Origin of the sequence: Aestuariibacter salexigens DSM 15300, assembly GCF_000429145.1 — a bacterium.
Classification (GTDB): Bacteria; Pseudomonadota; Gammaproteobacteria; order Enterobacterales; family Alteromonadaceae; genus Aestuariibacter; species Aestuariibacter salexigens.
Window position 1 is genome coordinate 1 of the sequence record NZ_AUBH01000005.1, and the last position, 57,671, is coordinate 57,671.

The window sequence follows — 57,671 nt, forward strand, 5'->3', positions numbered from 1 at the left end:
TATTTTTCAATCGACATCGCTGAAAACCGCTTCAAACGGGCTTTGCAGCCTTTTTGCACAGTTGGCAGTTTAGGGCCAGTGCGTTGAAGCGAGCGCGCATTCTACAGACCTGACTGGTCAGGTCAACCACTATTTCGAAATTGTTTGCAATTCTTTATCGGTCTGTTGCTTGGATCCTCAAGCAGTGGGTTGGTACTATCTGTTCTCCTGCAACGCGGTGAGCAAATTCTTATGGCAGTAAAAAGTTATAGAGGTATCAACCCGACTCTGGGTAATGCCTGTTTTATAGATGAGTCAGCAGTCGTGGTCGGTGATGTTACTCTGGGTAATGACGTCAGCATATGGCCTCTTGTCGCAGCGCGTGGAGATGTAAACTCCATGCGCATCGGGGATCGCACTAATATACAAGACGGAACAGTACTTCACGTCACGAGAAAAACGTCATTAAATCCGGAAGGTTATCCTTTGATCATCGGTGAAGACGTCACCGTTGGACACAAATGCATGTTACACGGCTGTAATCTTGGTAACCGTATCCTTGTAGGCATGGGCGCTATCATAATGGATGGCGCGACTGTCGAAGATGATGTGTTTATTGGTGCGGGCAGCCTCGTACCACCGAATAAAAGGCTCGAGAGCGGCTACCTTTATGTTGGCAGTCCAGTCAAACAAGCCCGCAAGTTGACGGACTCGGAGCGCGCATTTTTAGCGCAGTCGGCTGACAACTACGTCATGTTAAAAAATGACTATCTGCAACAAGATTAGTTTCAAAGGCGCTGTCTTAGCGCCGCTAGAACAGGTTTTACATCAGGCCTGACACCATTCCACAGAAAATAACTCTCGGCAGCCTGGCCCACCAGCATGCCAAGTCCGTCAATACATTGCTTTACACCCAACTGCTCACATTGTGCCACGAATATTGTGGGTTCACTGGCGTAAGCCATATCATAACAACACGCTGCGTGTGCCAAAACAGTATTCGCAACACCCGGCAGTTCGCCGTACAAGCTCGCTGATGTTGAGTTGATAACGAGATCAAAGTGATGGCCATCTTGATTGAGTTGGTCCAGTGACAATGCCTCAAGCTGCTTGTGTTTGAAGTGATTAATTAGCGATATCGCCCTATCATAAGTACGGTTGACAATAGCTATTGAGGCAACCCCAGCCTGTATCAATGGTGAGATAACGCCTCGCGCCGCTCCACCAGCTCCAATCAGTAACACCCGTTGTCCGGATAATCCGACGTTATTAAGCACTAAATCATTAACCAAACCAACACCATCAGTATTGGCACCAACAACCACCCTATTATCTAACTTAATCAGCGTATTTACGGAACCGGCTATTCTCGCTTCCTCAGTCAGGACCGACGCAAATTTAGCGGCCTCCTGCTTAAATGGAACGGTAACGTTTGCACCTTTAAACTCTTCGTTCTCAAACAGATTTGTTGCATATTCTGAAAATGAAGTTTTGGGTATTAGCAACGCATCGTATTGCAATAATTCATTGGATTGTTTGGCAAACAATTGATGGATAAAAGGTGACATGCTTTGCGCAATAGGGTTACCGAGGACAGCGAACTTTTTCACGAGTTGCAACTAAACACTTAGATTGAAAAGGCCCTCTAGATTACACCTTTATGTAAAAAAAAGCCCGGCGTTTGCCGGGCGGACTATACAGATCGGTTTCTCAGAATTTATAACCGACAGACACTGTGTAGACATAGGGGTCAACATCTACCGAAACGCTACCAGACGCGTTACTGAATCCGAGTCCCGCATTATCAAGCGTGAAAAACGCATCCGTACTAATGTCGATGTAACGCACCGATGCATTTAAAACCCAGTCGTTTGCAAAGAGTAAGTCGAACCCAGCTTGAAGCGCATAGCCAAGTGACGCATCTAAATCCAGATCACTAAAACCAAGAGAAGCGTTGCCGCTGGTGAACTCTTCATCAAAGAACAACGTGTAGTTTACGCCTGCACCGACGTATGGTTGAAACGGTACAGCTGGGTCATTGAAGTAATAATTGACTGTCACTGTTGGCGGCAAATGAGTCACTTCCCCCAACTTACCTAGCCCCAAAGGGTTGGCGTTCACATTTACATCATGCTTAAAGGGCGTAGCTGCCAATAACTCTACGTTCCACTGATCATCGAAGAAATACGCTAAGTTCAATCCTAGCTGGGTGTTGTTATCAACGTTGACACCAAACCCGAGATCAGCACCAGAGCTTGCGCCTCCGACAAATATGTTTGAGCTGGAATCATCAGGTGCGACCGACGTCAGACCGGCTCTGAAGACAATATCACCTTTTTCGTATGCGAATACAGAAGGAGCTAAAAGCAGCGAGCTGGTAACAAGTGTGGCAAGAAAAGTCTTTTTCATTGTGAGTCTCTATGTTCAAAAATCTGGCGCTACGTTATCCCATTGCGCAAACCAGACTTTGATCTGGAACAACCCTGTTTTCTAACATTTACAAACACAATATTGACGTTGATTTATATCAAATTTCGGTCGATTTCATCACCAGTCTTTGGCGACTAACCAGTCGACAAGGCGACTTTCTTCCGAGCCTGGTTCTGGCTGATAATCATATTCCCAACGAGCTAAAGGCGGCATAGACATCAGTATTGATTCTGTGCGACCACCACTTTGCAAGCCAAATAAAGTACCGCGGTCATACACCAGATTAAACTCTACGTAGCGGCCGCGTCGATATAATTGGAAATCTCGCTGACGCTGCGAGAATGGTGTATCTTTCCGTCGCTCTACAATAGGAATGTAAGCGTCCAGATAGCCTCTCCCCACTTGTTTAATAAATTCAAAACACTGTTCAAAAGGCCATTCGTTTAAATCATCAAAAAAGAGTCCGCCAACGCCCCGGGTTTCATTTCTGTGCTTGAGAAAGAAATATTTGTCACACCAGGCTTTATATTCGCTATACACCTGCTCGCCAAAAGGCTGGCAGATTTGCTTTGCCACGCTGTGCCAGTGTTGCACGTCTTCTTTAAATGGGTAAAACGGCGTCAGGTCAAAGCCACCACCAAACCACCAAATTGGCGCTTCACCTGGCTTCTCAGCAACAAACAGACGCACATTAGCATGTGACGTAGGTACGTAGGGGTTATGAGGGTGGATAACCAGCGACACACCCATGGCCTGAAAGCTTCGGCCTGCTAGCTCGGGCCTGTTAGCTGTAGCGGAGGGAGGCAAGCCATCGCCATATACATGAGAAAAGTTCACACCGCCTTGCTCTATTACGCCACCGTTTTGCAGAACACGAGTGCGGCCGCCACCTCCCAGTTCACGCTGCCAGCTGTCTTCAATAAACATGCCTTTGCCATCAACCAGCTCAAGAGTCTGACAAATCTCATCTTGTAGCCCCATCAAAAAATGCTTTACATTTTCAATCTGCTCACCCGTTATTTGCTCAGACATGCTTGTTTCTCTTTACTGTTTGTGTGGTGGCGCATTGTACCCAGTTCTGAAGGGATGCCAAGACTACTCAGCAGACACTTTCTTTGCACAAAGCCGCTGTGGACATACATGATACGAGACACCAGCAATGACCTTATGCGTCATGATGGGCCAGCCACATTCAGGACAGATTCTTTCTACAGGTTCGCTATTCACCGCATACTTGCACTTAGGGAAATTATTACATGCGAAAAAATGCTTACCGTATTTATTCACTCTTTTAATGAGCTTCCCGGAATGGCAATCGGGGCATTGAACCGATGTTTCCTGCTGTTTTTTGATGGATTCAATGTGATGACACTCAGGAAAGTTAGAGCAGCCAATAAACAATCCATATCGACCTTTTTTAACCGCCATGGTAGAACCGCATTCGGGGCAATGAGAGCCCTCAATGCGTGTTAACTCCTCGGTCTCAGTCTCCTGCAAAGGTCTTGTATAGTGGCAATCCGGGTAGTGAGCGCAACCAATGAAGGGCTTACCTTTTCCCTTTTTAATAGCAAGCTTGCCGTTACACTGAGGACAGCTACCTAGCGCTGCGTCGAGTGCGTGTTCATGGGCAGAAAATAGAGAGTGATCGATTTTAGACATAGCGTCAGTATGTCACAGAAGTCGCAGGCTTACGATTGAAGCCAATGTTAGCGGTTAGTCACTAATGCAAAGGGCCGTCGTGCTCTTCGAACAGCAGGTCTTCCATTTGTGCATACGCATTTTCTTTGCCAGGCACATTAAATAGCACCATTAGCACAACCCATTTCAGGTCTTCCAGGCAAAACTCTGCAGAGTCTATCTCCATCACGCGGTCAATGACCATCTCACGTGTGAAGGCATCCAATACATTGATTTGCTCAAGGAACATCAGAAATCCACGGCATTCAACGTCCAGACGAACTTCTTCTTCATGTGTGAAGATGCGCGTAACGCTAGAGGTTGAGCCTTTAACCAAGTAAGGCTTGATGTCTGTTTCCTGAAGTGCAGCTAATTTTTCCAACCATGCAAGCGCTTTATAGATCTCGTCATGGTGGAACCCGGCTCTGACAAGTTCTTCGGTGAGCTCATCCTGATCGACACGGATTTCGGTTTCACTGTGGATGAAATTCTCGAAGAGATACATGAGGATATCGAACACGTTAACTTTCCCCCAATTTGATGTAGCCTCCAGGCACGGCGGCTACCAACCCTCGCAACTCATATTCTAATAATGTTGCCATTACATCCTGTATCGGCAGGTTGCTGCGTTCGGCAATGACATCAACAGCTGTGACATCATGTTCTACACTATCTAACAATTGATCCGTTGCCAAGCTGGCATTTGGTTTTTTTTCCTGTCCCGCTGGCACCCTTGTGTCACCATCAATACCAAGCTGCGGAAACTCTTCATTGATATCACTAATATCTTCTACCAGTTTCGCTCCCTGTTTGATCAAATAATGTGTTCCCCGGCTCAAAGCATTGTTGACATTGCCGGGTACCGCAAATACTTCACGATTCTGCTCTAAAGCACAGCGAGCAGTAATCAATGAACCACTTTTTAACGCAGCTTCAATAACCAGGGTACCCAGTGACAGTCCACTTACCAGGCGATTACGACGAGGAAAATGGGCTGCCTTTGGATGTGAACTTATACCGAATTCACTGACCAGCGCGCCGCCAGTCGCAAGGATTCGCTCACTTAAGGCTATGTGGCGTCGAGGATAGATGTATTCAATACCACTACCTAAAATCGCAATAGTGCAACCCTCATTTTCGAGCGCGGCCTGATGGCAAATGCCGTCGATACCGACAGCTAAGCCGCTGGTGATAGTCCAGCCACACTTTATTGCCTGGGTGGTGAGTGATCGCGCCAATGTTTTGCCATAGTGACTAGGAGCACGACTGCCAACGATAGCTAACTGTTGATGTGACAGTGTTTCAGGGTTCCCCCGTACGAACAAAACTGCGGGAGGCGAGCCAATTTGCAACAAACTGGCAGGATAATGTTGACCACCGGGGACAAGCAGATAATTATTCTTATCCTTATCACACCAGTCATGCCACTCACCTATGTTAGCCGGTAATTGACATGCCAGTGCCGTTGCCAGTTTTTCCTGACATCCCAGCGCAATACGCTGTTTTGTCGTGCTTATGGCCAGGCTGTGTACGGAGATCTGTGCGTGCTGGCAAAACGTTAATATGTGTCTGGCTGTGATGCGTGGTATAGCGCTGATTTTAAACCAGAAATCCCGACACTGTGGACAGTTAAGCGTTTTACATTCAGACACATCCTGTGTCATTGATTCATCCCTGTAGCCGGTTATGGCGCCGCGACAATCGCTCCCTGACGTACCATTTCTCGGGAGCGCGTAATCAGGCCATAACTTGCCTTATTGAACGTTTTAAATACGACCAACTCACCTATTTTCACTGCGGGCTGGGTCACTTCCTCTGTGCTGCTAAACAGCGTTTTAACAATATTTGTCTCGCTTTCATAGATTGGCTGCTCACCATCCAGAATGTTTGGCCCTTGGGCATAAATTCCCATTACCGTGCCAGGCTTAACTTCGCGTTGCCCCAAGTCAACCACAACAATATCGTACTTACCCAAGAGTCCATGTTGATGCAAACTATCTACAATAAAACCGCGCTGCCTTGTCGCTGCCTCAAGGCGCATATCTTCGTACTCGACCTCTTCCTGTGGCAGTAACTTATCGCCGCGTTTTAATTCAAAGTTAGCCTGTTTGACCCTCACCAGGCGGTGGGAATCAGGTTGGGCCTCGCTTAATTCTACATCAGCAACATGCCGGACCATGACGCCCAATACATTATCAAAGCGGTCTACCACCTCAGACTGCATCCTTAAAACACGATACTCGTCCTGCGAACTATCGGCTATACCACTTAAGATCAGATCGTCATTGGCAAAACGAATGGAACCATTGTGGTCGCCAAGCAGATGAGGCAACTGCTCATACACATCAGCCTCGAGGATCATATCATTGGCAAGGTAGGGCTCTATCACTGACCATGGAAGCAGTGGTATAGCCTGATTGGCTTTCGACGTTCGCTTACCTGCCGGAGACAGTACTAAGCGGGGTTTTTCTTCAGCCCGCACAATATCCATTACCGGTTGACCTTGATCATCATAGCGAAGCCGAAGTTCATCGCCCGGATAAATTAGGTGGGGGTTAGTGATATGCGTGTTATTGCGCCACAGTTCTGGCCACAGCCACGGTTTATCAAGAAACAAACTGGAAATATCCCAGAGTGTATCCCCCTCTTTAACCACGTATACCTGTGGTGCATCGGATTTGATTTGCATGGCATTGAGCAAACCAGCAAAACATAATGCCATTGCCAGTACTAGCCATGTGATTCGTTTAAGCCGCATGAGATCCCCTTCGGCGCCTAAGCACCTTATTCACGTCACTTGTCTTGTATCGACCCTTACCCATAATGCAAGAGCTTTTGATTAAGACAAGCTGATGTTGCCCTTCAGACTTGAATCCGTTGGGCATTACACCTATATAGGCTAGAATATCGATAGTATCCAGCGTGTAAAGTGCACGTTTGGCGAAAGAGTATGTAAATTAATACATTTGAAAGCGTGGAAACCTAACCCAATGGCTGTTTTAGAAGTTCTTAGATTCCCTGACGAGCGACTGCGTACGGTGGCAAAGCCTGTTGAAGCAGTCGATGCCTCTATAAAAAAACTTGTCGACGATATGTTTGAAACCATGCGCGATGAAAAAGGAATCGGCCTGGCCGCCACTCAGGTTAACGTCCATAAACGTGTTGTCGTGATGGATGTATCCGAAGAGCAAGACGAACCGCGGGTATTTATTAATCCGGAAATCATCGAGCGCGAGGGAAGCACCATCAGCGAAGAAGGCTGCCTGTCAGTACCGAATAACTACGCCAAAGTCGAACGCGCTGAGAAGATAAAAGTGCGCGCGCTGGATAAAGATGGCAATCCCTTTGAACTTGACGCCGATGGCTTATTGGCGATCTGCATTCAGCATGAGTTAGACCACCTGCAAGGCAAGTTGTTTGTTGATTACCTATCGCCATTAAAGCGCCAACGTATTCGAACTAAGCTGGAAAAAGAAGCCCGCCTGGCGGCGCGACTATAAACCATGTCGACTCGCTGCCCATTTCGGCAGCGAGGCACTTAATCAAGAGTACTTTCATTGCAACCATTGAACATTGTTTTTGCTGGCACGCCTGATTTTGCCGCCAGCCACCTGCAGGCATTACTGGATTCGCCACATAATATCGTTGCAACGTATACACAGCCTGACAGACCCGCAGGCAGAGGCAAAAAGCTTACTGCCAGCCCGGTAAAGCAACTCGCTCTGGCGCATGACATCCCGGTTTTTCAACCATCTTCCTTAAAGCAGTCAGACAGTGCTGATATATTGAGGACCTTGGGTGCTGACGTAATGGTGGTCGTCGCCTACGGACTAATATTGCCTGCACATATTTTGACTACGCCCCGCCTGGGCTGCCTTAATGTGCATGGTTCTTTATTGCCAAAGTGGCGCGGCGCAGCACCCATACAGAGAGCGATCTGGGCGGGAGACAGCGAGTCTGGCGTGACGATTATGCAGATGGATGAGGGACTAGATACAGGTGACATTCTGCTCGAACATAGGGTACCCATCGCTCGCGATGAAACCAGTGCCAGCCTTTATCAAAAGCTCGCTGAAGTGGGCCCGCAGGCGCTGCTAGAGGCGCTCGACGGTTTAGCACAAAGGCCGGCAGTTAAGCAGGACAATAGCCTGGCAAGCTATGCCAAGAAATTAAGTAAAGAAGAAGCACGAATCGACTGGCAGCTGGGCGCTGAACAGCTGGAGAGAAACGTGCGCGCCTTTAATCCATGGCCGGTAAGTTGGTTCGAGTTGCCTGCAGGTCCGGTCAAAGTATGGCATGCAAGCGTGTCTCAAGCGCATGCTGACGCACAGCCGGGAACCATCGTTAAAGCTGACAAAAATGGGATTACTGTTGCAACCTCAGATGGCACATTAGTGCTACACACATTGCAACTACCGGGCAAAAAAGCCATGCCGGTTGTTGATATCCTCAATTCACGAGCCGATTGGTTCTTGCCTGGTAGTGTACTTAACTGATGGCGTTGTCTAATAGAGCTGGGCAGCTGCGTCACGACGCTGCATTAGCGGTATTTAGCGTACTTGAACAGGGAGAATCAGCATCTAGCATATTACCGGCTATTCAAAAACGCTATGACAGTCGCGACAGCGCCCTATTACAGGAGTTATTTTACGGCGTGCTTCGCGAGCTGCCTATCCTGCAACACTGGCTCAGGCAACTGTTGCAAAATCCGCTTAAAGGCAAAAAGAAGCGCATTGAACACATCATCATGGTCGGATTTTACCAATTGGCCTATACACGTGTATCTCAGCACGCTGCCGTGGCAGAGACAGTCGCAGCGATGGATATCCTTTCGGAAAAACGTCTTAAAGGATTGGTTAATGCAATTCTGCGCAATTTCATCCGCCAGCAGCTTGGCCAGAATCCACCATCAGATCCTGCGCTGCGCTCTGGCTTTCCGAAGTGGCTTTACAAAAAAGTTATCGCACATTATCCAGACCATGCAGAAGACATATTTGCACAATGCCGTCAGCGCCCCCCTATTTGGCTGAGAGTCAACAAAAGTAAAATTGATTCGACGGGTTATCAGTCAGCGTTGAATGAAGCTTCAATAGCGTTTGATTTATCGCCAACTCACCCTGATGCGCTGATATTACGTGAGCGGATTGATATCACTCGCCTGCCCGGTTTTCAGCAGGGCTGGTTTTCGGTTCAGGACGGTGCCGCACAACTTGCCGCACACTTGCTGAATGCGCAGCCAGCGCAACGCGTTCTGGACTGCTGCGCGGCACCGGGAGGAAAAACCTGTCATATTTTGGAAAATCAGCCGCAGGCTAGCGAGGTTGTAGCCGTAGACAGTGACTCTGACAGACTCAGCCGGGTGCATGAAAATTTACAACGCCTAGGCCTGACTGCCACCGCAGTAGCTGGAGATGCAAGCCAGCCTGATAGCTGGTGGGATGGCAGAGAGTTCGACAAAATTCTGCTCGATGCGCCCTGCTCCGCAACCGGTATTATCCGTAAGCATCAGGATATCAAGTGGCTTCGCAAGGCGAGTGACATTGAGGCGTTAACAGAATTACAGGCGAAAATATTGAATGCAGTCTGGCCGTTATTGAGACAAGGAGGTGAATTGTTGTATGCCACCTGTTCAATTCTACCAGAGGAAAATAGCCAGCAAATTGACCGTTTTCTGCAACATCACGATGACGCGAGCATACTGCCTATTGATATCAACATTGATAGCTATTCGCCAACCGGACTACAGATATTACCCGGTCAGCAACAAATGGATGGTTTCTATTACGCCAGACTGCTAAAGTCTTAACACTCGGTTTTTGAAAACAAAAATACACCTGAGCACATGAAAATCATTATCGTCGGCGCCGGACAGGTTGGCGGTACGCTGGCCGAAAATCTGGTTGGCGAACAAAACGAAATCACAGTTATCGACGCTGATGCTGCTCGGTTGCGGACCCTGCAGGATAGGCTTGATCTGCAGGTAGTCAACGGCGTTGGATCTCACCCTGATGTGCTGCGCAAGGCCGGTGCCGAAGACGCCGACATGATTATCGCCGTCACCAATAGTGACGAGAGTAATATGATGGCCTGTCAGGTCGCCTACAGTCTGTATAAAACACCAACCAAAATCGCTCGGGTTCGCTCCGAGCAATACATTATTTATCAAGAACAGCTGTATAAGCATCAGGATATTCCTGTCGATCACCTTATCGCACCAGAGCAGCTGGTCACCAATGCGATAAAGCGACTGATTGATTATCCCGGTGCACTGCAGGTTGTGGAGTTTGCTAATGGCAAAGCCAGCCTGGTCGCAGTAAAAGCCTACTACGGTGGGTTATTGGTCGGCCATGCACTGTCTGCGCTTAAAGAACATATGCCTAACGTCGAAACCCGCGTTGCTGCCATTTATCGACGCGGAAGACCGATTCGACCACTTGGCACAACGGTGATTGAAGCAGACGACGAAGTGTTCTTTATTGCCGCCACCAAGCATATCCGTGCAGTAATGAGCGAGCTGCAAAAACTTGAATCCAGCTACAAGCGCATCATGATTGCGGGTGGTGGTCTGATTGGCTACGGACTGGCAAAGCGCCTCGAGCACAACCACAACGTTAAGCTTATTGAATATTACCCAGAGCGCGCCAAGTGGCTGTCTGCGCACCTGGATAAAACCATTGTATTCAGCGGTGATGCGTCAGATTCCGAACTTCTAAGTGAAGAAAATGTGGAACAGGTTGACGCCTTTATTGCTGTCACCAATGACGATGAGGCCAACATCATGTCTGCCATGCTGGCCAAGCGTATGGGCGCACAAAAAGCGATGGTGCTTATCCAACGTAGCGCTTACGTAGATTTGGTCCAGGGTGGTGAGATTGACATCGCCTTCTCTCCACAACAAGCAACCATCTCAGCATTGTTAACACATGTTCGGCGTGGTGATATTGTCAATGTTCATTCGTTACGACGAGGTGCGGCGGAAGCAATTGAAGCCATTGCCCATGGCGATGAAAATACGTCGAAAGTGGTGGGTAAGCAGATTCGTGATATTAAACTCCCGCCGGGCACAACCATTGGTGCGATTGTCAGAGCCGACAACGTTATTATCGCGCACAGCGATACGACCATTGAAGCCAATGACCACGTCATCCTGTTTCTGGTCGATAAAAAGTTTATTGGTGACGTAGAGAAACTGTTCCAGCCAAGCGCGTTTTTCTTCGGTTGATTAAGCAGGCCAAGCTTGCCTAACTGCGCCAGAATGTTGGAGAGAACAGTACCAACAGTGAGAATACTTCAAGTCGGCCAAATAGCATTGCCAGCACTAATAACCATTTTCCCGGATCGCTAACATCAGCAAAGGTGCCCGCTACTGCACCAAGGCCGGGACCAAGGTTATTTAGCGTCGCAGCGGTAGCGGAAAACGCCGTGATGTCATCAAGGCCCGTTGCAATAAGCCCTATCATGATAACAACGAAGACAATAGCGTAAGCCGAGAAAAAGCCCCATACCGCTTCGACAACGCGTTCAGGCATAGAGCGATCGGCCAGTTTAACTGAATAAACTGCTTTCGGATGAATCAGACGGTCAATCTCACGTCTGCCTTGCAGGAATAACAGGAATACACGGATGACTTTTAAGCCACCTCCGGTTGACCCGGCACAGCCCCCAATAAAACTGGCAAAGATCAGTAGGATCGGCAAAAAGGCAGGCCAGTTTGCAAAATCAGTGGTGGCAAACCCTGCGGTTGTACTGATAGACACCGCTTGAAATAACGCCTGATCAAGCGCCTCTTCGGGACTGTCGTACCAATTAAAGTACACCAATACCAAAAAGCATATTGTGACCAGACTGAATTGTATAAAAAAGAATGCTTTTAACTCAGGATCCTGCACATAGGCTTTTAGTGTTCGGCCACTTACCGCCGCATAGTGCAACGCAAAATTAAGCGCCGCTATCCACAGAAAGACCACGCAAACAATATTGATCGCAGGACTATTAAAGTGCCCTAGACTGGCGTCATAGGTCGAAAAGCCGCCAATCGCTATAGTGGAGAAGGCATGACAGATTGCATCAAACCACTCCATACCAGCAAACCAGTATGCGATTGAGCAGGCAATAGTCAAAGATAAGTAGATGTACCAAAGATGCTTAGCGGTATCCGCAATTCTTGGCGTCATTTTTGAGTCTTTAACCGGTCCGGGGGTCTCGGCTCGATAGAGCTGCATCCCTCCAACGCCAAGGATGGGCAAAATAGCGACGGCCAGAACAATGATCCCCATACCACCCAGCCATTGCAGCTGCTGGCGATAAAACTGCACCGCGTGCGGCAAGTAATCAATCCCTTCTATGACGGTCGCACCGGTTGTGGTCAGCCCTGAAAACGACTCGAAAAATGCGTCGGTGATGCTCATTTCCGGCTGGTCGAGCAGCATAAAAGGAAGCGCACCAAAACTGGCCAGCACCGTCCAGAACAGTACAACGATCAGGAAGCCTTCTTTAGCGCGCAAGTCCCGTTTATAAAAGCGGTTTGGGTACCAAAATGCCGTACCGGTTATCAGACAAAGCAAAAATGCCAATAAAAAGGGTAACCCGCTGCCATCCTGATAAATAAGAGAGACGAATGCAGGCGGGATCATGGTCACGCTGAATAGCGCCACAAGTAATCCCAGTATTCGAATAATCGAACGGTACTGCATAGTCTTAATTGTCCCTGCCGCTCAACGCGCACACTCCGATAGTTTCAACATCAACCGCGCACGTGAGGCTGCGGGGGAGCTGGTGGAATAATTCCAGATGGCGTTAATTATTGCCCGACAGCCGACAAATCTAAAGAGCAAACTGTCAAAAAGCTTTCTGCGTAAAGTTAAAACTCTACTACCCCAGCGTTAATGATTGCGCCGAGACAATCAAACTGATCGGCGATGTTGCCGTGATCCACATCAAGAACACCGTCAATAACCAGCTGCGCGAAACCGTGTGCCATAGACCAGGTAGCGGTAACGATGGCGTCACGGTCCAGGGCTTTGAAATGTCCACTTTGCAAGCCTGCATCCACCGTTTTTTCGAGTAATTTGTAGGCTTCGGTGTCACAGGTTTGTAGCTCTTGAAGATTAAACTCGTGCCTTTTCATGCTGTACATTAAACGATAGGTTTCAGGATGTGCACAAGCAAACTCAATGTACGCTCGACCAGCCTGACGAAGCGCTTCGACCGGGTCATCATGATACGCTGACATCTTTTGAGCCATATTACTGGCCAGCTTTTCGAAGCCATCACTGGCCACTGCCGACAGCAGACTGACCTTATCCTCAAAGTGACGATAAGGTGCCGCCTGAGAAACGCCTAACTGACGAGCTAACCCCCTCAGGCTTAAACGCTCTGCGCCGTTAGTGCGTAACCAACATACCGCACCGTCAATCAGCGCCTGGCGCAGATTGCCATGATGGTATGTCGACTTTTCACTAAGCGCATTTTGCAAGGTCATTCATTCCCACACGGGCGAGAACTGTGCAATCGTGCCCTCGCCTTTAGTTGTTTTTATACGCATTTTTTTCTGCCAAAGATAGTAAATTCACCCCTTCAAGGCTTTATCTAAAACAGCGCGAACCAGGTTCTCGATACTGGCTGCGGCCTCACTAATATTTTGTGCTGCCATATAAGCTGGTGTACTGAGTACGTTTGCACGCTCATCGAAGACAACTTCATCCACGGCACATGACACATGATCACCACCCAGTTGTCGAATAGCCGCGGCAGTATCCTCGTCGTGTCCGATTGTAAGCTGCGTCCCTTTGTCATGAATAAGCGGAATCATTGCCGGCGCAATGCATGCATAGCCAATCACCTTGCCAACGTCAGCAAACGACCGACAGGCAGCTTTTACGCTTTTATCGATGTCAGCATCCGCTCCCTTTAAAGCGAAATCGCATAGATTTTTCGCTGCTCCGAAACCGCCGGGTAAGATTAATGCGTCAAACTCATCGGCGTTTAGCTCAGAAAGATCTTTTATGTCACCTCTGGCAATCCTGGCAGACTCAACGAGCACGTTACGGGTTTCTCCGTCAACCACTTCACCGGTCACGTGATTGACGACGTGCAGCTGTTCAATATCTGGTGCAAAACACTGATATGTGCCGCCGAATTTCTCGATAAAATAGAGAGTAAGTACTGACTCATGTATTTCAGCGCCATCAAATACGCCACAGCCACTTAATATGACAGCAATTTTTTTCACAGATATCTCCTTAGTCCGCGCCAGTATTGGCTTATGCAAATTCGCCAACTTTAAAATGAAAATTGAGTATAAAAAATAGTATGAAAAGCACTTTGTTTCATCCTCAATTGTGCTAATCTTCCGCTCCTGCATTATTTGATGCGTTACCCCCCAACAAGGACGTGCAAATAATGTTATCCACAAAAAATAAAAATAAAAATCGAGAGAAAGCAAGCAAGCGTTCTGCGCCGTAATCCTCGTTTTATCTAGCCTCACAACGCTATCTTTGAAAAAAGATGGTGCGTCTTGTCGTGCTCAACCTGTTTTAATCAACATACTTATCCACAGCTTGTAAGCATGGTGAATTCACCCTGAATGTGGCAATCTCCCGATATCTGAAAGTAATCTTTGATGTTTCTATGAGTAATATTCCCGATAACCCATTTGTTTTGGTGGATGGTTCTTCTTATTTATTTCGTGCATTTCACGGTTTACCACCACTAACAAACTCTAAAGGTCAGGACACCGGGGCTATATATGGTGTGATCAACATGCTGAGAAGCTTGTTGAAGCAATATAATCCGACCCATATCGCCGTCGTATTTGATGCGAAGGGCAAAACGTTCCGAGACGATATTTATGCTGAATACAAAGCGCATCGTCCGCCTATGCCAGATGAGCTTCGCAGCCAGATAGAGCCGTTGCATGCCATCATTCGTGCCATGGGGTTGCCTATTATTGTCGAGCCTGGCGTAGAAGCAGACGATGTTATTGGTACACTCGCTCATCAAGCCAGTGCAAAGGGGATCCATACTCTGATAAGCACTGGTGATAAAGACATGGCGCAGCTGGTCGATGACCACGTCACCTTGATTAATACCATGACCAATACCGTCATGGATAAAGCCGGGGTGGTTGAGAAATTCGGCATCCCTCCGGAGCTGATTATCGATTACCTGGCGCTTAAAGGCGATAAGGTAGACAACATTCCTGGTGTTCCAGGCGTTGGCGATAAAAGTGCATTGGGGATGTTAAACGGCATCGGCGGCATTGATGAGATATATAAAAATCTCGACGACATCGCTACGCTGGAATTTAGGGGCGCTAAAAAAATGGCAGAAAAGATGCGCGAGTATGAAGAACAAGCTCGTCTATCTTATCAGCTGGCCACCATAAAGGTTGATTGTGAACTTGATTACACGCCAGAAACCCTGTCACCCACTGCGCCGGATAATAGCGAACTGGCAACCTTGTTCAGCGAATATGAGTTTAAGCGCTGGTATGAAGAAGTAACGGGTGATGCGCTGACTGCCGCAGGCAACAATGAGAAAAAGCCATCAGATACGCCAGCCAATGACGTTGAAACTACATCTCCAGACAGCCGTGAATATTTAACACTTCTCAACCAACAAGACTTTGAGCAATGGCTTGCTGATCTGAAAAATGCGGATGTATTTGCCTTTGATACGGAGACCACCAGTATCGATTATATGCAGGCTGAACTTGTTGGCATGTCGTTTTGCATAGAGCCGGGCAAGGCCGCATACCTACCACTCATGCATGATTACCCGGATGCCCCGGAGCAGTTGAGCAGGGATGATGTACTCAAAGCATTGAAGCCGATACTAGAAAGTACCGAAATAAAGAAAGTAGGCCAGCATATTAAATATGATAAAAACGTTCTGGCTCACTATGACATTAATTTGCAAGGTATTGGTTTTGACACCATGCTGGAATCATATGTGCTTAATAGTACGGCCGGCAGACATGACATGGATAGCCTGGCTGATCGCTATCTGGGACACAAAACGATTAAATATGAAGAGGTTGCAGGCAAAGGCGCCAAACAGCTGACCTTTAATCAGATCCCGCTGGACCAAGCCTCTCCTTACGCAGCCGAAGATGCTGATATCACGCTCCGCTTGCATCAATATCTTTACCCAAAACTATGTGAATCCGAACAACTACAGTCGGTATTCGCCGACATTGAGATTCCGTTAATCAATGTATTGGCTAACATGGAACAGACCGGCGTTCTGATTGACAGTCAACAGCTTGCTCAGCAAAGCCAGCAGCTAGCAGAACGAATCATGCACCTGGAAAAAGAGGTGCATGGCATGGCGGGGCAAGAATTCAACCTGGGCTCTACCAAACAGTTGCAGGAAGTGTTATTCGACAAAATGTCGCTCCCGGTATTGAAAAAAACGCCGAAAGGCGCCCCTTCAACCTCTGAGGAAGTACTGCAGGAACTTGCTTTGGATTATCCGTTGCCAAAGCTGATCATGGAATATCGTGGTCTTACCAAGCTGAAGAACACTTATACCGACAAGCTGCCGCAGATGATTAATCCGCGCACCGGACGCATTCATACGTCTTATCATCAAGCCGTTGCCGCGACAGGCCGACTGTCCTCAACCGATCCGAATTTGCAAAATATCCCCATCAGAACGGAGGAAGGACGACGGGTAAGAAAAGCGTTTATCGCCAAACCAGATTTTTCCATTGTTGCCGCTGATTACTCGCAAATTGAATTACGGATAATGGCCCATCTATCTAATGATGAGGGGCTGCTATCCGCTTTTTCGGAAGGAAAAGATATTCATAAGGCAACGGCATCAGAGGTATTTAACGTCGACGTAGATAGCGTCACTGCTGATCAGCGACGCAGCGCCAAAGCGATAAATTTCGGATTAATCTATGGCATGTCTGCATTTGGATTGTCACGACAGTTAAATATCCCTCGCGCAGATGCACAACAATACATGGATCTTTATTTTGAGCGTTACCCAGGCGTTGCTGTGTATATGGAAAGTACACGGGAAGGTGCAAAAAAGCAGGGCTATGTCGAAACGGTATTTGGACGCCGTCTTTATTTACCTGACATCAACGCCAGCAATGGCGCTCGTCGGAAGGCCGCCGAACGTGCCGCCATCAACGCACCAATGCAGGGTACTGCAGCCGACATCATTAAAAAAGCGATGCTGGATGTTCACGATTGGTTAGCTTCACTTAATAGTGACGATATTCAGATGGTCATGCAGGTACATGATGAATTGGTATTTGAAATTCACAACAGCAAGCTGGGTGAGTACTGTCAGAAAATCACTGACATCATGCAGCACGCAGCGACTCTGAAAGTGCCGCTTGTTGTTGAAGCTGGGAGTGGAAAAAACTGGGATGAAGCGCACTAGTAACACAGTTATTAAGCGTAACGGACGGTCTGGACGCAGTGCATACGTATTCATCCCGTGTGAGGTCCAATTCACCGATTGATGCGTTGCTTTTTCTAAGCGCTTGGCTATGATTCGAAGCGTAGGGTACAGAGGTTAGATTTGTTAAAAATCTTGTAAGCCTTTGATTTAGACCCCGGCGTATGCCGGGGTTTTTTTATGCCTAAAAAATATTTGAATTAGAATGAACTTTGCTGTTATCACAGCGTCTTACTTTATAGTTTGAATGTGTGTTCTCTCAGTTCTCAGCCCCATCCTCCGATGGGGTTTCTTTTATCTGCTCTTGATCAAAAGCGAACCATGAATTGAGCGTCTTTTCCATCTTATCAACGCCCAGACCGTTCAATGATGAAAATGCAATCACCGTTACATCTCCCTGGAATGCCAGCGCCGCTTCAGATGCCATCATTAACTGAGCTTTACGTTTACCCGATTTCAGTTTGTCTGCTTTGGTTAATGCGACAAGCACCGGCAGTCCTGCGTCAACAGCCCAGTAAATCAGATCTTGATCCAAATCCTTGAACGGGTGGCGAATATCCATCAGCACTACCAACCCTTTCAAGCACTCTCGTTTCTGCAGGTATTCTCCCAGAGATGCTTGCCATTTCTTCTTCATGGCAATAGGCACTTTCGCGTAACCATATCCCGGCAGGTCAACGAGACGACGCGATTCATCCAAAGAAAAAACATTGATCAGCTGGGTTCGTCCCGGGGTTTTACTTGTTCGCGCCAGATTTTTCTGGCCGGTCAGTCGATTCAACGCACTTGATTTGCCGGCGTTGGAACGGCCAGCAAAGGCCACTTCAATGCCATCGCTTGTTGCCAAATGCCTGATATCGGGCGCACTTGTTAAAAAAGTGGCTTGTCTATATCGACTCACATGTACTCCTGATGATCAAAATCAGCCTCAGTAAACAATAAAACACAGCAGAATTGCATTTTTAACGTCAATTTGGGTGTAAATGAAAGCGAAATGATTTTACTGAAGGTTTAAATGTGTAAAATACCCATCTTAGCATGAAAAAGTCATTAAAGATTCAAACGCTTGAAGAGAGCCATTATGAAAAAAATAGGTTTGTTGCTCTGTCTCGCCCTCGGGTTTTCAACCACCTCTATCGCACAGGGTGATCCTGAAGCAGGCAAGGCTAAATCAGCTGTTTGTGCAGCTTGTCATGGCCCAGATGGTAACAGTGCCATTGAAATGAATCCCAAGCTAGCGGGTCAGCACGAAGGCTACCTCTACAAACAACTTACTGAATTTAAGCTGGCCTCTCAGACTGGAGGGCAAGAAGGGCGTAATAATGCCGTGATGAATGGTATGGCCGCACCATTGTCTGACCAGGACATGAAAGATCTTGCTGCATACTACAGCAGCCAGGAAGCAACACCAGGCAGCACGCCCGAGGATGTCGTCGCAGCGGGTGAAGCACTCTATCGAGGCGGAGACCTGGACCGTGGCATTACGGCATGCATAGCGTGTCACGGACCAACCGGCAACGGCATGGGGCTGGCAGGCTTTCCAGATATCAGCGGACAACACGCAGCTTATACAAAAACACAACTTGAAATGTTCCGCTCCGGACAACGTAATAATGACCTGAATGGCATGATGCGTGACATTGCCAAGAGACTGACAGACGAAGACATCGAAATACTGTCTCAATATGTCAGCGGACTTCACTAGGCTTGTGCAGTTTTGGGGCAAATAAATTGCCCCGCTTACGTGAACAAATGAAAAAAGTTCACTTTTTCGCACTGTATTTTGTAAAGAAGTTGTAAAAAGTTAATTATCGTGTATGCTTTTGCAGCAAATAATAAGGACAGTCTTTAAAACGACGTCGGCTAGGAAGCAATAAACGACAGACGCTGGACAATCCAAGCTTCTTGGGAAAACAGATTGGACGATAAAATAAAGTGTCAGGACGACCTAAAACAATAAATTGCGGGCTCTGCGAAAAATAATAAAAAGAAGAGTTACGTTCACGGAAGAAAGACAACACAAGGTGTGTATGTAACGGGAGAAGTGTCATTTGGCACTCAATATACGAGAGGTGACAGCTATGCTGTCGCCTTTTTTCTTGCCTGTTAGGTATCTATACCACTTCCAAACAATCTAAACATGTAAGCTTATGCCCTGCCCGCTTTGCCATAGTCCCAACACAAGAGAATATTTTTCTGACCGCACAAGAGACTATTTACAATGTTCCGTCTGCGATCTTGTATTTGTCGATAGTCAGTTTCTTCCATCAGTTGAGCAGGAGAAGCAAGAGTACGATTTGCATCAGAACCACATCAACGATGCGGGTTATGTCCGATTTCTCGAAAAGCTTTTGCTCCCCGTTGCAAAAAGGCTACACGCAAAGGCTAAAGGACTAGATTTTGGCAGCGGTCCCCAGCCTGTGCTTGCCGCGCTATTTTCACAACGCCAGTTTGAAATGTCGCACTATGATCCCATTTACCACGATGACAAAACACTGTTTGAGAAAACATATGATTTCGTCACCGCAAGCGAGGTCGTCGAGCATTTCCATAAGCCATCAGAATCATGGCAGAGAATGGCAAACTTACTTAACGCAGATGGGCTCCTTGGCGTAATGACAAAACGCGTCATAAGTCGTGAACGATTCGCTAATTGGCATTATAAGAATGACAAGACTCACGTGAGTTTTTATTCCGACGAGACCATGTTTTGGCTAGCGCAAAAGTTTGGTTGGGATTGCGAGCTTATATCATCAGACGTAGTGCTATTCACCGTCAACAGAGACGAATAGCGGCAAATCATTTACAATCAGCGCCTATCAACTCTGAATCCAAGTTTTCTTATGCCAGGCAGAAAAAAATCTCGTAAAACGGGCCCCATAGGGGTGCGAAAGTCCAATACAGTTGTTCCCAAAGAGACGGGCAGTCCGAGACGCAAGAAAAAGTCTTCAGGGCGTCCCGCCGGAAGCCGCCATAATATCGAACAAAAAACATCGCAGCGGAAGAAAGCGCAAGGTAACAAGGACCCACGTCTAGGCAGTAAAACACCGGTTCCCCTTAATCCAATTGAAAAGGTGGTTTCGAAAGACAAAGCAGTTCCCGTTTACTTTTCTCCTAAAGAGGAGCTTGCAGCGCTTGAGAATGATCCCAGACTGACTGACTTATTGGATAAGGTCGAAAACGATATAGCACTGAATAGCGATGATACGCTTTACTTCGAGACGAAAATGCATCGTCATGCCCAACTATGCGAGCTGCTAGGTATCGCTCTTGACGATGATGATCCAGAACAGGACTAGTGAACTACTCAATAATAAATCGATAAGCGTTATTCACTTATGACTATAGACTCTGTTTGGCCAATCCTGGCCGTAATAGCCGTTCTGATTATTACCGGGCTGTCTTATTATGCAGGGAGCCTGCTTTATCAATTGCGCCGCCAAACCAAACAGCAAAACCAGGTAAGACAGCAGCGCATTAAAACAATGAGCGACAGTATTCGCACCATTGCGATGGCTATGCAGCAACAGCAATGCAATCTTTCAGAAGGTGCGATTCGAATTTGCCGACTGCTAGATGCGATGCCGATCGATAATGTGCAGCAGTTCAAGCAAGATTTCCCCGCGTTACATGAGCTATTCAACCGGGTCGATGGTTTTGCAACACATGAAGAGCGTGCAGCGCTGAGCAAACAACAACGACGCTCACAGGACCGAGAACGCGAAGAAATTGAGGCTGAGCTTGAATCTGATATTCTGAAAGAGCTTCCGCTGTTGCGTTCGTTAACGTTGTAGCGTGCTCACGGTTTCCTGGCCTTGGAAACGACGTCAGCGTAACAAAAGCAGTCAGTAGTGTGGTCGTTCACCATGCCAACTGCCTGCATAAAGGCATAACAGATAGTACTACCAACAAAAGAAAACCCAGCCTTCTTAAGTGCCTTAGACATATTATCAGACGCATTGGTCGTCGTTGGCACCTGACTTTTATCTGACCACTGGTTTACTACCGTCTTCCCTTCTGTGAATTGCCATAGAAAATCGCTAAAGTTCACCCCCTGCTCCTGTAAGACAAGATATGCGCGAGCATTTTTTATGATTGACTGTATTTTTAAACGATTACGCACAATACCCTTATCTAACATTAATTGTTCAATGTCATTTTCATCCATCCCTGCAATGCGCGAAGGGTCAAAGTCAAAAAACGCACGTTCATAGTTTTGCTGTTTCTTTAGTATGGTTAGCCAACTCAATCCAGCCTGCTGACCATCGAGGCATAATTTTGCGAACAATTCCCGACTATCAACAACGGGCCTGCCCCATATTTTGTCGTGATATTGTTGGTAGAGACTATCGGTAGTCACCCATGCACATCGATTTTGCATAATTAACCCTATCAATTGCCCGTTTTACGGTGTTTAACCTACATTCATTGTTCGACAAAATGTATACTGAGCAGCATTTTTTTAGACCAGATCAGCAGATTGTATAGCAACATGCAAAAGTACGACTTACAAACGTTTCAAGGCCTTATTCTGGCTTTGCAGGATTACTGGGCGAGGCAAGGCTGCGTCATTGTGCAACCGCTAGATATGGAAGTGGGTGCAGGAACCTTCCATCCCATGACTTTTTTACGTTCGCTGGGCCCGGAACCCATTAGTAGCGCTTACGTACAACCTTGTCGACGTCCAACCGATGGACGCTACGGTGAGAACCCCAACCGACTGCAGCATTACTATCAATTTCAGGTGATGCTCAAACCTTCACCCAGCAATATTCAGGAACTGTATCTGGATTCATTGCGAGAGCTTGGTTTTGATCCATTAGAGCATGACATACGCTTTGTTGAAGATAACTGGGAATCTCCGACGCTCGGAGCCTGGGGGCTCGGATGGGAAGTATGGTTAAACGGGATGGAAGTCACCCAGTTCACCTACTTTCAACAAGTGGGTGGGCTCGAATGCAAACCTGTCACTGGTGAAATTACTTACGGACTCGAGCGCCTGGCGATGTATATGCAGAATGTTGACAGTATTTATGATCTCACATGGACAAATGGCCCAATGGGTCGCGTGTCTTACGGTGACGTATTTCATCAAAACGAGGTAGAACAGTCGGCTTACAATTTCGAACATGCCGATGTTAGTGCCCTATTTGCGCAGTTTGACCAATGCGAAAAAGATAGCCAGAAATTGATAGAAGCGGGTCTCGCCCTGCCCGCTTATGAACAGGTAATGAAAGCATCTCATGCGTTCAACCTGCTTGATGCGCGACATGCGATATCGGTCACTGAGAGGCAGCGTTACATTCTTCGCGTAAGAACATTGGCAAAAGCCTGCGCAAATGCTTACTACGAGACCCGTGAAGCGCTGGGTTTCCCACTATGCGGTAAACAGGAGAGTGCTAATGCGTAAAGACACCCTTCTTGTAGAGATTGGTACGGAAGAACTGCCGCCCAAATCCTTAAAGTCGCTTGGAGAAGCGTTTTTAGAAAACGTTTGTGACGAGTTGAAGAAAGCCGAGCTACCGTTTAGTGACGCATCATGGTTCGCAGCACCGCGTAGATTGGCAGTTTGTATTTCTGAACTCAGCGCTAGCCAGGAAGATAAGACCGTAGAAAAGCGCGGTCCTGCTGTTCAGGCCGCGTTTGACGACCAAGGAAACCCTACCAAAGCTGCCCTCGGCTGGGCAAAGTCAAACGGCATTGATGTAAACGATGCGCAGCGCTTAAAGACAGATAAAGGCGAGTGGTTGTTACACACTGCACATGAAACAGGAAAGCCATTACAAGCGCTTGTCGGTAACATCGTAAATAACGCACTAAATAAGCTGCCTATTCCTAAACCAATGCGTTGGTCAGATTGTGAAGAGCAATTTATAAGGCCAATTCACACCGTATGCATTATGTACGGTGACGAGCTAGTAGACGCAACGGTAAAAGGCGTGAAAAGCGATCGAGTATTACGTGGTCATCGCTTCCATGGCGACGGCACAGTCTCTCTCGGCCATGCAAAGCAGTATCTTGATACTATGCGTAGCCAATATGTTGTTGCAGATTTTAACGAGCGTAAAGAAACAATAAAGCAGCAGCTAAACGAACAGGCTAAACAGTTTTCTGCCCAGGCTGATTTTGATGAAGCATTGTTAGAGGAAATCGCATCACTGGTTGAATGGCCTGTGGTGATGTCGGCAACATTTGATGATTCTTTCCTGGCAGTACCGAAAGAAGCACTTATCTACACAATGAAGGACGATCAAAAGTACGTCCCACTACTTGATGATAATGGCATTCTGACATCAAGATTTCTATTCGTTTCTAATATTGATAGTCGTCATCCTCAGAAAGTGATTGAGGGCAACGAAAAAGTCATTCGTCCAAGACTTTCCGACGCTCAGTTCTTTTTTGATACCGATAAAAAGACACCGTTAATAGAGCGGGTGGATTCACTGCACTCTGTGTTATTCCAAAAGCAATTGGGAACCCTTGCTGATAAGTCTGAGCGCATCAAACAGTTAGCGGCTTATGTGGCAAGCCAACTTGGTGCAAATACAAGCCATGCACAAAGAGCTGGAGAGTTATGTAAAACAGACCTAATGACGAATATGGTTATGGAGTTCCCCGACGTTCAAGGCGTAATGGGTATGCATTATGCTCGTCATGACGGAGAGCCAGAAGACGTAGCAGTAGCAATGTTTGAACAGTATTTACCGCGATTCTCTGGCGATGTCATTCCATCTCAACCTGTTAGCTGCGCGCTATCAATTGCTGATAAGCTGGACACACTCGTCGGTATTTTTGGTATCGGTCTGTTGCCGAAAGGAGACAAGGATCCCTTTGCATTAAGAAGAAATGCAATAGGATTAATACGCGTCATCGCTGAAAATAATCTGTCGCTCGACCTTTCCGATCTTATTAGTCAGGCCGTCGATATATACGGTGATCGATTAACTAACAAAGACGTTTTTGAACAACTGCTTGATTTCATTCTCGGTAGGTTTAAAGCGTACTATCTGGAACAGGGGATATCTCAAGATGTCATTCAGGCGGTAGCTGTAAGACGCCCTACGAAGCCAGCAGATTACGCTGCGCGGATTGCAGGCGTACTGGCGTTTAAAGCCCTTCCTCAAGCGGAATCTCTTGCTGCGGCGAATAAGCGAGTAGCGAACATACTCGCTAAAAACTCGGTAGAAGAAACTACCGAGGTAAACCCTGAGCTTTTCGAAAACGATATTGAACGTCAATTGCACAGCGTTGTTGTGCAGCTCGAAGCAGCTGTCACTCCGCTGATTGAAAGTGGACGATATACAGACGTACTGACCTCATTAGCGCAAAGCCAGGCAAGCGTCGATGACTTTTTCGATAACGTTATGGTGATGGCAGACGATGACAAGATACGGAGCAACAGGCTTGCACTTCTATCGAAACTAAGAACGCTATTTCTGCATACAGCAGACATCTCGTTACTTTCGTAGTAAGGGCTAATAGGTATGTTGATATTATCAAGTAGGTACCGAAGTTCCTCTGTACGAGGCATTGTGGCTTGCAGTCTGGCGTTGGTATTCTTGTCAGGCTGTTCTTCGCGAATCGCACTGCCTCAACAAATTGAAGACAGAAACTACGATAATATGTATCTGAGGGGCGTTTTTAATTGGTGGGAAGCCGATGCAGCCTATAAGTTCACTAAGTCTGGCCCGTCTCAATATTCTGTAAAAGTGCAGTTGATTGCCGACGGACAGCCTTATGATTTTAAGCTGGCCGATCCTGACTGGACACCTGGATTAACATGCGGTACTGATGAAACTAGTGACGTTATTGAGGTATCGGATCGCTTTCGATTAGATTGTGGCGCTGAAGAAATTGGTAATTTGCGTTTTACACCCAGTGAAACCGGTGATTTTCTTTTTATTTTAGACACCTCCAGTGCTTCGAGACCAGTTCTATCTGTATCAAGAGTTAGTCAAGATTAATTTTATAACTTATTGAATTTATTAAAAAAGCCGGCAGAATGCCGGCTTTTTCTTTTCCGCTTAGTTACTACACGTCAAGGTTGGCGACCTTAAGCGCATTTTCTTCAATAAATGCGCGGCGCGGTTCTACCTGATCTCCCATCAAACACGTGAATAGCTGATCTGCACCAATGGCATCCTCAATCGTTACCTGGAGCATGCGGCGTGTGTTAGGGTCCATGGTGGTTTCCCATAATTGGTCAGGGTTCATTTCACCTAGACCTTTATAGCGCTGTATGTACTGACCCCGTTTTGCTTCGGCCATTAGCCAATCTAAGGCGTCAACGAAATCAGTTATATCTTTACGCTTCTCTCCCCTCTGTACATAAGCACCCTCTCCTATCACACCATTAATCGATTCGTTGAGTGCCTTGATTTTCGTGTACTCTGTTGAATCAATAAAATCATGATCGAGCAAATAGCGATAGTCGATACCGTGGGTTCGAATGATTAATTCGATGTACCAGTTTTTTCGTTCCTGGTCTTCTTTCACTTCGTATTTGTAGGTAATACCGTTGGTTTCTTTTGAAGAGAGCTGCTCTACCAAAGAGGAAGCCAGTGACTCTACCTTATCTTTATTGTTCAGATCATCAAGACTGATGGTATCTGAGTATAGAAGTGACAGTGTGACTTCTCTGGGCATCAAGCGACTAATACGATCAATCATAGACATCGTCGTATGGTATTGGTTTACGAGATTTTCTAGAGGTACACCAGATATCGCCGGAGAATCGGCAGAGAAAGTAAGGTGCGCGCCATCAAGAGCAATTGACGTAAGGTATTTTCGCAGTGAATCATCGTCTTTCAGGTACTGTTCCTGCTTACCCTTTTTAACCTTGTATAAGGGGGGTTGGGCGATATACACGTATCCACGTTCGATAATTTCTGGCATTTGTCTGTAGAAGAAAGTCAATAATAGTGTCCTGATGTGACTGCCATCGACATCAGCGTCAGTCATAATAATGACGCTGTGATAACGCAGCTTATCAGGATCATATTCATCACGACCAATGCCACAACCCAGTGCGGTAATCAGTGTTGCAACTTCCTGAGACGACAACATTTTGTCAAAACGTGCTTTTTCAACGTTTAAAATCTTACCCTTCAACGGAAGTATGGCCTGATTTTTTCTGTTTCTTCCCTGTTTTGCAGAACCGCCAGCAGAGTCACCCTCCACAATGTAGAGTTCTGACAATGCGGGGTCTTTTTCCTGGCAGTCAGCAAGTTTGCCCGGTAGACCGGCAAGATCCAAGGCGCCTTTTCTACGCGTCATCTCTCTCGCCTTTCTTGCCGCTTCTCTTGCTCTTGCCGCGTCAATAATCTTACCCACGATGACTTTGCTTTCTGTTGGGTTTTCGATGAGAAACTCTGAAAGCTTTTCACCCATAAGTGTTTCCACTGCAGGCTTAACTTCAGAAGACACTAATTTATCTTTAGTCTGAGACGAGAATTTAGGGTCAGGCACCTTCACGGAAATTACTGCAGTAAGCCCCTCTCTCGCGTCGTCTCCAGAGGCATTTGTTTTATGTTTCTTATTGAACCCTTCCTTTTCCATGTAGGTATTTAAAGTCCTGGTCAATGCTGCTCTGAAGCCTGCTAAGTGGGTGCCACCGTCTCTTTGGGGAATGTTATTGGTAAAACAGAAGATATTCTCTTGGAAGCCATCATTCCACTGCATTGATACTTCAACAGAAATTCCATCTTCACGTTCAGCTGTAAAGTGAAACACTTTTTGATGAACTGGCGTCTTTGCTTGATTTAGATATTCAACAAACGCTTGTATGCCACCTTCGTACTGGAAGTGGTCGCTTTTACCATCCTCTCTCTCGTCTTTGAGGACGATAGAAACACCAGAGTTCAAGAAAGATAACTCACGTAATCTTTTTGCGAGAATGTCGTAGTGGAATTCGGTATCAGAAAAGGTTTCTTCGCTCGGCCAAAAGCGTAGCGCTGTACCTGTTGTTTCAGATACGCCAACTTCTTTTAAAGGTTCGACAGGAACACCGTGCTTGTATTCCTGTTCGTAAATTTTTCCGCCACGGCGAATTGTTAGTTTTAATTTACTAGAAAGTGCATTTACGACGGATACGCCTACTCCATGCAGACCGCCGGATACCTTATATGAGTTATCATCAAATTTACCGCCAGCGTGCAGCACCGTCATGATAACCTCTGCAGCTGAAACGCCCTCTTCGGGATGTATTTCTGTAGGAATACCTCGTCCATCGTCCCTGACTGATACAGAACCATCTGAATGAATCGTTACGTGGATATCTTTACAATGGCCAGCTAACGCTTCGTCAATTGAGTTATCAACGACTTCGAAGACCATATGATGAAGTCCAGTACCATCATCAGTATCGCCGATGTACATGCCTGGTCTTTTTCTGACGGCGTCGAGTCCTTTTAGTACTTTGATACTTGAAGAATCATAATTACCTTGTTCTGCCATTTAATGATTACTCCTCATTTACCTGGCCATGTTCCACGTGGAACATTTTTTTATTTTTATGTTTTCTAAGAAAAGCAAGTTGGTCATTGTCTATCGCCGTAAGCATTAATTGTGAGCCACACGCTAACAACATATCGACGAAGGTCTCTCTTTTGCTCTCGTCTAACTCTGCTGAGATGTCGTCTAATAAAAACAGAGTCTGCTTTCTACTGCTATTCGATAAGAATTCGCTCTGAGATAACTGCAGTGCCGCCACAAGCATTCGCAATTGACCACGAGACAAAATCTCTGCCGCTGGCATACCATCTGCTTTTATTAAGAGGTCACACTTCTGTGGACCTATAGAGGTATAGCCATATTTAAGGTCAGTGTGCATACGCCCTTGTAATTCGTCGTAGAGATCACTGCCCTCTTGCCATCCTCTATGATACGAAATTTCGACTGAAAACTCAGTTATAAATCGCTCAAAGTTTCGTAAAAAATACGGTTTAAGGCGGTCAAAACACGCCCGTCTCGCTTCGTCTAATGCATTTCCGTATGTCGTGATAGCCTGGGTCCAGTAGTCGATTTGCTGTCGGTCTGACTCCGCTAGATTACCGCTCCTTTGTATTCCTTTTAGCAAGGCATTTCTTTGCTTTAACGCTTTATTGAAATATCCTACTTGTTCGTTAAACGAATGTTCCACGTGGAACACCACCCAGTCTAAAAACTTCCTTCTTAGCCCGGGTGCACCAATCACAACATCAGAACTTTGCGGAGTAAAAATCTGTATTGGTATTAATGATACAAGGTCTGCTAGACGCATATCCTTGTAACCATTAATGCTAACGGTGACATCATCCTTATCTGACCTTGATAACCCCGTAGAAAACATCTTGTTGTTTATAACGTCTTCCATTTTCGCGTGTACAACAAACTTTGATTTTCCATGCTGTATCACTGAATGGTGTTTAGATGACCGAAACGAGCGGCCATACCCCAGATAATGAATTGCTTCCAGCAACGAAGACTTGCCACTTCCATTTACGCCAACGAAAACGTTTAGTGATGGGTCTAAATTGATATCGATATTGCTCAGATTTCTAAAGTCTGAAATCTGAAGAGAATGGAGTTTCATGTAGACAAGAACTCAGACACCTGGGGCTAACTAACAAAGACGCTCAATAACTGTTAAGTCAGCCTGCCTGTGACTACAAACGCATAGGCATGATGACATAAAGCGCAGAATCGTCTTCTGCGTCTTCAATCAATGCGCTTGAATTACTATCCGCCAATGATATTTTCACTTTATCTGAGTGAATCGAATTTAATACGTCAATTAAATACGCGACATTAAACCCAATCTCTAATTCATCGCCCTGATAATCGACTTCTACAATTTCTTCTGCTTCTTCCTGCTCTGGGTTATTAGCAGTAATCTTCAGCTCTCCAGATGCGAGATTGAGTCTCACTCCGCGAAACTTTTCATTTGACAGGATGGCAGCACGAGAAAATGCACTTTTGAGCACATCCTTGCTCGCATTCACTTCTTTATCGCCACCTTTAGGCAACACACGGCGATAATCCGGGAAACGGCCGTCTACCAGCTTGCTCGTAAAGATAAAATCTGTAGAAAATATACGAATATGGTTAGAGCCGATCTGCACTTTTAACAACTTATCGTCTTCTTCGATTAGGCGTGTTATTTCCAATACACCCTTACGAGGAATAATTACCTGACGAGCCGGAAGATTAATATTGTCATAATGCAAACGACATAACGCTAAACGGTGTCCGTCTGTTGCAACAGTGCGAACTGTTTTTTCTTCAGTCTCAAGCGACATGCCATTTAAATAATACCTGACATCCTGCTGTGCCATGGAAAAGTGAGTACTATCTATCAAGCGTTTTAAATCCGCTCGTGACAACTCAAATTCAACCTCACCTTCCCAATCTTCAAGGTTAGGATAGTCTGACGCTGATAGTGTCGATAGTGTATATCGTCCTCTACCCGCCCTGACTACCGCTTTATTCGCATCGACTTCAAAGATGATGTCTGATTGTTCTGAGAGACCTCTTACGATATCGAACAACTTCTTCGCTGGGACGGTAATTTCACCTTCCTGATAATCCCCTTCCAGGGAGACGCTTGAGATTAATTCAACTTCCAAATCTGTACCTGTCAGCCAAAGTGCACCTTCACTTACTTTGATGAGCACATTGGATAAGATAGGTAAGGTATGACGTCGTTCAACTGCGCCAGAGACTAGTTGAAGTGGTTGAAGAAATTTCTCCCTACTGATGCTGAATTTCATCTAGCTAAATTCTCTCTTTTTTGATTAAGAAGATAGTGTTCGGATAAGGTTTTTATAGTCTTCTTTTATATCATGACTTTCTTCTCTTAGCTGCACTATTTTTTTGCATGCATGGAGAACGGTAGTATGGTCTCTACCACCAAATGCGTTGCCTATTTCGGGATAGCTATGGTTGGTTAATTCTTTGGCCAGCGCCATCGCCATCTGCCTTGGTCTCGCTACGCTTCGACTGCGGCGTTTAGACAGAATATCTGACACTTTGATTTTGTAATAATCAGCGACCGTTTTTTGAATATTATCAACAGTGACTAACTTTTCTTGTAGCGCCAGAAGGTCACGCAGGGCATCTCGAACAAAATCAATGGTAATTGGACGGCCAGTAAAATTTGCATTAGCGATAACACGATTGAGTGCGCCTTCCAATTCCCTCACATTCGAGCGTAGTCTTTTTGCAATAAAGAACGCAACTTCGTCTGGCAAGTGAATTTTATTGTCCATTGCTTTTCGCATAAGAATGGCAACGCGAGTTTCGAGTTCAGGTGGCTCAATGGCGATGGTTAAGCCCCACCCAAACCGGGATTTCAGTCTATCTTCAACACCATTTATTTCTTTTGGATAGCGATCTGACGTAAGAATAATCTGTTGGTTTCCCTCGAGTAATGCATTGAATGTATGAAAAAACTCTTCTTGCGAACGTTCTTTATTGGCAAAAAACTGAATGTCATCTATCAGCAACGCATCAACCGAACGGTAAAATCTCTTAAATTCCTCAATAGCATTATTTTGTAACGCTTTAACCATGTCTTGCACGAAACGTTCTGAATGCATGTAGACTATTTTTGCGTTCGGCTTCTTTTCAACAATTCCATTACCGACCGCATGTAATAAATGTGTTTTACCGAGGCCAGTGCCGCCATAGATAAACAGTGGGTTATAAGCTTCACCTGGATTACCTGCGACTTGCGACGCGGCCGCTCTGGCAAGCTGATTTGATTTACCTTCTACAAAATTATCAAACAAAAACTTTGGATTAATATTGCTTTTATGCTGCGCAGCGACAGGGGCAGTCTCAGAACTGACCCTGTTGGATGACAATACATTGTTTGGCATTTGCAGTGCTTGCTGCTGTTGCTCATTTTGTAAATGAGGAGAAGTCTGCTTACCCGTACCTATCTTATTATCGGACACTGGAAAAGAAGCAGACGCATGAGGTTGTGCCATTCTCTGTTGCACTTCCAGGCGCAATTGCGGAGCGTTAGCTCCACATAACTCCTGCAATATCGCTGTTAACTTATTACGGTACTTATCTTTAACCCAATCTAATACAAATCGGTTCGGTGCAAAAAGTATCAACGTCTCGGCGTCCTCTTGAGGGCGCAGCGGCCTTATCCACATGTTGAACTGTTGCGAGGGCAATTCCTGTTGCAGCCTATCTAGGCATTGGCTCCATAATGACATACCGCTAACGTGCTCCTGAATGGGTTGAATACAGCAATAACAGAATAAAAATGAGAAAACGCATTGGGTTCATATTACTGAGCAGAGACAAACTAACCGCTTCCAGTAACCTTTGCTTTTGCTATACCTGTGAATTATTTTAAACGCATATCTGGCACGAAGATTGCGCATCTACACCTGCACCAGATCCACACAATACATGAGTATACCCTATTGTTTTAAAAGTGTTTTTGGTTTTATTAGATCTTTTTATTTTGTATTTTTTTATATTAGATCTGAGAATTATCAGTAAAACGTAAGTGGATGAAATTCGGCAAATTTTACACTTTCTGTGGATAGCTAATTCGCACCACAGCAAGTTATCAACAGTAGTGACAAAATAAAACGAGAACACACCCTCTCTTTTCAATACAAAATCCCTTTGCAGGCATTGACATTACTACGTTCGATCTCTATGATCGCGCATCCTTTATCGGCGCCCTCTTGAGAGCGTGTGTCGAGAAGTTAACTAAAACTTATGTAGCAGGACTTAGGTCATGAAAAGAACATTTCAACCAAGTAACTTGAAGCGTAAGCGTTCACACGGTTTTCGTGCCCGCATGGCAACTAAAAACGGCCGCAAGGTCCTAGCAAACCGTCGCGCTAAAGGCCGCAAGCGCTTATCAGCTTAATTGTTGAAGTGGGCGAAAATAATTTTTCTAGGGAGTTAAGATTATTAACTCCCACCCACTTTCAACATGTTTTCTCTGACGCCATACCAGCAGTATCTCCTCACCTCACTCTACTAGCACGTAAAAACGAGCTAACTTATCCTCGTTTGGGCATCACTGTTTCTAAAAAAAATGTAAAGCATGCAGTAGAACGTAACAGAATCAAACGCATCATCAGGGAAAGCTTCAGACATCATCAACATAATCTGCCAACAATAGATATTATAGCTATCGGTAAACGCGGCATTGCGCAGCTAGACAACCAACAATTATTCTCCGTACTGGAAAAACAATGGATAAAACTGATAAAACGCTGCGACACATGATTCGCTGGCTGTTGATCGGTATACCGGTATTACTTCTACGCGGCTATCGATTGTTTATCTCTCCCATGTTTGGACCGAAATGTCGGTTTGATCCGAGCTGCTCGAGATATGCTATTGACGCACTAACTCAACATGGATTGATAATTGGCGGTTGGTTAACAATCAAACGCGTATTAAAATGCCACCCTTTGCATCCAGGCGGCCACGACCCTGTGCCGCATAAAACGAATATAACGCATCACGAAAAAGAGTAATCTATGGAATCCCAACGCAGTTTTCTGGTAATAGGCCTTGCTTTGGTCAGCTTTTTGTTGTGGCAACAATGGCAAATAGACTATGGCCCTGCACCAGTACAGGATGTCACTTCTGAACAACAACTCAACGATAGCGGAGCACCATCAGGTACATCTGATAGCGCCAGTTCAGAGTTTGTCCCCGTTGACGAATCAACACCTGTCGAACCTTCAGTAAACAGGCCTGAAAATGGCGCTCAACGTATCAGAGTGCTGACTGACACACTTGATCTCCTTATAGACACTCGAGGCGGAGACGTTGTTTCGGCGGAACTCGAGAAGTTTCCTGTTGAACAGGGCTCAGATATGTCTTACAGCCTGCTACGTGCTCAAGACGCTGCGCTATATGTTGCACAAAGCGGTTTAATCGGTACTGATGGTCCAGATGCATTGCCGACCGGTAGACCGGTTTATTCAGTGACACAACAAGCGTTCGAATTGCAGGGTGATTCCCTTAGCGTTCCCCTGACTTGGACAAATGAACAGGGTCTCACTATCACCAAGACCTATGTCTTTGAACGCGATAGCCATACTGTTGGCCTTGAATACACCGTGACAAACAACACTGAGCGTTCGGCACAGGTTCAGGCCTATGGTCAGTTAAAACAAACTCTGGCCCAGCCAGAGGGAAATATGTTCATGCCTACGTATCGTGGTGCTGCGTTTTCGACTCAGGAAGAGCGATATGAGAAATATTCGTTTGATGATATTTCTGATACAAATCTTCGCGAAGTGACCGAAGGTGGCTGGGTCGCAATGCTGGAACATTATTTTTTATCTGCCTGGGTACCACCGCAAACAGAAGTTAATAACCTGTACAGTCGCACCCTAAATGGCCGCTATGCAGCTATTGGTTTTACCGGCGCACCGGTTGTTGTTGAGCCCGGACAATCAACTGTACTGAGCAGCGCTTTATATCTTGGTCCCAAAGATCAGGACACGCTGGCACAGCTAGCCAGAGGCCTTGACCTGACCGTTGATTACGGAATTTTATGGTGGATATCACAGCCGCTGTTCGCACTACTGCAATTTATTCATGACCTGGTTGGGAACTGGGGTATTGCCATTATCGTCATTACCATTATCGTCAAAGGCGCCATGTATCCACTCACCAAGGCGCAATATGAGTCCATGGCGAAATTACGCGCCCTTGCGCCTAAAATGCAGGCACTAAAAGAACGCTACGGCGACGACAGACAAAAAATGTCGCAGGGTATGATGGAACTGTATAAGAAAGAAAAAGTAAATCCGATGGGAGGATGCTTTCCGCTACTACTACAGATGCCGATATTCCTGGCATTATATTGGGTCTTTTTAGAGAGCGTCGAGCTTCGTCACGCAGACTTTTTCCTGTGGATTACCGATCTGTCAGTGAAAGACCCGTATTTTGTCTTGCCGGTTTTAACAGGCGCAAGTATGTATCTACTGCAGAAGTTACAGCCTATGACCGTCACCGATCCGATGCAGCAAAAAATTATGCAGTGGATGCCAGTTATGATGAGTATCTTCTTCTTATGGTTCCCTGCCGGCCTTGTTCTGTATTGGTTAATCAGTAACGTCATCACCTTAATTCAGGCTAAACTGATATACGCGTCGATGGACAAACGTGGGATTAAGACGCACTGATAACTGGTAAGATTCAAACTACTAAGTGCCCGCGGACTGCGGGCCTTTTTTATCCAGCTAGAGAGATGTGAATATGCCTTCATTTGATATTGTTTCAGAAATCGACATGGTTGAAGTGAAAAATGCCGTAGATAACGCAGAACGCGAGCTATCCAACCGGTTCGATTTTCGTGGTGTCGAAGCAAGCTTCGCCCTCCAGGATAATGCCGTCACGCTGACTGCTGAAGCCGAGTTTCAGTTACAACAACTGCGCGACATCCTGCGCGGAAGCTGTGCCAAGCGGGGCGTTGATGCATCATCAATGGAAGTCAATAAAGCCGTACACTCCGGCAAGACATTTAGGCAGTCAATAACCTTTAAACAAGGTATAGAACAGGCCACCGCTAAAAAAATGATCAAAATGATGAAGGATGCCAAACTAAAAGTACAAGGCTCCATTCAGGGTGACAAAGTGCGCGTTACCGGCAAGAAACGAGATGATTTGCAGGCCGCAATTGCTCTGATAAAGGGCGCTGAGCTAGGGCAGCCTTTCCAGTATGAAAACTTCCGAGATTAATCAGTGAGTTCATCTGATCAAGACACCATTGTGGCCCAGGCAACAGCTTCAGGGCGCGGTGGTGTCGGTATAGTGCGGGTGTCCGGCCCAGATGCAAGGCAAATTGCCGAAAAGATATTGGGCACCTGCCCTGCCCCAAGGCAGGCTACATACCTACCTTTCTATGATTTGGAAGGGCAAATTATTGATCAGGGAATCGCACTATTTTTCCAGAATCCACACTCATTTACGGGCGAGGATGTACTTGAACTACAAGGACATGGTGGCCAGGTAATTCTGGATATTCTGGTGCGCAATATCGCCAGCATTGGAGGAGTCAGGCTAGCTCGGCCTGGTGAATTCAGTGAACGCGCATTTTTAAATGACAAGCTCGACCTGGCGCAAGCTGAAGCCATCGCTGATCTCATTGATGCCAGTTCAGAACAGGCGGCTCGCAGTGCCGTGCGTTCATTACAAGGTGAATTTTCAGACCACATTAATACGCTAGTGGAACAGGTTATTCATTTACGCATGTATGTAGAGGCTGCTATCGATTTCCCAGATGAAGAGATTGATTTTCTAGGCGATGGAAAGATTGCCGGAGACCTTTCACATATTATTGATTTGATACACAACGTACAGAGCAAAGCACAACAAGGCAGCATACTCAGAGAAGGCATGCGGGTTGTGATTGCCGGCAGACCTAACGCAGGAAAATCAAGTCTGCTGAATGCACTTGCTGGCAGAGACGCAGCCATTGTTACTGATATAGCAGGTACCACGCGGGATGTATTAAAAGAACATATCCACATTGACGGTATGCCTCTGCATATTATTGATACCGCAGGCCTGCGCGACAGCCCAGACCAGGTAGAACAAATCGGGATACAACGCGCGTGGCAGGAAATAGAACAGGCTGACAGAGTTTTGTTGATGGTAGATAGTCGCGATACGTCTTCCTGTGATCCACACGTCATTTGGCCGGAATTCATCTCCAGGCTTCCACAAAATATGGGTTTGACCCTGGTACGAAATAAGGTTGACCTGACCGGTGAAGCAGTCGGTCCACAATCGGGTAATAATGAAGTCAATGTCTACAATATCAGCGCCAGTCAGCGCTTAGGCATAGATGATTTGGCGGAGCATCTGAAAAACTGTATGGGATATCACTCAGCAGGTGAAGGTCAATTTATCGCACGTAGGCGTCACCTTGAGGCGTTGCGGCGCGCAGAGCAGCACCTTATCAACGGCCAACGTCAGTTAAATGACAACATGGCAGGCGAACTGCTGGCAGAAGAACTGCGACTGACTCAGCATGCACTCAATGAAATTACTGGAGAATTCAGTTCAGATGACCTGTTAGGTCGAATTTTTTCTTCATTTTGTATTGGAAAATAGGTTGTTGTAATGAAAAGGTTTGAAATTATTGTTGGCAGTGTGCTTGGTGCCAGTGAATACGTTGCAGACGCATTACAGGAACGACTTCAATTAGACGGGCATCAGGTCACGGTTCATTTGCAACCTGAGTTGTCTGAACTGGATATGGACAGTATATGGATTATTTGCACATCAACACACGGTGCCGGAGACCTTCCGGATAACATCCAGCCCTTCTACGAACAGTTAATTGGTCTGGATATGTCCGACGTCAAAGCGCTCATCATCGGTCTTGGAGACAGCAGTTACGATACCTTCTGTAACGGCGCCATGTTGATGGAACAATCGCTTACCAATAATGGTGGGACGCTTTTGTGTCCTGCAATTCATATTGATGTACTACATCATCCTATTCCAGAGGATGTTGCCGTAGAATGGTTAGGTAACGTCCTGGAGGATTTAAGTAAATCGTCATGAATGTAGCAGAACAAAGCGCATTGCTTGGCCCTGTGAGCAATGATGCGAGAGCACTTTATTTGCTTGCCATTCGGCCAAGCGCTGATCCAGTCAGCGGCATTATCCAGGCGTTAAATTATAAACATTACCTTAGCGTGCTTAACTGCAAAGAGCAGAAATTTACTTTGGGAAGGGAAATCAATACTCTGATCGAGGAATTGATTAATGCTGGTCTGCTGGTTTTCACCCAGAAAACCGATAATCAACGAAGCTTCAACAAGCACTCAGCCTGCTTGCCGTTAATGATTGTCGATACAACCGATTATGCAGATCTGCATTCACAACATCAGGCTATGACAATGTCGTGGACACCCAATAACAATTTGTTAAAAGAGCTTTGTCAGTTAATGGGTGTGATAGATAATGAATACGATTCCAGCGAGTTGGGCGATTTCAAAGCCTATTGGTTAGGACGTCCACAGGCATTATTTACGCCTTTTCAGTGGACACAAAAATTTGCTTATCAACTTAAACAGCGCAGAGTTGCTACAAACAATAAGACAAAGGCAGTTATCGGAACACAACAGGCCACTGTAAAAGTAGCAATTGAAGCCGACGAGAACGCCAAAAAGCTGGTCGAAAAATACAGTAAACGGTAAAACAGCGTGGAAAATATCAAAGATAAAATAGAAAAACTGGCTAAATCACTCGGCAAGCGTGTCGAAGACAGTGACTATGTTGATTATCAAACCCTACGCAAACACTACGAACAAAAAGCCCAGCAAGATACGCAAAAACTTCAGCAGGAAAGCAAAAAAAAGCGTATCCAAGCCATACATGGTAAAGCGGATCTTAATCCAAAGTGGACATTCAGCAACCTGGTTGAAGATTCTGAAGATGTTATAGAGGCAGTCAGTATTGCCCGCTCATTCATTGCCGCTCATGATGACCCAAGCTGGCGTGAAAGCAGTGCTCACATGATGATTTTCTACGGTGATTATGGACGTGGAAAATCTCATATAGCAGGTGCCATCGCGCATGAGCTGATAGAACAATACGAGACAACTGTTCTATACCGACAATTAAGCAGTTTGCTAGAAATGCGTTTCTTCTCCTATGACTTCAGTGCACAGGACAATGTCGGGCAGAAATTCAGAGAAATAAACGAAGAATTGCAAAATGTTGATTTGCTCATACTAGACGAAGTATGTGTCAACGAAACTGTGCTTAAAAAGAATACACAAAGTTGGCTTGGCAGCCTGTTACGGCAGCGTATGGCAAATAAGAAAAATTGCATCCTGATCACCAACCATAATTTGGCTGAATTGGAGCATGCTCTGGGTAATTACTGTTTTGAGTCAATCAAGGAATATGACACCTATAAAGTCAGATTCAGCGGCCCAAGCAGACGCCGTAATATCACGCCTAAAGAGGCGGAACCTACTCGCGTAAGTAGCTATACACCCAACCAGGTAAAATAACCTTTAAACCTTTTACTGTTTCTCTGCGACTTAACGTTCACACAACATCGTTGACAAGCGGAAATCAGTTTATGAGTTTATCTATAAAGCAAAGCCTGGCCACACCAATAGCATTGGGCGCAGTACTATTACTCGCATCTACAGCATCATTAGCGCGCACCATTAACGAAACGTTTTCGGTATTACCCGGTGGTGAGCTCTATTTACAAACCGCGTCTGGCAGTATCGACGTTGAAACTCATAACAGTGACGAAATTTTGGTTGATGTCCAGATCAGTGGTAACAGCGCCGACGAATTTGACGTTACGTTCGACCATAACGCGTCAGATCTTAAAGTGATTGGCGAATTTGATGGCGGTTTTCAATATGGCTGGGGAAGAAGCATACGCGTTGAATATACTATCCGTGTGCCTGAACAATATAACGTCAACCTCAATACATCTGGTGGAAGTATATCTGTTGAAGATTTGCGGGGAAATATTGAAGCCGATACCTCTGGTGGTTCAATTAATATAGGCCGTGTAATAGGCAACGTTGATGTCAGGACGTCAGGCGGGTCAATCAGAACCGAACAAATCGAAGGACAGATTGACGCCAATACGTCAGGTGGCAGTATTCACGTTGAATTCGCTAAGCAGCTAACCGCTGATGCCGGATTATTTACCTCAGGTGGTTCCATTACAGCATACCTGCCAGACGACATCGCCATTGATATAGATGCATCTACAAGTGGCGGTTCGGTTAAATCAGATTTTGACGTCGATGGTGTGACTAAAAAGCGCCGCATTTCTGGAAAAATAAATGGGGGCGGACCCGAACTTACTCTTCGCACCAGTGGTGGTACGGTCAGAATAAAATCTAACTAGCTTTGTGTTGTGGATGACAGTGTCCACACCCTATATAGAGGGACAACGCGGGATCACACCGATCCTGCGTTGATCTATCCACACCTTATATTAGTTTTATCACCATCTGTGCATAAGTAACTGGAAAAACACTATTTAACCTTTGGTTATCCATTTATTAAAAATAGACAAAACCACCACTGTGGATAAGAAGCACAATTAACCCCAGTTTATACCCTTGTACACAACCATTATCCACAACCAAAAGCTACTCATAACATATTGTTTATAAATAAATTTAATCACTTATCCACGGGATCTGGCATGCTTAAATATAAAAATAATAAAGAGATCTAGATAAGATCATATAAGATCTGGAACAGCGATCCATTTGGATCCCTATATATAACTGAGTAAAAAATAGCCGTTTTAAAAGTGAAGTGAACAATATAGAATATGCGCCCTTTTATTTGCGTCATATATCTTAGTGGGTGTGAGGATTGACAATGTTTTATCAGCAACAATTTGATGTCATTGTTGTAGGCGGCGGACATGCCGGCACTGAGGCCGCAATGGCATCCGCGCGCATGGGTGCTAATACACTTCTCCTTACCCACAATATAGACACAATAGGACAAATGTCCTGTAACCCTGCGATCGGCGGGATCGGGAAAGGACACTTGGTAAAAGAGATTGATGCACTGGGTGGCGTAATGGGCATTGCTGCTGACAAAGGTGGTATTCAGTTTCGTACTCTGAACTCAAGTAAAGGGCCAGCGGTGCGAGCAACAAGGGCCCAGGCCGACCGTAGCCTATACCGACAGGCAGTGCGTGCGGTTGTCGAATCTCAACCAAACCTGACCTTATTTCAGCAATCATGTGATGACTTGATTGTTGAAAATGATCGGGTGTGTGGTGTCGTCACGCAGATGGGCTTAAAGTTCAAAGCCAAAACTGTGGTTCTCACTGTTGGAACATTTTTAGGCGGTACGATACATATAGGGCTGGAAAACTTTCGTGGTGGTCGCGCAGGTGATCCACCATCGATCGCATTAGCGGAGCGATTACGTGCACTGCCCTTCAGAGTAGACAGGCTTAAAACTGGTACACCGGCCAGACTTGACGCGCGCACATTGGATTTCAGTGTGATGCAGGAGCAGCCGGGAGACAACCCAACACCAGTGTTTTCATTTCTGGGTAACGTTGCCGACCACCCTCGACAGATCCCATGCTATATCACACACACTAATGAGCGTACCCACGATATTATTCGCAAGGGGTTAGACCGATCTCCCATGTATACCGGGGTAATCGAAGGTATAGGCCCGCGCTATTGTCCGTCCATTGAAGATAAGATCATGCGTTTTGCGGACAAAGCATCACACCAGATATTTGTTGAGCCAGAAGGCTTAACCTCGATGGAAGTCTATCCGAACGGGATCTCAACCAGTTTGCCATTTGATGTTCAGGTAGAACTGGTGCAGTCCATCCGTGGTTTCGAAAAGGCGCATATTGTCAGACCTGGTTATGCAATTGAATATGACTTCTTTGATCCCCGAGATCTGAAGCAAACACTGGAAACGAAATTCATCGACGGGCTGTTTTTTGCCGGTCAGATTAATGGCACAACTGGATATGAAGAGGCTGGTGCGCAGGGCTTAATAGCCGGCGCTAATGCGGCGCTGCAATGTGCTGAGAAAGAACCATTTGAGTTGCGACGAAACGAAGCATACATGGGGGTTCTTATTGACGATTTAGCGACCTTGGGCACCAAAGAGCCTTACCGTATGTTTACCAGTCGTGCTGAGTACCGATTGACGCTGCGAGAAGATAATGCAGATATTCGACTTACTGCTAAAGGGCGCGAAATCGGACTGGTTGATGATAAAAGATGGGCAGCATTTAGCGCGAAGATGGAAGCCATCGAGCAGGAGCGTCAACGTCTGCGTTCGACCTGGATCCACCCTGCCCATTCAGCAAGCCAGGATCTAAACAGTATGTTGAAGAATCCGGTCAGCAAAGAGCATAGTCTTGAGGAATTGATCCGTCGTCCTGAGATGACCTATGCAGCATTGATGAATGTGGCCGATCTCGGTCCTGGATTAACGGATAAGCAAGCTGCCGAACAGGTTGAGATTCAAATTAAATATGCAGGCTATATTGAACGCCAGCAGGAAGAGATTGCTAAACTTCAGCGTCATGAAGATACGCTGCTGCCAGTGGATTTTGATTACAGCAAAATTTCTGGTCTATCAAATGAGGTAGTGGCCAAACTTAGTGACGCAAGACCCGAAACGGTAGGTAAGGCGACGCGCATTTCCGGTGTCACCCCAGCTGCTATTTCATTACTGCTTGTACATCTCAAAAAGCAGGGTTTGCTGCGTAAGGCACAGAGACAGAGTGCCTGATGAGTATTGCTGCATCTGAATTGTCAGACTCACTGACAGCGCTACTTGGCAAAGCAGGCTTGTCGGTGAACAACGCACAAAAACAGCAGTTGGTGGAATTTGTGCAACTCATCGATAAATGGAATAAAGCATACAACCTGACGTCAGTTCGCGATCCACTGCAGATGTTAAGCAAGCACATTGTAGATTCAGTTGTCGTGAGTCCGTATTTACACGGCAATAAATTCATCGACGTTGGCACCGGGCCCGGTCTGCCTGGGATTCCTCTGGCTATCCTGAATCCGGAAAAGCACTTCGTGCTGCTCGATAGCTTAGGAAAGCGAGTACGATTCATGCGTCAGGTAGCGCATACGCTGAAATTGACCAATATCGAGCCGGTTCAGTCTCGTGTAGAGCAATATACACCTGAATTTGGTTTTGATGGCGTTTTATCCAGAGCTTTCGCTTCATTAAAAGATATGTTGCACTGGTGTCAGCATCTGGTAGATTCTGAGGGACGATTTCTGGCATTAAAAGGGCAGTTCCCCGATGCCGAAATCGCTGAGATACCACCTGGGTTTCATGTAGAAAAAAGCCATGAGTTAACGGTTCCCGGGCAGGAAGGTGAGCGTCACCTAATCGTCATCACAAAATACTAAACGGAAGCAGGCACACGTGGGTAAAGTCATCGCCATTGCGAATCAAAAAGGCGGCGTAGGGAAAACCACTACGGCGGTTAATGTTGCTGCCTCAATGGCAGCTACCAAGCGTAAAGTGCTGCTTATCGACCTCGATCCACAAGGCAATGCCACCATGGGCAGTGGCATTGATAAATACGAAGCACCTGCCACCTGTTACGAATTGTTGATTGAAGAGCAACCTGTCAAAGACGTGATCATAAAGGAGACATCTGGTAAGTATGATCTGATTGCCGGAAATGGGGATGTTACTGCCGCCGAAATCAAACTCATGGAGGTGTTCGCCAGAGAAGTACGCTTGCGTAATGCACTGGAGCCAGTAAGAGATTATTACGATTTCATTTTCATTGATTGCCCACCTTCTCTAAACCAGTTGACGGTTAATGCATTAGCGGCAGCAGATTCGGTACTGGTTCCGATGCAGTGCGAATATTACGCTCTGGAAGGGTTAACTGCATTAATGGATACGATCCAAAAGCTGGCTTCAGTGGTGAATCCGGATTTAAAAATTGAGGGTGTGTTGCGTACTATGTACGACCCGCGCAACCGACTTGCCAATGATGTGTCTGAACAACTTAAACGGCACTTTGGCGAACAGGTTTATCGTACCGTCATCCCCAGAAATGTGAGATTGGCGGAGGCGCCAAGCTTTGGCGCACCAGCGATGTATTATGATAAGTCCTCAACCGGCGCTAAAGCGTATCTTGCGCTGGCGGGGGAAATACTCAGACGCAAAGACAAACAGACAATAACCAGTAAAGCGAGCTAGCAGAACGCCTCATCTGGTTTGGGTAAATAACAAGGGTTAATAGGTTCAGATGTCGTCAAAGAAACGAGGATTAGGTCGAGGATTAGATGCACTACTGGCAACCAGTCAGGCATCAAAACATCAGGAAAAAACGTCTGCGCCTTCTTCTGAATTGAGCAAACTGCCAATTGAATTTTTGCAGCCTGGTAAATACCAACCCAGAAAGGACATGTCTTCAGAGGCGCTTGAGGAACTGGCCTCTTCCATTCGCTCTCAGGGTGTTATCCAACCGATAGTTGTTCGTCCACTCGAGCAAGACCGCTATGAGATTATCGCGGGTGAGCGACGTTGGCGTGCCGCACAAATTGCACAATTGGACGTCGTGCCCTGCATCGTCAAGGACGTGCCCGATGAAGCCGCAGTGGCTATTGCGCTCATTGAAAATATCCAGCGCGAAGATCTGAATGCCATGGAGGAGGCACAGGCGTTGGAAAGACTGATGAATGAATTTGATCTCACCCATCAGGAAGTCGCTGAAGCAGTGGGTAAATCCCGCACCACGGTAACTAATCTGTTACGCCTTAATAATCTTAATGATGACGTGAAATTACTGCTTGAACATGGCGACATTGAGATGGGACACGCCAGAGCACTGTTGTCATTACAAGATGCTCAGCAGAGTGAAGCCGCACAAATAGTGTCTGGCAAAGGTATGACGGTAAGGGACACGGAAAATCTGGTCAGGAAAATGCTTGAGCCGGCCAAACCTAAGCCTGATTCCAAGCCCGATCCTGATGTTATGCGCTTACAAGAGCGCCTTTCTGAAAATTTTGGTGCGCCGGTAAATATTGCGCATAACGCCAAGGGCAAAGGTAAACTGGTAATTAATTTCAGTAGTCTCGACCAGTTAGACGGAATATTGTCAAAAATGGGCCAACAGGAATAACTTGATTAAAAAGGTCTTAATCCCTGACGTGATTAAAACCCTACTTTTTGTATTGCCAATATCTGTTTACATCTAACATTGCATTTCTGAATCATATAGCGGCTATAACGGCGTGAAAACCCCGGTTTTTGTTGAAAAAAACTGGCAGGCCAGTATACTTTTGGCGCTTTTTGTTTGGGTTTTAGCAGTAAAAAGACAAAGTGAAAAACGCGCTCGCTGAAAACGGTCGCATTTTGGCCAGGAAAGTCCTGCTTTGGCAGGCCGCTTTTGGTGTTCTGGGCACACTCGTTGTTGTGCTGACAGAAGGAACGGCAGTGACTGTTTCTGCAATCAGCGGTGTAATAATAAGCGTTTTTCCGAATCTGGTATTCGCGCATTTTGCTTTTCGATATGCTGGCGCCAGTCAAAACCAGATGGTCGCCAAAAGTTTTGGTCAAGGTGCAAAACTCAAACTGTTTTTGACAATAATTTTATTTGTTGTGGCTTTTAAAGGGTTAAACGTGCAGGCTATCCCGCTGTTTGTCACTTTCGCCATAACAACGGTGGCCCAATGGGCTGCTATGTTGCGATATCGCCATAAACACTAACGATAAAAAATAAGTTACGGCGGCAACGAAAAATGAATTCACACTTAAACAATTTGGGTTAATCAATGGCATCTGAATACACTACATCAGAATACATCAAGCACCACTTGACCAATGCCAGTATGTGTACCACCGAAAATGGTATCGCATTCAATAAGGCATGTGCCGACGCTGGTTTTTGGCAGTGGCACGTCGACACCCTGGCCTGGTCTATTGGTTTGGGCTTGCTTTTCTTATTTATTTTCAAACGCGTTGCGTCCAAAGCGACCACTGGCGTGCCTGGCAAAATGCAGGCATTCGTCGAGTTGGTTGTGGATTTCGTTAACGACAACGTGGTAAGCACTTTTCATGGTAAAAGCGCACTCATTGCGCCATTGGCATTAACCATCTTTGTGTGGGTATTGTTGATGAACCTGATGGATCTGGTGCCTGTAGATCTATTGCCGTCGATCGCTGGTTTGATTGGGCAATATGGTTTCGGTATGGACCCTCACGATGTCTACATGAAAGCAGTTCCAACCACTGACCTTAATCTCACATTCGCACTGGCATTGGGTGTGTTCGTACTGATCATCTTCTATTCGATCAAAATGAAAGGTATCGGTGGCTTCACTAAAGAGCTGACCATGCAACCTTTCGGTCATCCTATTTTTATTCCGGTCAACTTCATTCTGGAAACCGTAACATTGCTCGCACGCCCTCTTTCATTGGCATTGCGTTTGTTCGGGAACCTGTATGCCAGTGAGTTGATCTTTATTTTGATCGCGACAATCGGCTATTTCCAGCTGCCTCTGCACTTTGCATGGGCGGTATTCCATATTCTGGTGCTTCCGCTGCAGGCCTTCATATTTATGATGTTGACCATCGTATATCTGAGCTTGGCCAGTGAAGACCACTAGTTTGCTGTTTTTTTAATTTTAATTTAACTACATAAATCGGAGACGTAAATGTTATATATCGCTGTTGCTCTACTGATCGGTATGGGTGCCCTGGGTACTGCAATCGGTTTCGGTCTGCTGGGTGGTAAGTTCCTTGAATCAGCTGCTCGTCAGCCAGAACTGGCACCTCAACTGCAGGTTAAAATGTTCATCGTTGCGGGTCTGATCGACGCGATTGCAATGATCGGTGTTGGTATCGCTCTATACCTCCTGTTCGCTGTTGGTGCATAAGTCTGAACCTGTCATTTTAGCGAACATGTAACGAGGAGGAGCGGACGTGAATATTAACGCCACTCTAATTGGTCAATTTATCGCATTTGCTGTGTTTGTGTGGTTCTGCATGAAGTATGTATGGCCACCGCTTATGGCAGCGATTGAGGAACGTCAGAAGAAGATAGCCGATGGGCTGGCAGCTTCTGAGCGTGCTGAAAAAGACCTCGAACTGGCTCAGGCGAAAGCCACTGAGCAGTTGAAAGAAGCCAAAGCGCAAGCAGCTGAAATTATCGAGCAGGCCAAAAAGCGAGCCTCACAACTTGTTGATGAGGAAACGCAACGTGGTCACGCTGAGCGTGAGAAAATCATTGCTCAAGGTTATGCCGAAATTGACGCTGAACGTAATCGTGCCAAAGAAGAACTTCGCAAGCAGGTTGCAGCATTAGCTGTGACAGGTGCGGAGCGAATTCTGCAGCGTGAAATCAATGCCGAAGCACAAGCCGACATCGTTGAAAAACTTGTCGCGGAGCTATAAGGAGAGTTTGAGCAATGTCTGAATTGACAACAATCGCTCGACCTTATGCCAAAGCTGCCTTTGATTTCGCCGTTGAGAACAACACAGTTGCCAGTTGGCAGGAGATGTTGATATTTGCAGGTCAGGTTGCCAAGAACGAGACAGTGAAACAGTTGCTGTCTGGTGCATTGGCTGCCGAACATATGGCAGATATCTTCACCAAACTGTGTGGTGAACAACTCGACGATAAAGGCCAGAACCTGATTAAACTTCTGGCTGAAAATGGACGTTTGCAAGTATTGCCTGAGATTTCTGAATTGTTTGATGCAATGAAAGCAGAGTACGACAAACAGGTTGATGTTGATGTGACATCTGCCGTCGAACTCAGCGATGCGCAACAAAAAGAACTCAGTGCTTCACTGGAAAAACGTCTGGCACGAAAAGTTAAGCTGAATTGTAACGTGGATCCTGCATTGGTCGCCGGCGTCATTATTAAAGCCGGTGACATTGTGATTGATGGTTCCGTGAAATCTAAATTGAACCGTCTCGCAGACGCGTTGCAAGCATAACGGGGATATGAGCATGCAACTTAATTCCACTGAAATTGCAGAACTGATCAAAAAGCGAATTGAACAGTTTGAAGTAGTAAGTGAAGCTCGAAATGAAGGAACTATCGTTGGTGTAACCGACGGTATTATTCGTATACACGGCCTTGCTGACGTGATGCAAGGTGAGATGATTGAGCTTCCAGGTAATCGCTATGCTATCGCCCTGAACCTTGAAAGAGATTCTGTTGGTGCGGTAGTAATGGGTCCCTATGCGGACTTGCAAGAAGGCGTAAAAGTACAGTCTACTGGCCGTATTTTGGAAGTACCAGTTGGTCGTAATCTGCTTGGTCGTGTTGTTAACACACTGGGTGAGCCAATCGACGGAAAAGGTGCAATCGAAGCTGATGGTTATGAGCCAGTTGAAAAAATTGCACCTGGCGTTATCGAACGTCAGTCAGTCGACCAGCCAGTACAAACTGGTTATAAGTCTGTTGACTCCATGATCCCAATCGGTCGTGGTCAGCGTGAGCTTGTTATCGGTGACCGTCAGACTGGTAAAACTGCCTTAGCTGTTGATGCCATCATTAACCAGAAAGGTACAGGCATTAAATGCGTTTACGTTGCTATTGGTCAGAAAGCATCGACCATTGCAAACGTAGTACGCAAGCTAGAAGAACATGGTGCACTGGAGCACACCATCGTGGTTGCGGCATCTGCTTCTGAGTCTGCGGCATTGCAGTACTTGTCGGCATATTCTGGCTGTACCATGGGTGAATACTTCCGCGATCGCGGTGAAGACGCACTGATCGTATATGATGACCTGTCAAAACAGGCTGTTGCATACCGTCAAATTTCACTTCTTCTGCGTCGTCCTCCAGGTCGTGAAGCATATCCTGGTGACGTATTCTATCTTCACTCACGTCTGCTTGAACGTGCTGCTCGTGTTAATGCACAGTATGTTGAGAAGTACACTAATGGTGAAGTTAAAGGCCAAACCGGTTCACTGACCGCACTGCCTATCATTGAAACTCAGGCGGGTGACGTATCAGCATTCGTACCTACAAACGTAATTTCTATTACCGACGGTCAGATCTTCCTTGAGACTGACTTGTTCAACGCAGGTATTCGTCCTGCTGTGAACGCTGGTATTTCAGTTTCACGTGTAGGTGGTGCAGCACAGACCAAGATTGTTAAAAAGCTTGGTGGTGGTATTCGTCTGGCCCTTGCCCAGTATCGTGAATTGGCCGCGTTCTCACAGTTCGCATCTGACCTTGACGATGCAACACGTGAACAGCTTGAACACGGTGAGCGTGTTACCGAGCTGATGAAACAGAAGCAGTATGCACCGCTTTCTGTTGCTGACATGGCAGTTTCACTGTTTGCCGTTGAGAAAGCCTTCTTAAAAGACGTGGAACTTAACAAGATCCTCGACTTTGAATCAGCGTTACATTCTTACATGAATAGTGAACACGCTGAGCTAATGAAGACTATCAACGAAACTGGTAACTACAACGACGACATCGAAAACCAGCTGAAGAGCGCGATTGAGAAATTCAAATCGACGCAAACGTGGTAATCGCAGTGCTCTGTTCACAACAGAGCACAGTCGTTGAGTAATCGGAGAAATAGTCATGGCTAGCGGTAAAGAGATAAAAGGTAAGATTGGCAGTATTAAAAATACGCAAAAGATTACCAGCGCAATGGAAATGGTTGCTGCGTCTAAAATGAAAAAGGCGCAGGAACGTATGGCCTCTGGCCGTCCATATGCGGAAAACATGCTAAAAGTGATTGGTCACATTGCTCACGGAGACCTCGAATATCGCCATCCCTATCTGGAAGAGCGCGAGGTAAAACGTGTTGGATATATCGTCATTTCTACCGATCGCGGTCTGTGTGGCGGTTTGAATACTAATGAGTTCAAACTGGTCTCTCAGGACGTGAAGAAATGGCGTGACCAGGGTGTTGAAGTTGACTTCGCTGCTCTGGGTTCCAAGGCGTGTGGGTTTTTTAACCGATTCGGTGGTTCTGTGCTTGCCGCAGAATCAGGTATCGGTGATGCGCCGAGTGTGAGTGATGTCGTGGGCTTGGTTAGGGTCATGTTAGATGCCTATGATGAAGGCAAAATTGACCGACTGTATCTGGTGTATAACAACTTTGTGAATACCATGGCACAGCAGCCTGTGATCAATCAGTTATTACCTCTGCCTAAGTCCGACGATAAATCGTTGGAACACCGTTGGGATTACATTTACGAACCAGATCCAAAGCCAATTTTGGAAATGTTGATGGTGCGTTATATCGAATCCCAGGTCTATCAGGGTGTGGTTGAAAATGCTGCCTCAGAACAAGCAGCACGAATGGTGGCAATGAAAGCGGCTACCGATAATGCCGGCAACCTGATTGATGAATTGCAATTGGTGTACAACAAAGCCCGTCAGGCAGCAATTACGCAGGAAATTAGCGAAATTGTTGGTGGCGCTGCGGCGGTGTAGGCACAGGTTTATAGAGTTAATGAGGACAAATTATGAGTCAAGGTAAGGTCGTCCAGGTTATTGGCGCCGTCGTGGATATCGAATTTCCACAAGACAGCGTGCCAAAAGTCTATGACGCACTTAAAGTCACCGAAGGTGGCTTACAAGGTCTGACCCTTGAAGTGCAACAACAATTAGGTGGTGGTGTTGTTCGTGGCATCGCTCTGGGTTCTACAGATGGTCTGCGTCGCGGTCTGGTTGTAGAGAACACCAATAACCCAATTATGGTTCCAGTCGGTACAGCAACGCTGGGTCGCATCATGGATGTACTGGGTAATCCCATTGATGAAGCGGGCCCAATCGGTGAAGAAGAGAAAATGTCTATTCACCGTGAAGCACCTAGCTACGAAGAGCAGTCTTCTTCCGTTGAACTGCTCGAGACAGGTATCAAGGTTATCGACCTGGTATGTCCGTTCGCAAAAGGTGGTAAGGTTGGTCTGTTCGGTGGTGCCGGTGTAGGTAAAACCGTAAATATGATGGAGCTTATCCGTAACATCGCGATCGAGCACAGCGGTTACTCAGTATTCGCGGGTGTTGGTGAACGTACTCGTGAGGGTAACGACTTCTACCATGAGATGAACGATTCAAACGTTTTGGACAAAGTATCTCTGGTTTACGGTCAGATGAACGAGCCACCGGGTAACCGTTTGCGCGTCGCATTGACCGGTCTGACAATGGCTGAAAAGTTCCGTGATGAGGGCCGCGACGTTCTATTCTTCGTAGATAACATCTACCGTTATACACTTGCCGGTACTGAGGTATCAGCCCTGTTGGGTCGTATGCCATCAGCGGTAGGTTATCAGCCAACGCTGGCTGAAGAAATGGGTGTTCTGCAGGAACGTATCACGTCTACCAAAACGGGTTCAATTACCTCTATCCAAGCGGTATATGTACCTGCCGATGACTTGACTGATCCGTCGCCAGCAACAACATTCGCTCACTTGGATGCGACAGTTGTACTGTCACGTGATATCGCCGCACTGGGTATCTATCCTGCTGTTGACCCTTTGGATTCAACATCACGTCAGTTGGACCCATTGGTAATTGGTCAGGAACACTACGATGTAGCACGTGGCGTACAATCTGTACTGCAGCGCTATAAAGAACTGAAAGACATTATTGCCATCTTGGGTATGGACGAACTGTCTGAAGAAGATAAACAGGTTGTATCACGCGCTCGTAAAATTCAGCGCTTCCTGTCACAACCTTTCTTCGTTGCAGAAGTCTTTACTGGTTCACCTGGTAAATACGTTCCGCTAAAAGACACCATCAGTGGATTTAAGGGCATTTTGGCTGGTGATTATGACCACTTGCCAGAACAGGCCTTCTACATGGTTGGTTCTATCGAAGAAGCGGTAGAGAAAGGCAAAAAGAAGTAATGTGAATGGGCTGTAGATTTATCCGCAGCCCTTTTAAGCACATTATTTAAGCCATACTCGTTAACCATTTAGGAGGTGCCCCATGGCAGCAATGACAGTACATCTGGATGTAGTCAGCGCAGAAGAGCAAATATTCTCTGGTCGCGTTGAGACCATTCAGGTGACAGGCAGTGAAGGTGAACTAGGTATTCATCCTGGTCACGCACCACTGATCACTGCGCTTAAGCCTGGCATGGTGCGGTTAGTGAAACAGCACGGACACGAAGAAATGATATACATTGCAGGCGGTGTACTTGAAGTACAACCGGGCAATGTTACCGTGTTGGCTGACGTAGCGGTTCGCGCAGAAGATCTGGACGAATCAGCAGCGGAAGAAGCCAAGCGTCGTGCTGAAGAACATATTGCAAACCCAGGCACTGACTTTGATTATGCTGAAGCAGCAGTCGAATTGGCTGAAGCAATTGCGCAGTTAAGATTGATTCAAAAATTGCGTAAGAAGTAATCAAACGTTCCATGTGAAACCCGGCACTCAGCCGGGTTTTTTATTTACAAACATCAGTGATGTTTGGAAAATTAACAATGTTTAATAACATATCAAGAATGACGTTTACTATGATCAGACATGTTGTTTTATCGACAGCGATAGCGCTCTATTCTTCAAGCGCGCTAGCGCAATTACAACTCCCGCCAGAAGATAAAAGTATTGAAGCTATTGGATTTGAATGTGCCGATAATGCACGCACTGCCATACCGCTGCTTGGAAGAGGGGATAATTTTCCAGCCTTCCTATTACAAGATGTTGAGCGCGAGTTAAAGCGTCAACATGCCAGTTCGGAATTGATAAAAGCAGAATGTACTGCTCAGTCAGAGGTTCATGCTCATACTCTTGAACTCGACGATGGAAGTCAGGTCTTGTCAAAACTACAGGTAATCTTCCCTATGGCGATAGAAGTCCAAGCGGGAAAAAATAGGCGTACTATCAGACTCAACATTAGGCAGGAATATACCGCTGAGAATTTGGAGACAGAAAAAAATCGTAAAGTAACGCAAAAATTTGTCGTTCTAAAGTAGCGAAAAAATTGCACTTAGTTTTCCCTTCAGAAAAATATAAGCGCTCCTACACGTATTATATTGAAGAGCTAGGCGATGAGGAGCGCTATCCCTTTCCTCTGGACTTTGACCACACTGATTTTCAAGCAATGCTGAAACGCAATCGCGATTTTTATAACGGCATTAATCTACCTGCTGGTTACGCTCCCTCATCAACATACTGGCTTATTGATGGTGAAGACATTGTTGGTGTGTCTAACCTCCGTCATTATCTAAACGAACAACTGGTTGAGGCTGGAGGACATATTGGGTTAGGAGTTCGTCCTTCAAGACGGCAATCCGGGGTTGGCAAAACCTTATTAATGCTGACATTAGAACAGGCAAGACAAAAAAATATACACATCGTGCATATTCACTGCTATGCGGACAATCGAGCATCAGCGTCACTAATTAGAGCCTGTGGTGGAGAATTGGAGTCTATCGTAGTGAGTGACAAAAGAAAGATAGCGCGCTTTATCATTAATCAAACATAAAAACGGCGCCATATGGCGCCGTTTCTCAACATGGTAATTATTCAACACGGTTTTATAAATGTTTCAACATGGTAAGCAGAAACGCTCTTTCTTAGCCGTTGAAAGAACCGTTGAACTGCTTAGCGAAATTCACCAGGCTTTCACCATTACATGATACTTTGTCAGCATCGATGCGGCCGTCAAGACGGTTTCTAACCGCTTTGAATGCCTGGTTTGAAGTAGCAGCAGCGATGCAAAGCTGGCCTTCCAAAGAATTATTAGCATTTTCGAATGCAATAACGTTAACTGTCTCGTTGCTATCAGTCGCGCGGTACTGCTTCACGAAGTCATTCAGAGACTGGTCATTACAAGAAATGCGGTCCAGTTCAAAACGGCTAATGTTCAGCGCTTTTGCTTTGTTGATCAGTTGCTCATTTGACTCAACAGCAGCGATACAAAGTTGGCTAAGTGGTGAGCCGTCCTGATTTACAAATTCAACAGCCTGTGCAGAAGTAGCAACGATGGTAACAACAGCGGCAGTAAGTAAAGATTTAAACATGGTTTTTTCCTCAAAAGTAAATGTGTAAGAAGCGTGCTAATCAAAACTGGCGCCATTGTAGAGTTTCTGAACACCTCAACAATTTAGTTTTGTTTCATGGTTTACATTAGTAAAAGTAATGAATTGGTAGAAAATGCCTGATTAAAAATCGCGCAAGCCGTAATTTTCATGGGTTTGCGGTTCTGGTCAGATGTCTTTGAAAAACAGTGAAAAAATCGATTACCCGTATTGATTTATATACTTATTAATACCGTTACATACTTAAAAATGGCTAAAAATACATCTTTCATCCAGATTTATTGATAATTGAACGATAAAAATAGGTTATTGAAAATCTAAAATGCCAAATGACGTGGAGGTCAGACTGCTTATATAAAGGCGATCTTGTATACGGATCGCTCCCGTTGTCATGGGTAGTTTTCCTTGAGGGTCTTGCAGACTCGCCAGGACTTGTCCTGTTTCGTCTAGGTGTACGATATGGCCGTAATGCTTTGCTGCCGGGCGCATAAACTCAGGAAGACGTTGTACTATTTTGCGTAAAAATGGATAAGGCGCCAGAGCATCAACAGCGGTAGAACGCGGAGAAGCAAGTCCGAGCCAATAACCGCGTGTCTCATCACGCGCAATGTTGTCAGGAAATCCTGGTAAATTATCGATTACCACGTCGACCTGACCTTGCCGTTTGCCTGATAACCAATAACGTAATACACGATATGCCCCCGTTTCATTGATCAGTACGCTTTTCTGATCGTGAGATACAGCAATGCCATTCGCGAAGTTAAGATTATCGACAAGTAGTGTGAGTTGTTGTGTTGACGGTGAATAACGATATACCCTTCCGTGTCCACCATGCTCCATCAAATCTTCCAGGCTGGCCTCCAACGCGCCTGATGCATTTCTAGGTGAAAATTTACTGCTCGCATCACTGAAATAGATATTGCCTGCACTATCTAGGTCAACATCATCCACATAGCCCAGCAGATTATTATCAAAGCTCGTGGCCAGTACTGTCAGATTATTTTCCGCATCAAGGCGTAGCAGGCCCCGCTCAGCGTCAGCAATGACGAGTGCGCCTGTCTGATCGAATTCAATGCCTAGTGGTCTGCCTTGGGTAGTAGCAAGTAGTGACAAAGATTCCGTTTTTGGGTCGAAAGACAGAATGTCACCGCTGTGAGTAGAGATTGCAATGCGACCCTCACTATTGACGGCGAAATCTTCCGGGCCGGTGTTTCCTTTAAGATCTATCAGCGACATATTCGCTAATGTGTTGTTGCTAGCAAACTGTCCGGTAAAACCTTCATCTTCCGGTGCATGCCATGCGACCGGATCAATCGCCACGGGCCAAAAAAGTAGATAGCTAAGGATGATAATCAGGAGTCCACTTATGCCAGACTTCATTTTCTTTAACTCAATTTAAATCTGCTAACATCAGAATACGTGAGTTATGCGGTAAACAATAGTGGTCGTTATATGGGTTATCTGATTTTGCGCCGAGCGCTTATCATTGCACTTGTTATCGAACTGATTACGGTACTGTTCCGTTTTGGATTTGATTTGCAATCAACCCGTGATACCGGTGTCATTATGGCGCCGATCACCTTTGGTTTGCGCATTCATCACGGCTATATCGGTGTCGTTCTCGTTGCTGTAGCGATAATATTCTTTCGAGTGAAGCCACGTGTGTATTTGTGGTTGGTTTCTTTAGGGTTGGGCCTTTTTATCAGTGATATGGTGCACCATTTTCTCGTGTTATACCTAACCACAGGTAATCCGCAGTTCGATACTGTCTACCCCAGCTATAGTGTCATCCACTGTGAATCAAAGGCTGTTGCATGACGATATTAAACCCGCTGGCTTCCGGTACCTTTTCAGCCAACCTAATTGAAAATCTCACTGCTGATGTTAACTCAGTGGATAAAAAACTGAGTGGAGTGATGCCACTTTCAACTGAGCTAGATGCGTTCTTAGCACGTTTAGCGCTGATTGACTCGGCCAAGGAAAGTATCGACCTGCAATATTATATTTATCACGGCGATCTTACCGGTCACGCGTTAACCTGGGCACTGGTAAATGCTGCAAAACGCGGTGTCAAAGTCAGGCTTCTGCTTGATGATATGAATACGAGTCGTAACGACGAGGGTATGAGCGCACTCGATCAGCATATCAATATCGAAGTGCGCTTGTTCAATCCCTTTGCCTTTCGTTATTTCCGGGGCCTGCAGCTAATGCACGATTTTCGTCGAATCAATCGCCGCATGCACAATAAGTCGATGACGGTGGATGGCAAGGTGACGGTCGTAGGCGGTCGCAATATTGGCGATGAGTATTTTGGCGCGAATGAAACATTGAGCTTCGGTGATTTTGATTTACTCACAGTAGGAAATGTAGTTGCAGTCGTTCAGCATCAATTTGACATCTACTGGGACTCAGACCAGGTGTATCCAGTAAGCACATTTATAAAGCATAACTTTTCCATTCAACAACTGAATCAAAATCAAATGAAACTGCGCGACGCCTACATGCAACTGATGGAGTCAAATTATTCATTTAACATGGCAGGCGCGTCTATTCTGCAAACATTTTCTTTACCTTCGCCTCCCTTTTATTGGGCCCAGTCTTACGTGATGTACGACGCCCCGAAAAAGATCAGGTCTTTCGACACTGCGCCTGATGAGTTCATGATCAATGCCTTATTCCCGTATTTAAAAAATATTGAACGCTCACTTGTACTGGTATCACCCTATTTTGTGCCAGGCAAAGTGGGTGCCGACTACTTGTTGTCATTAGTAAAAAAAGGCATTGAGGTTACTGTCATCACTAATTCTCTCGCAGCAACCGACGTTGTTGCTGTGCACGGTGGTTACAGAAGGTACCGCAGACGTTTAGTTAAAGGGGGCATATCGTTATTTGAAGTTAAAGTTAATACAGACAATAAACCAAGTCATTGGAAGGGTTTGCGAAGGGCGACATTGCATGCAAAAACATTTTGCGCCGACCAACGATATATTTTTGTTGGTTCCTTTAACCTTGATCCACGTTCAGCTCACCTTAATACCGAGCTCGGTATTCTGGTTGATTCAGAAGCGCTGGCTAATGACGTAGTGGGTAACATGCACGATAGTTTGAAACGCAATTCATATCGTCTCGCGTTAAATGCCGCACAGCATATTATCTGGCATGACGATCTGTATAACACCTCGACAACAACAGAGCCTGACACGTCATTATGGAGACGTATTGGCGCTGTAATTATGGGCTGGTTACCTATTGAACGTCATTTGTAGCGTAGCGCTGTGTCCTTTGCTGCATGACAGAAAACAGATTCAGCAGCGGTGAAGTGTCCACGCTATATCCTTTTTTGAGGACGTGAGAGACTGCCTCGAGGGTAGATAATGAAGAGGAAAATGACGATTTTCTGATGTGATAACGTGAAGAGTACGCGGGTGATAAATGCCATTGAGGTATAGTGTGAAGAACGGGGTTACTATGCCAAAGCTTCTTTGCTTTACGCCACGTAGCATCAATGAACAGCAAATGGCTGGGTCGATTCTTCATAAACCGTTGATGATTAGCATCAAAGTCAACACTCTGTGCGGTGGGGAAAAATAATGCAGGACGCCCTATCGTGCATAGCTCGGTGAGCTTGTCATCAAATGTAGACGCTGCCCGGTTCACCTGAATATTGTAAAGTCCAAGCTGTAACAAGCGACAAGTGTTTTTCGCATGGCGAGCTTCATGCGGATGTTGAATAATGGCAATTGGCACTGGTGAATAAAGTGGTATTACGGCGTCACAAACACAGGTGCTATAGGGATAATGACAGGTTTTGCAGTAGAGTCTCGACACCATTGTTGTTGTTTACGGTTGATAATGCGTTGAAGTGTAAAAGATGAGCTCGCCTTCTCACAAACGAATCTGGAAAGTTGTCTCGTTAATACCTCAGGGCAAGGTTGCCAGTTATGGACAAATTGCCGATCTGGCGGGATTACCTGGGCGGGCCAGGATGGTGTCTAAAGCATTAAAATGTACACCGGAAGAACTAGCAATTCCATGGCACAGAGTGCTTCGTGCAGATGGCAAAATTGCGTTTCCTGTCGGTCATGAATTTGGCTTACAGCAGCAACAATTATTACGTGAGGAGGGCTTACAGGTTGACCGTTTACGCGTTAATTTGAGTGCCTGTCAGTGGCAACCCGACCTACCTACTCTTTTATTTGCGCTAGATTACTGATCTCACTTGCTGGCGCCCGTTGTTTTGGTATAACGTTGTTCTTCTGACACTTTTGGAATGCAGCACGTTGTCAGACGAGCAACTGAAAAAAATATCTCTGGACGAATTGAAGCCCGGTATGTATGTGCACAGCATCGCCGAGCAGCGCGGTAATATTCAAATTACCAGCAGAGGAAAAGTCACCAGCAGCAAGGTTATCGCACAGATGCGTAAAAAAGGCATTGTGGCGGTAGTAATTGACCCTTCTAAGGCTTTCACGCCTGAGCCCGAGGAAAGCACGCTAGCTGAAGCTGCAGTGCCACAACAAGACGTAAGTAAACCTGCCTCGGGTAGCGCTAACGTTGCATTTGAAGACGAACTGCGCCGCGCAACCGTATTGCATGGTAAAGGTAAGTCACTGCAAAAACGGATTCTTAAGTCCTTATCAAAAGGACTGCCAATTGATATCTCCGTGCCGAAAGAATTCACC

General features: G+C 46.0%; 61 protein-coding genes (1 of these 61 running past the window's edge). 42 read left to right on the forward strand and 19 right to left on the reverse strand.

Annotation, left to right across the window (positions count from 1 at the left end; genetic code table 11):
* Positions 1-231 precede the first annotated feature (231 nt).
* A complete protein-coding gene (locus G441_RS0108820) occupies positions 232-765 on the forward strand; it encodes a gamma carbonic anhydrase family protein (RefSeq protein ID WP_026376013.1) in 534 nt (177 codons plus the stop codon).
* A gap of 2 nt (positions 766-767) precedes the next feature.
* On the opposite strand, the gene aroE is transcribed toward G441_RS0108820, so the two are convergent.
* The 7 genes from aroE to G441_RS0108855 all read right to left on the reverse strand — a co-directional run bounded on the left by aroE (position 768) and on the right by G441_RS0108855 (position 6,844).
* Positions 768-1,589, reverse strand: coding sequence for a shikimate dehydrogenase (gene aroE, locus G441_RS0108825; protein WP_026376014.1), 822 nt, complete (start codon positions 1,587-1,589; stop codon positions 768-770).
* Between the two features lie 100 nt (positions 1,590-1,689).
* Positions 1,690-2,388: an OmpW/AlkL family protein gene (locus tag G441_RS0108830; RefSeq protein ID WP_026376015.1), complete on the reverse strand. Its 699-nt coding sequence runs from the start codon at positions 2,386-2,388 to the stop codon at positions 1,690-1,692.
* A gap of 138 nt (positions 2,389-2,526) precedes the next feature.
* Positions 2,527-3,441 carry an oxygen-dependent coproporphyrinogen oxidase gene (gene hemF, locus G441_RS0108835; protein ID WP_026376016.1) on the reverse strand — a complete coding sequence of 305 codons (915 nt, stop codon included), beginning with the start codon at positions 3,439-3,441 and terminating at the stop codon, positions 2,527-2,529.
* Positions 3,442-3,504: 63 nt separating this feature from the next.
* A complete protein-coding gene (locus G441_RS19520; RefSeq protein ID WP_084407323.1) occupies positions 3,505-4,068 on the reverse strand; it encodes a DNA topoisomerase family protein in 564 nt (187 codons plus the stop codon).
* A 61-nt stretch (positions 4,069-4,129) separates the two neighbouring features.
* A complete protein-coding gene (locus G441_RS0108845; RefSeq protein WP_026376018.1) occupies positions 4,130-4,606 on the reverse strand; it encodes a DUF494 family protein in 477 nt (158 codons plus the stop codon).
* 1 nt (position 4,607) lies between these two features.
* Positions 4,608-5,750, reverse strand: a complete 1,143-nt coding sequence (gene dprA, locus G441_RS18320) for a DNA-processing protein DprA (protein WP_051275450.1) — start codon at positions 5,748-5,750, stop codon at positions 4,608-4,610.
* Positions 5,751-5,770: 20 nt separating this feature from the next.
* Positions 5,771-6,844: a LysM peptidoglycan-binding domain-containing protein gene (locus G441_RS0108855; protein WP_026376019.1), complete on the reverse strand. Its 1,074-nt coding sequence runs from the start codon at positions 6,842-6,844 to the stop codon at positions 5,771-5,773.
* 232 nt (positions 6,845-7,076) lie between these two features.
* On the opposite strand from G441_RS0108855, the gene def reads away from it, so the two are divergent.
* From def to trkA, 4 genes are read left to right on the forward strand one after another with little or no spacing between them, the layout of a single operon-like run.
* Positions 7,077-7,586 (forward strand): peptide deformylase, encoded by a 510-nt coding sequence (gene def / locus G441_RS0108860; RefSeq protein ID WP_026376020.1) that lies wholly within the window; start codon positions 7,077-7,079, stop codon positions 7,584-7,586.
* Between the two features lie 57 nt (positions 7,587-7,643).
* Positions 7,644-8,582 carry a methionyl-tRNA formyltransferase gene (gene fmt, locus G441_RS0108865; RefSeq protein ID WP_026376021.1) on the forward strand — a complete coding sequence of 313 codons (939 nt, stop codon included), beginning with the start codon at positions 7,644-7,646 and terminating at the stop codon, positions 8,580-8,582.
* Positions 8,582-9,892, forward strand: coding sequence for a 16S rRNA (cytosine(967)-C(5))-methyltransferase RsmB (gene rsmB / locus G441_RS0108870; RefSeq protein WP_026376022.1), 1,311 nt, complete (start codon positions 8,582-8,584; stop codon positions 9,890-9,892). The genes fmt and rsmB overlap by 1 nt, the downstream gene beginning before the upstream one ends.
* A 36-nt stretch (positions 9,893-9,928) precedes the next feature.
* Positions 9,929-11,308, forward strand: a complete 1,380-nt coding sequence (gene trkA / locus G441_RS0108875) for a Trk system potassium transporter TrkA (RefSeq protein ID WP_026376023.1) — start codon at positions 9,929-9,931, stop codon at positions 11,306-11,308.
* Positions 11,309-11,327: 19 nt separating this feature from the next.
* Here the strand turns inward: trkA and G441_RS0108880 are convergent, their stop codons facing one another.
* The 3 genes from G441_RS0108880 to elbB form a co-directional block, all read right to left on the reverse strand.
* A complete protein-coding gene (locus tag G441_RS0108880; protein WP_026376024.1) occupies positions 11,328-12,779 on the reverse strand; it encodes a TrkH family potassium uptake protein in 1,452 nt (483 codons plus the stop codon).
* 167 nt (positions 12,780-12,946) lie between these two features.
* The gene (locus G441_RS18325) at positions 12,947-13,567 is read right to left on the reverse strand and encodes a TetR/AcrR family transcriptional regulator (RefSeq protein ID WP_051275451.1); all 621 of its coding nucleotides are present in this window, start codon (positions 13,565-13,567) and stop codon (positions 12,947-12,949) included.
* Between the two features lie 87 nt (positions 13,568-13,654).
* Entirely contained in the window at positions 13,655-14,317 is a 663-nt protein-coding gene (gene elbB / locus G441_RS0108890; protein WP_026376025.1) for an isoprenoid biosynthesis glyoxalase ElbB, read from the reverse strand.
* Positions 14,318-14,715: 398 nt separating this feature from the next.
* Between elbB and polA the strand changes: the two genes are divergently transcribed.
* The gene (gene polA, locus G441_RS0108895; RefSeq protein WP_026376026.1) at positions 14,716-17,487 is read left to right on the forward strand and encodes a DNA polymerase I; all 2,772 of its coding nucleotides are present in this window, start codon (positions 14,716-14,718) and stop codon (positions 17,485-17,487) included.
* A gap of 277 nt (positions 17,488-17,764) precedes the next feature.
* On the opposite strand, the gene yihA is transcribed toward polA, so the two are convergent.
* Positions 17,765-18,406, reverse strand: coding sequence for a ribosome biogenesis GTP-binding protein YihA/YsxC (gene yihA / locus G441_RS0108900; RefSeq protein WP_026376027.1), 642 nt, complete (start codon positions 18,404-18,406; stop codon positions 17,765-17,767).
* Positions 18,407-18,586: 180 nt separating this feature from the next.
* On the opposite strand from yihA, the gene G441_RS0108905 reads away from it, so the two are divergent.
* The 4 genes from G441_RS0108905 (at position 18,587) to G441_RS0108920 (ending at position 21,299) form a co-directional block, all read left to right on the forward strand.
* Positions 18,587-19,210: a c-type cytochrome gene (locus G441_RS0108905; protein ID WP_026376028.1), complete on the forward strand. Its 624-nt coding sequence runs from the start codon at positions 18,587-18,589 to the stop codon at positions 19,208-19,210.
* Positions 19,211-19,802: 592 nt separating this feature from the next.
* On the forward strand, positions 19,803-20,297 hold the full coding sequence (locus tag G441_RS0108910; protein ID WP_240485113.1) for a class I SAM-dependent methyltransferase: 495 nt from the start codon (positions 19,803-19,805) through the stop codon (positions 20,295-20,297).
* 51 nt (positions 20,298-20,348) lie between these two features.
* Positions 20,349-20,804 (forward strand): Der GTPase-activating protein YihI, encoded by a 456-nt coding sequence (yihI, locus tag G441_RS18330; RefSeq protein WP_084407324.1) that lies wholly within the window; start codon positions 20,349-20,351, stop codon positions 20,802-20,804.
* Positions 20,805-20,843: 39 nt separating this feature from the next.
* Positions 20,844-21,299, forward strand: coding sequence for a DUF2489 domain-containing protein (locus G441_RS0108920; protein ID WP_026376030.1), 456 nt, complete (start codon positions 20,844-20,846; stop codon positions 21,297-21,299).
* Positions 21,300-21,304: 5 nt separating this feature from the next.
* Here the strand turns inward: G441_RS0108920 and G441_RS0108925 are convergent, their stop codons facing one another.
* Positions 21,305-21,886, reverse strand: a complete 582-nt coding sequence (locus G441_RS0108925; protein ID WP_026376031.1) for a DNA-3-methyladenine glycosylase I — start codon at positions 21,884-21,886, stop codon at positions 21,305-21,307.
* Positions 21,887-21,997: 111 nt separating this feature from the next.
* Here G441_RS0108925 and glyQ point away from each other — a divergent pair, with 111 nt between their 5' ends.
* The 3 genes from glyQ to G441_RS0108940 all read left to right on the forward strand — a co-directional run bounded on the left by glyQ (position 21,998) and on the right by G441_RS0108940 (position 25,469).
* Positions 21,998-22,915: a glycine--tRNA ligase subunit alpha gene (gene glyQ, locus G441_RS0108930; RefSeq protein WP_026376032.1), complete on the forward strand. Its 918-nt coding sequence runs from the start codon at positions 21,998-22,000 to the stop codon at positions 22,913-22,915.
* Positions 22,908-24,974 carry a glycine--tRNA ligase subunit beta gene (gene glyS, locus G441_RS0108935; protein WP_026376033.1) on the forward strand — a complete coding sequence of 689 codons (2,067 nt, stop codon included), beginning with the start codon at positions 22,908-22,910 and terminating at the stop codon, positions 24,972-24,974. The genes glyQ and glyS overlap by 8 nt, the downstream gene beginning before the upstream one ends.
* Positions 24,975-25,037: 63 nt before the next feature.
* The gene (locus G441_RS0108940) at positions 25,038-25,469 is read left to right on the forward strand and encodes an early set domain-containing protein (protein WP_051275452.1); all 432 of its coding nucleotides are present in this window, start codon (positions 25,038-25,040) and stop codon (positions 25,467-25,469) included.
* Positions 25,470-25,536: 67 nt separating this feature from the next.
* On the opposite strand, the gene gyrB is transcribed toward G441_RS0108940, so the two are convergent.
* From gyrB to dnaA, 4 genes are all read right to left on the reverse strand, one after another.
* A complete protein-coding gene (gyrB, locus tag G441_RS0108945) occupies positions 25,537-27,960 on the reverse strand; it encodes a DNA topoisomerase (ATP-hydrolyzing) subunit B (RefSeq protein ID WP_026376035.1) in 2,424 nt (807 codons plus the stop codon).
* Positions 27,961-27,967: 7 nt separating this feature from the next.
* On the reverse strand, positions 27,968-29,077 hold the full coding sequence (gene recF, locus G441_RS0108950) for a DNA replication/repair protein RecF (protein WP_026376036.1): 1,110 nt from the start codon (positions 29,075-29,077) through the stop codon (positions 27,968-27,970).
* 73 nt (positions 29,078-29,150) lie between these two features.
* Complete coding sequence (dnaN, locus tag G441_RS0108955) at positions 29,151-30,254, reverse strand: DNA polymerase III subunit beta (protein WP_026376037.1); 1,104 nt, start codon at positions 30,252-30,254, stop codon at positions 29,151-29,153.
* A gap of 24 nt (positions 30,255-30,278) precedes the next feature.
* Positions 30,279-31,712, reverse strand: a complete 1,434-nt coding sequence (gene dnaA, locus G441_RS0108960; protein ID WP_026376038.1) for a chromosomal replication initiator protein DnaA — start codon at positions 31,710-31,712, stop codon at positions 30,279-30,281.
* Positions 31,713-32,248: 536 nt separating this feature from the next.
* Between dnaA and rpmH the strand changes: the two genes are divergently transcribed.
* The 25 genes from rpmH to G441_RS0109075 all read left to right on the forward strand — a co-directional run bounded on the left by rpmH (position 32,249) and on the right by G441_RS0109075 (position 52,433).
* Entirely contained in the window at positions 32,249-32,383 is a 135-nt protein-coding gene (gene rpmH / locus G441_RS19525; RefSeq protein ID WP_084407325.1) for a 50S ribosomal protein L34, read from the forward strand.
* 8 nt (positions 32,384-32,391) lie between these two features.
* The gene (gene rnpA / locus G441_RS0108965; protein WP_026376039.1) at positions 32,392-32,748 is read left to right on the forward strand and encodes a ribonuclease P protein component; all 357 of its coding nucleotides are present in this window, start codon (positions 32,392-32,394) and stop codon (positions 32,746-32,748) included.
* Positions 32,745-33,002, forward strand: coding sequence for a membrane protein insertion efficiency factor YidD (yidD, locus tag G441_RS19530; protein WP_084407326.1), 258 nt, complete (start codon positions 32,745-32,747; stop codon positions 33,000-33,002). The genes rnpA and yidD overlap by 4 nt, the downstream gene beginning before the upstream one ends.
* 3 nt (positions 33,003-33,005) lie before the next feature.
* Positions 33,006-34,667, forward strand: a complete 1,662-nt coding sequence (yidC, locus tag G441_RS0108970) for a membrane protein insertase YidC (protein WP_026376040.1) — start codon at positions 33,006-33,008, stop codon at positions 34,665-34,667.
* Positions 34,668-34,740: 73 nt separating this feature from the next.
* A complete protein-coding gene (locus G441_RS0108975; RefSeq protein ID WP_026376041.1) occupies positions 34,741-35,223 on the forward strand; it encodes a YajQ family cyclic di-GMP-binding protein in 483 nt (160 codons plus the stop codon).
* 3 nt (positions 35,224-35,226) lie between these two features.
* Positions 35,227-36,600 carry a tRNA uridine-5-carboxymethylaminomethyl(34) synthesis GTPase MnmE gene (mnmE, locus tag G441_RS0108980; protein WP_026376042.1) on the forward strand — a complete coding sequence of 458 codons (1,374 nt, stop codon included), beginning with the start codon at positions 35,227-35,229 and terminating at the stop codon, positions 36,598-36,600.
* 9 nt (positions 36,601-36,609) lie between these two features.
* Positions 36,610-37,056 (forward strand): FMN-binding protein MioC, encoded by a 447-nt coding sequence (mioC, locus tag G441_RS0108985; RefSeq protein ID WP_026376043.1) that lies wholly within the window; start codon positions 36,610-36,612, stop codon positions 37,054-37,056.
* Complete coding sequence (locus G441_RS0108990; RefSeq protein WP_026376044.1) at positions 37,053-37,694, forward strand: DnaT-like ssDNA-binding domain-containing protein; 642 nt, start codon at positions 37,053-37,055, stop codon at positions 37,692-37,694. Before mioC ends, G441_RS0108990 begins: the two co-directional genes overlap by 4 nt.
* 6 nt (positions 37,695-37,700) lie before the next feature.
* The gene (locus G441_RS0108995) at positions 37,701-38,516 is read left to right on the forward strand and encodes a DnaA ATPase domain-containing protein (protein WP_026376045.1); all 816 of its coding nucleotides are present in this window, start codon (positions 37,701-37,703) and stop codon (positions 38,514-38,516) included.
* A 71-nt stretch (positions 38,517-38,587) separates the two neighbouring features.
* Entirely contained in the window at positions 38,588-39,382 is a 795-nt protein-coding gene (locus tag G441_RS0109000; protein ID WP_034474754.1) for a DUF4097 family beta strand repeat-containing protein, read from the forward strand.
* A 485-nt stretch (positions 39,383-39,867) separates the two neighbouring features.
* Positions 39,868-41,769, forward strand: coding sequence for a tRNA uridine-5-carboxymethylaminomethyl(34) synthesis enzyme MnmG (gene mnmG / locus G441_RS0109005; RefSeq protein WP_026376047.1), 1,902 nt, complete (start codon positions 39,868-39,870; stop codon positions 41,767-41,769).
* Positions 41,769-42,407 (forward strand): 16S rRNA (guanine(527)-N(7))-methyltransferase RsmG, encoded by a 639-nt coding sequence (gene rsmG / locus G441_RS0109010; RefSeq protein ID WP_205622172.1) that lies wholly within the window; start codon positions 41,769-41,771, stop codon positions 42,405-42,407. The genes mnmG and rsmG overlap by 1 nt, the downstream gene beginning before the upstream one ends.
* Positions 42,408-42,423: 16 nt before the next feature.
* Complete coding sequence (locus G441_RS0109015) at positions 42,424-43,215, forward strand: ParA family protein (RefSeq protein WP_026376049.1); 792 nt, start codon at positions 42,424-42,426, stop codon at positions 43,213-43,215.
* 49 nt (positions 43,216-43,264) lie between these two features.
* Positions 43,265-44,140, forward strand: a complete 876-nt coding sequence (locus G441_RS0109020; protein WP_026376050.1) for a ParB/RepB/Spo0J family partition protein — start codon at positions 43,265-43,267, stop codon at positions 44,138-44,140.
* 200 nt (positions 44,141-44,340) lie between these two features.
* Positions 44,341-44,727, forward strand: coding sequence for an ATP synthase subunit I (locus tag G441_RS0109025; protein WP_026376051.1), 387 nt, complete (start codon positions 44,341-44,343; stop codon positions 44,725-44,727).
* A gap of 65 nt (positions 44,728-44,792) precedes the next feature.
* Positions 44,793-45,626 (forward strand): F0F1 ATP synthase subunit A, encoded by an 834-nt coding sequence (gene atpB, locus G441_RS0109030; RefSeq protein ID WP_026376052.1) that lies wholly within the window; start codon positions 44,793-44,795, stop codon positions 45,624-45,626.
* 48 nt (positions 45,627-45,674) lie between these two features.
* Positions 45,675-45,896, forward strand: a complete 222-nt coding sequence (gene atpE / locus G441_RS0109035) for a F0F1 ATP synthase subunit C (protein WP_026376053.1) — start codon at positions 45,675-45,677, stop codon at positions 45,894-45,896.
* 46 nt (positions 45,897-45,942) lie between these two features.
* Positions 45,943-46,413 carry a F0F1 ATP synthase subunit B gene (gene atpF / locus G441_RS0109040; protein WP_026376054.1) on the forward strand — a complete coding sequence of 157 codons (471 nt, stop codon included), beginning with the start codon at positions 45,943-45,945 and terminating at the stop codon, positions 46,411-46,413.
* 14 nt (positions 46,414-46,427) lie between these two features.
* A complete protein-coding gene (gene atpH / locus G441_RS0109045) occupies positions 46,428-46,961 on the forward strand; it encodes a F0F1 ATP synthase subunit delta (protein ID WP_026376055.1) in 534 nt (177 codons plus the stop codon).
* 13 nt (positions 46,962-46,974) lie between these two features.
* Complete coding sequence (atpA, locus tag G441_RS0109050; RefSeq protein ID WP_026376056.1) at positions 46,975-48,516, forward strand: F0F1 ATP synthase subunit alpha; 1,542 nt, start codon at positions 46,975-46,977, stop codon at positions 48,514-48,516.
* Positions 48,517-48,571: 55 nt separating this feature from the next.
* On the forward strand, positions 48,572-49,432 hold the full coding sequence (atpG, locus tag G441_RS0109055; protein ID WP_026376057.1) for a F0F1 ATP synthase subunit gamma: 861 nt from the start codon (positions 48,572-48,574) through the stop codon (positions 49,430-49,432).
* A gap of 32 nt (positions 49,433-49,464) precedes the next feature.
* Complete coding sequence (gene atpD / locus G441_RS0109060; RefSeq protein ID WP_026376058.1) at positions 49,465-50,850, forward strand: F0F1 ATP synthase subunit beta; 1,386 nt, start codon at positions 49,465-49,467, stop codon at positions 50,848-50,850.
* 82 nt (positions 50,851-50,932) lie between these two features.
* Positions 50,933-51,352 (forward strand): F0F1 ATP synthase subunit epsilon, encoded by a 420-nt coding sequence (locus tag G441_RS0109065; RefSeq protein WP_026376059.1) that lies wholly within the window; start codon positions 50,933-50,935, stop codon positions 51,350-51,352.
* A gap of 110 nt (positions 51,353-51,462) precedes the next feature.
* The gene (locus G441_RS0109070) at positions 51,463-51,921 is read left to right on the forward strand and encodes a hypothetical protein (protein ID WP_156896328.1); all 459 of its coding nucleotides are present in this window, start codon (positions 51,463-51,465) and stop codon (positions 51,919-51,921) included.
* A gap of 8 nt (positions 51,922-51,929) precedes the next feature.
* Positions 51,930-52,433 (forward strand): GNAT family N-acetyltransferase, encoded by a 504-nt coding sequence (locus tag G441_RS0109075; protein ID WP_026376061.1) that lies wholly within the window; start codon positions 51,930-51,932, stop codon positions 52,431-52,433.
* Between the two features lie 91 nt (positions 52,434-52,524).
* Here the strand turns inward: G441_RS0109075 and G441_RS0109080 are convergent, their stop codons facing one another.
* Both G441_RS0109080 and G441_RS0109085 read right to left on the reverse strand, forming a co-directional pair.
* Positions 52,525-52,971, reverse strand: a complete 447-nt coding sequence (locus G441_RS0109080; RefSeq protein WP_026376062.1) for a hypothetical protein — start codon at positions 52,969-52,971, stop codon at positions 52,525-52,527.
* A 324-nt stretch (positions 52,972-53,295) separates the two neighbouring features.
* The gene (locus G441_RS0109085; RefSeq protein WP_026376063.1) at positions 53,296-54,369 is read right to left on the reverse strand and encodes an SMP-30/gluconolactonase/LRE family protein; all 1,074 of its coding nucleotides are present in this window, start codon (positions 54,367-54,369) and stop codon (positions 53,296-53,298) included.
* A 39-nt stretch (positions 54,370-54,408) separates the two neighbouring features.
* Between G441_RS0109085 and G441_RS0109090 the strand changes: the two genes are divergently transcribed.
* Both G441_RS0109090 and G441_RS18335 read left to right on the forward strand, forming a co-directional pair.
* Entirely contained in the window at positions 54,409-54,807 is a 399-nt protein-coding gene (locus G441_RS0109090; RefSeq protein ID WP_026376064.1) for a hypothetical protein, read from the forward strand.
* A complete protein-coding gene (locus G441_RS18335; RefSeq protein WP_051275453.1) occupies positions 54,804-56,255 on the forward strand; it encodes a phospholipase D family protein in 1,452 nt (483 codons plus the stop codon). Before G441_RS0109090 ends, G441_RS18335 begins: the two co-directional genes overlap by 4 nt.
* Here the strand turns inward: G441_RS18335 and G441_RS20065 are convergent.
* The gene (locus G441_RS20065) at positions 56,236-56,820 is read right to left on the reverse strand and encodes a tRNA-uridine aminocarboxypropyltransferase (RefSeq protein ID WP_084407327.1); all 585 of its coding nucleotides are present in this window, start codon (positions 56,818-56,820) and stop codon (positions 56,236-56,238) included. The two genes, G441_RS18335 and G441_RS20065, sit on opposite strands and share 20 nt — an antisense overlap.
* A 40-nt stretch (positions 56,821-56,860) precedes the next feature.
* Here G441_RS20065 and G441_RS0109100 point away from each other — a divergent pair, with 40 nt between their 5' ends.
* Both G441_RS0109100 and G441_RS0109105 read left to right on the forward strand, forming a co-directional pair.
* Complete coding sequence (locus G441_RS0109100; RefSeq protein ID WP_026376065.1) at positions 56,861-57,202, forward strand: MGMT family protein; 342 nt, start codon at positions 56,861-56,863, stop codon at positions 57,200-57,202.
* 67 nt (positions 57,203-57,269) lie between these two features.
* Positions 57,270-57,671: the beginning of an HD-GYP domain-containing protein gene (locus tag G441_RS0109105; protein WP_276201942.1), read on the forward strand. 816 nt of this gene lie beyond the right edge of the window; only the first 402 of its 1,218 coding nucleotides appear in the window; it begins with the start codon at positions 57,270-57,272; its stop codon lies off the right edge, out of view.

What these genes read in the sequence shown, in the direction of transcription:
- G441_RS0108820 (WP_026376013.1), top strand. Translation starts at nt 232, where the DNA reads ATGGCAGTAAAAAGTTATAGAGGTATCAACCCGACTCTGGGTAATGCC.
- G441_RS0108830 (WP_026376015.1), bottom strand. Translation starts at nt 2,388, where the DNA reads ATGAAAAAGACTTTTCTTGCCACACTTGTTACCAGCTCGCTGCTTTTA.
- hemF (WP_026376016.1), bottom strand. Translation starts at nt 3,441, where the DNA reads ATGTCTGAGCAAATAACGGGTGAGCAGATTGAAAATGTAAAGCATTTT.
- G441_RS19520 (WP_084407323.1), bottom strand. Translation starts at nt 4,068, where the DNA reads ATGTCTAAAATCGATCACTCTCTATTTTCTGCCCATGAACACGCACTC.
- dprA (WP_051275450.1), bottom strand. Translation starts at nt 5,750, where the DNA reads ATGACACAGGATGTGTCTGAATGTAAAACGCTTAACTGTCCACAGTGT.
- G441_RS0108855 (WP_026376019.1), bottom strand. Translation starts at nt 6,844, where the DNA reads ATGCGGCTTAAACGAATCACATGGCTAGTACTGGCAATGGCATTATGT.
- def (WP_026376020.1), top strand. Translation starts at nt 7,077, where the DNA reads ATGGCTGTTTTAGAAGTTCTTAGATTCCCTGACGAGCGACTGCGTACG.
- rsmB (WP_026376022.1), top strand. Translation starts at nt 8,582, where the DNA reads ATGGCGTTGTCTAATAGAGCTGGGCAGCTGCGTCACGACGCTGCATTA.
- trkA (WP_026376023.1), top strand. Translation starts at nt 9,929, where the DNA reads ATGAAAATCATTATCGTCGGCGCCGGACAGGTTGGCGGTACGCTGGCC.
- G441_RS0108880 (WP_026376024.1), bottom strand. Translation starts at nt 12,779, where the DNA reads ATGCAGTACCGTTCGATTATTCGAATACTGGGATTACTTGTGGCGCTA.
- G441_RS18325 (WP_051275451.1), bottom strand. Translation starts at nt 13,567, where the DNA reads ATGACCTTGCAAAATGCGCTTAGTGAAAAGTCGACATACCATCATGGC.
- polA (WP_026376026.1), top strand. Translation starts at nt 14,716, where the DNA reads ATGAGTAATATTCCCGATAACCCATTTGTTTTGGTGGATGGTTCTTCT.
- G441_RS0108905 (WP_026376028.1), top strand. Translation starts at nt 18,587, where the DNA reads ATGAAAAAAATAGGTTTGTTGCTCTGTCTCGCCCTCGGGTTTTCAACC.
- yihI (WP_084407324.1), top strand. Translation starts at nt 20,349, where the DNA reads ATGCCAGGCAGAAAAAAATCTCGTAAAACGGGCCCCATAGGGGTGCGA.
- G441_RS0108920 (WP_026376030.1), top strand. Translation starts at nt 20,844, where the DNA reads ATGACTATAGACTCTGTTTGGCCAATCCTGGCCGTAATAGCCGTTCTG.
- G441_RS0108925 (WP_026376031.1), bottom strand. Translation starts at nt 21,886, where the DNA reads ATGCAAAATCGATGTGCATGGGTGACTACCGATAGTCTCTACCAACAA.
- glyQ (WP_026376032.1), top strand. Translation starts at nt 21,998, where the DNA reads ATGCAAAAGTACGACTTACAAACGTTTCAAGGCCTTATTCTGGCTTTG.
- glyS (WP_026376033.1), top strand. Translation starts at nt 22,908, where the DNA reads ATGCGTAAAGACACCCTTCTTGTAGAGATTGGTACGGAAGAACTGCCG.
- gyrB (WP_026376035.1), bottom strand. Translation starts at nt 27,960, where the DNA reads ATGGCAGAACAAGGTAATTATGATTCTTCAAGTATCAAAGTACTAAAA.
- recF (WP_026376036.1), bottom strand. Translation starts at nt 29,077, where the DNA reads ATGAAACTCCATTCTCTTCAGATTTCAGACTTTAGAAATCTGAGCAAT.
- dnaN (WP_026376037.1), bottom strand. Translation starts at nt 30,254, where the DNA reads ATGAAATTCAGCATCAGTAGGGAGAAATTTCTTCAACCACTTCAACTA.
- dnaA (WP_026376038.1), bottom strand. Translation starts at nt 31,712, where the DNA reads ATGTCATTATGGAGCCAATGCCTAGATAGGCTGCAACAGGAATTGCCC.
- rpmH (WP_084407325.1), top strand. Translation starts at nt 32,249, where the DNA reads ATGAAAAGAACATTTCAACCAAGTAACTTGAAGCGTAAGCGTTCACAC.
- yidD (WP_084407326.1), top strand. Translation starts at nt 32,745, where the DNA reads ATGATTCGCTGGCTGTTGATCGGTATACCGGTATTACTTCTACGCGGC.
- yidC (WP_026376040.1), top strand. Translation starts at nt 33,006, where the DNA reads ATGGAATCCCAACGCAGTTTTCTGGTAATAGGCCTTGCTTTGGTCAGC.
- G441_RS0108975 (WP_026376041.1), top strand. Translation starts at nt 34,741, where the DNA reads ATGCCTTCATTTGATATTGTTTCAGAAATCGACATGGTTGAAGTGAAA.
- mioC (WP_026376043.1), top strand. Translation starts at nt 36,610, where the DNA reads ATGAAAAGGTTTGAAATTATTGTTGGCAGTGTGCTTGGTGCCAGTGAA.
- G441_RS0108990 (WP_026376044.1), top strand. Translation starts at nt 37,053, where the DNA reads ATGAATGTAGCAGAACAAAGCGCATTGCTTGGCCCTGTGAGCAATGAT.
- G441_RS0109000 (WP_034474754.1), top strand. Translation starts at nt 38,588, where the DNA reads ATGAGTTTATCTATAAAGCAAAGCCTGGCCACACCAATAGCATTGGGC.
- mnmG (WP_026376047.1), top strand. Translation starts at nt 39,868, where the DNA reads ATGTTTTATCAGCAACAATTTGATGTCATTGTTGTAGGCGGCGGACAT.
- rsmG (WP_205622172.1), top strand. Translation starts at nt 41,769, where the DNA reads ATGAGTATTGCTGCATCTGAATTGTCAGACTCACTGACAGCGCTACTT.
- G441_RS0109020 (WP_026376050.1), top strand. Translation starts at nt 43,265, where the DNA reads ATGTCGTCAAAGAAACGAGGATTAGGTCGAGGATTAGATGCACTACTG.
- atpB (WP_026376052.1), top strand. Translation starts at nt 44,793, where the DNA reads ATGGCATCTGAATACACTACATCAGAATACATCAAGCACCACTTGACC.
- atpE (WP_026376053.1), top strand. Translation starts at nt 45,675, where the DNA reads ATGTTATATATCGCTGTTGCTCTACTGATCGGTATGGGTGCCCTGGGT.
- atpH (WP_026376055.1), top strand. Translation starts at nt 46,428, where the DNA reads ATGTCTGAATTGACAACAATCGCTCGACCTTATGCCAAAGCTGCCTTT.
- atpA (WP_026376056.1), top strand. Translation starts at nt 46,975, where the DNA reads ATGCAACTTAATTCCACTGAAATTGCAGAACTGATCAAAAAGCGAATT.
- atpG (WP_026376057.1), top strand. Translation starts at nt 48,572, where the DNA reads ATGGCTAGCGGTAAAGAGATAAAAGGTAAGATTGGCAGTATTAAAAAT.
- atpD (WP_026376058.1), top strand. Translation starts at nt 49,465, where the DNA reads ATGAGTCAAGGTAAGGTCGTCCAGGTTATTGGCGCCGTCGTGGATATC.
- G441_RS0109065 (WP_026376059.1), top strand. Translation starts at nt 50,933, where the DNA reads ATGGCAGCAATGACAGTACATCTGGATGTAGTCAGCGCAGAAGAGCAA.
- G441_RS0109070 (WP_156896328.1), top strand. Translation starts at nt 51,463, where the DNA reads ATGATCAGACATGTTGTTTTATCGACAGCGATAGCGCTCTATTCTTCA.
- G441_RS0109080 (WP_026376062.1), bottom strand. Translation starts at nt 52,971, where the DNA reads ATGTTTAAATCTTTACTTACTGCCGCTGTTGTTACCATCGTTGCTACT.
- G441_RS0109085 (WP_026376063.1), bottom strand. Translation starts at nt 54,369, where the DNA reads ATGAAGTCTGGCATAAGTGGACTCCTGATTATCATCCTTAGCTATCTA.
- G441_RS18335 (WP_051275453.1), top strand. Translation starts at nt 54,804, where the DNA reads ATGACGATATTAAACCCGCTGGCTTCCGGTACCTTTTCAGCCAACCTA.
- G441_RS20065 (WP_084407327.1), bottom strand. Translation starts at nt 56,820, where the DNA reads ATGGTGTCGAGACTCTACTGCAAAACCTGTCATTATCCCTATAGCACC.
- G441_RS0109100 (WP_026376065.1), top strand. Translation starts at nt 56,861, where the DNA reads ATGAGCTCGCCTTCTCACAAACGAATCTGGAAAGTTGTCTCGTTAATA.